The 56231-nt window shown below is 72.2% G+C and carries 55 protein-coding genes and 1 pseudogene (1 of these 56 only partly in view); 26 read left to right on the forward strand and 30 right to left on the reverse strand.

Annotation, left to right across the window (positions count from 1 at the left end; translation table 11 throughout):
• From JD77_RS14175 to acs, 4 genes are all read right to left on the reverse strand, one after another.
• Window positions 1-747 carry the 5' end (the start) of an immune inhibitor A domain-containing protein gene (locus tag JD77_RS14175; protein WP_145777582.1) on the reverse strand. It extends 1686 nt beyond the left edge of the window, so only the first 747 of its 2433 coding nucleotides appear in the window; the start codon lies at window positions 745-747; the stop codon falls past the left edge of the window.
• 319 nt (window positions 748-1066) lie between these two features.
• Window positions 1067-3370: an immune inhibitor A domain-containing protein gene (locus JD77_RS14180; RefSeq protein ID WP_145774815.1), complete on the reverse strand. Its 2304-nt coding sequence runs from the start codon at window positions 3368-3370 to the stop codon at window positions 1067-1069.
• A 379-nt stretch (window positions 3371-3749) separates the two neighbouring features.
• The gene (locus JD77_RS14185) at window positions 3750-6539 is read right to left on the reverse strand and encodes an immune inhibitor A domain-containing protein (RefSeq protein WP_145774816.1); all 2790 of its coding nucleotides are present in this window, start codon (window positions 6537-6539) and stop codon (window positions 3750-3752) included.
• Window positions 6540-6798: 259 nt separating this feature from the next.
• Entirely contained in the window at window positions 6799-8763 is a 1965-nt protein-coding gene (gene acs / locus JD77_RS14190) for an acetate--CoA ligase (protein WP_145774817.1), read from the reverse strand.
• 327 nt (window positions 8764-9090) lie between these two features.
• Here acs and JD77_RS14195 point away from each other — a divergent pair, with 327 nt between their 5' ends.
• Window positions 9091-9837 (forward strand): Fic family protein, encoded by a 747-nt coding sequence (locus JD77_RS14195; RefSeq protein ID WP_145774818.1) that lies wholly within the window; start codon window positions 9091-9093, stop codon window positions 9835-9837.
• Window positions 9838-9867: 30 nt separating this feature from the next.
• On the opposite strand, the gene JD77_RS14200 is transcribed toward JD77_RS14195, so the two are convergent.
• The 14 genes from JD77_RS14200 to JD77_RS14265 all read right to left on the reverse strand — a co-directional run bounded on the left by JD77_RS14200 (window position 9868) and on the right by JD77_RS14265 (window position 19487).
• The gene (locus JD77_RS14200) at window positions 9868-10674 is read right to left on the reverse strand and encodes an HAD family hydrolase (protein WP_145774819.1); all 807 of its coding nucleotides are present in this window, start codon (window positions 10672-10674) and stop codon (window positions 9868-9870) included.
• A gap of 354 nt (window positions 10675-11028) precedes the next feature.
• Window positions 11029-12300, reverse strand: a complete 1272-nt coding sequence (locus tag JD77_RS14205) for a tyrosine-type recombinase/integrase (RefSeq protein ID WP_246140658.1) — start codon at window positions 12298-12300, stop codon at window positions 11029-11031.
• A complete protein-coding gene (locus tag JD77_RS14210) occupies window positions 12300-12569 on the reverse strand; it encodes a helix-turn-helix domain-containing protein (RefSeq protein WP_145774820.1) in 270 nt (89 codons plus the stop codon). The genes JD77_RS14205 and JD77_RS14210 overlap by 1 nt, the downstream gene beginning before the upstream one ends.
• Before the next feature lie 24 nt (window positions 12570-12593).
• Entirely contained in the window at window positions 12594-14390 is a 1797-nt protein-coding gene (locus tag JD77_RS14215; protein WP_145774821.1) for a replication initiator, read from the reverse strand.
• A complete protein-coding gene (locus JD77_RS14220) occupies window positions 14390-14656 on the reverse strand; it encodes a hypothetical protein (RefSeq protein WP_145774822.1) in 267 nt (88 codons plus the stop codon). The genes JD77_RS14215 and JD77_RS14220 overlap by 1 nt, the downstream gene beginning before the upstream one ends.
• On the reverse strand, window positions 14653-15399 hold the full coding sequence (locus JD77_RS14225; protein ID WP_145774823.1) for a hypothetical protein: 747 nt from the start codon (window positions 15397-15399) through the stop codon (window positions 14653-14655). Before JD77_RS14225 ends, JD77_RS14220 begins: the two co-directional genes overlap by 4 nt.
• Window positions 15386-15688, reverse strand: a complete 303-nt coding sequence (locus JD77_RS14230; protein ID WP_145774824.1) for a hypothetical protein — start codon at window positions 15686-15688, stop codon at window positions 15386-15388. Before JD77_RS14230 ends, JD77_RS14225 begins: the two co-directional genes overlap by 14 nt.
• Window positions 15685-16017: an RRQRL motif-containing zinc-binding protein gene (locus tag JD77_RS14235; RefSeq protein WP_145774825.1), complete on the reverse strand. Its 333-nt coding sequence runs from the start codon at window positions 16015-16017 to the stop codon at window positions 15685-15687. The genes JD77_RS14230 and JD77_RS14235 overlap by 4 nt, the downstream gene beginning before the upstream one ends.
• Entirely contained in the window at window positions 16014-16313 is a 300-nt protein-coding gene (locus tag JD77_RS14240) for a hypothetical protein (RefSeq protein ID WP_145774826.1), read from the reverse strand. Before JD77_RS14240 ends, JD77_RS14235 begins: the two co-directional genes overlap by 4 nt.
• Window positions 16313-16750, reverse strand: a complete 438-nt coding sequence (locus JD77_RS14245; RefSeq protein WP_145774827.1) for a DUF6197 family protein — start codon at window positions 16748-16750, stop codon at window positions 16313-16315. Before JD77_RS14245 ends, JD77_RS14240 begins: the two co-directional genes overlap by 1 nt.
• A gap of 84 nt (window positions 16751-16834) precedes the next feature.
• A complete protein-coding gene (locus JD77_RS14250) occupies window positions 16835-17044 on the reverse strand; it encodes a hypothetical protein (protein ID WP_145774828.1) in 210 nt (69 codons plus the stop codon).
• Window positions 17041-17910, reverse strand: a complete 870-nt coding sequence (locus JD77_RS14255) for an FtsK/SpoIIIE domain-containing protein (RefSeq protein ID WP_145774829.1) — start codon at window positions 17908-17910, stop codon at window positions 17041-17043. Before JD77_RS14255 ends, JD77_RS14250 begins: the two co-directional genes overlap by 4 nt.
• A gap of 84 nt (window positions 17911-17994) precedes the next feature.
• The gene (locus JD77_RS14260) at window positions 17995-18879 is read right to left on the reverse strand and encodes a hypothetical protein (RefSeq protein ID WP_145774830.1); all 885 of its coding nucleotides are present in this window, start codon (window positions 18877-18879) and stop codon (window positions 17995-17997) included.
• 287 nt (window positions 18880-19166) lie between these two features.
• Window positions 19167-19487, reverse strand: a complete 321-nt coding sequence (locus JD77_RS14265; protein ID WP_145774831.1) for a hypothetical protein — start codon at window positions 19485-19487, stop codon at window positions 19167-19169.
• A 136-nt stretch (window positions 19488-19623) separates the two neighbouring features.
• Here JD77_RS14265 and JD77_RS14270 point away from each other — a divergent pair, with 136 nt between their 5' ends.
• Window positions 19624-20847, forward strand: a complete 1224-nt coding sequence (locus tag JD77_RS14270) for a helix-turn-helix domain-containing protein (RefSeq protein ID WP_211372561.1) — start codon at window positions 19624-19626, stop codon at window positions 20845-20847.
• Between the two features lie 19 nt (window positions 20848-20866).
• The gene (locus JD77_RS14275; RefSeq protein ID WP_246140660.1) at window positions 20867-21349 is read left to right on the forward strand and encodes an NUDIX domain-containing protein; all 483 of its coding nucleotides are present in this window, start codon (window positions 20867-20869) and stop codon (window positions 21347-21349) included.
• A 633-nt stretch (window positions 21350-21982) separates the two neighbouring features.
• Here JD77_RS14275 and JD77_RS14280 read toward each other — a convergent pair.
• Window positions 21983-22675: a hypothetical protein gene (locus JD77_RS14280; protein WP_145774832.1), complete on the reverse strand. Its 693-nt coding sequence runs from the start codon at window positions 22673-22675 to the stop codon at window positions 21983-21985.
• 558 nt (window positions 22676-23233) lie between these two features.
• Window positions 23234-23449 carry a hypothetical protein gene (locus JD77_RS14285; protein ID WP_145774833.1) on the reverse strand — a complete coding sequence of 72 codons (216 nt, stop codon included), beginning with the start codon at window positions 23447-23449 and terminating at the stop codon, window positions 23234-23236.
• Window positions 23450-23943: 494 nt separating this feature from the next.
• Here JD77_RS14285 and JD77_RS14290 point away from each other — a divergent pair, with 494 nt between their 5' ends.
• Window positions 23944-24153, forward strand: a complete 210-nt coding sequence (locus tag JD77_RS14290; RefSeq protein WP_145774834.1) for a hypothetical protein — start codon at window positions 23944-23946, stop codon at window positions 24151-24153.
• A gap of 275 nt (window positions 24154-24428) precedes the next feature.
• Here JD77_RS14290 and JD77_RS14295 read toward each other — a convergent pair whose 3' ends face one another.
• The 4 genes from JD77_RS14295 to JD77_RS14305 form a co-directional block, all read right to left on the reverse strand.
• Entirely contained in the window at window positions 24429-24761 is a 333-nt protein-coding gene (locus JD77_RS14295) for a hypothetical protein (protein ID WP_145774835.1), read from the reverse strand.
• Between the two features lie 112 nt (window positions 24762-24873).
• The gene (locus JD77_RS14300) at window positions 24874-25278 is read right to left on the reverse strand and encodes a type II toxin-antitoxin system VapC family toxin (RefSeq protein ID WP_145774836.1); all 405 of its coding nucleotides are present in this window, start codon (window positions 25276-25278) and stop codon (window positions 24874-24876) included.
• Window positions 25275-25475: a hypothetical protein gene (locus JD77_RS32085; protein WP_170286310.1), complete on the reverse strand. Its 201-nt coding sequence runs from the start codon at window positions 25473-25475 to the stop codon at window positions 25275-25277. The genes JD77_RS14300 and JD77_RS32085 overlap by 4 nt, the downstream gene beginning before the upstream one ends.
• Window positions 25476-25768: 293 nt before the next feature.
• A complete protein-coding gene (locus JD77_RS14305) occupies window positions 25769-26497 on the reverse strand; it encodes a hypothetical protein (protein ID WP_246140661.1) in 729 nt (242 codons plus the stop codon).
• A gap of 504 nt (window positions 26498-27001) precedes the next feature.
• On the opposite strand from JD77_RS14305, the gene ssd reads away from it, so the two are divergent.
• The 9 genes from ssd (at window position 27002) to JD77_RS14350 (ending at window position 33337) form a co-directional block, all read left to right on the forward strand.
• A complete protein-coding gene (ssd, locus tag JD77_RS14310) occupies window positions 27002-28057 on the forward strand; it encodes a septum site-determining protein Ssd (protein ID WP_211372807.1) in 1056 nt (351 codons plus the stop codon).
• Window positions 28057-29334: a TadA family conjugal transfer-associated ATPase gene (locus tag JD77_RS14315; RefSeq protein WP_246141284.1), complete on the forward strand. Its 1278-nt coding sequence runs from the start codon at window positions 28057-28059 to the stop codon at window positions 29332-29334. The genes ssd and JD77_RS14315 overlap by 1 nt, the downstream gene beginning before the upstream one ends.
• Entirely contained in the window at window positions 29331-30473 is a 1143-nt protein-coding gene (locus JD77_RS35155) for a hypothetical protein (RefSeq protein ID WP_342799649.1), read from the forward strand. The genes JD77_RS14315 and JD77_RS35155 overlap by 4 nt, the downstream gene beginning before the upstream one ends.
• Complete coding sequence (locus JD77_RS14325; protein WP_145774838.1) at window positions 30473-31210, forward strand: type II secretion system F family protein; 738 nt, start codon at window positions 30473-30475, stop codon at window positions 31208-31210. Before JD77_RS35155 ends, JD77_RS14325 begins: the two co-directional genes overlap by 1 nt.
• A 22-nt stretch (window positions 31211-31232) precedes the next feature.
• Entirely contained in the window at window positions 31233-31400 is a 168-nt protein-coding gene (locus JD77_RS14330; protein WP_013283643.1) for a DUF4244 domain-containing protein, read from the forward strand.
• Window positions 31397-31765: a TadE family type IV pilus minor pilin gene (locus JD77_RS14335; protein ID WP_145774839.1), complete on the forward strand. Its 369-nt coding sequence runs from the start codon at window positions 31397-31399 to the stop codon at window positions 31763-31765. The genes JD77_RS14330 and JD77_RS14335 overlap by 4 nt, the downstream gene beginning before the upstream one ends.
• Window positions 31762-32202, forward strand: a complete 441-nt coding sequence (locus tag JD77_RS14340) for an Rv3654c family TadE-like protein (protein ID WP_145774840.1) — start codon at window positions 31762-31764, stop codon at window positions 32200-32202. The genes JD77_RS14335 and JD77_RS14340 overlap by 4 nt, the downstream gene beginning before the upstream one ends.
• Before the next feature lie 93 nt (window positions 32203-32295).
• The gene (locus tag JD77_RS14345) at window positions 32296-32607 is read left to right on the forward strand and encodes a hypothetical protein (protein WP_145774841.1); all 312 of its coding nucleotides are present in this window, start codon (window positions 32296-32298) and stop codon (window positions 32605-32607) included.
• A 16-nt stretch (window positions 32608-32623) separates the two neighbouring features.
• Window positions 32624-33337, forward strand: coding sequence for a hypothetical protein (locus JD77_RS14350; protein ID WP_145774842.1), 714 nt, complete (start codon window positions 32624-32626; stop codon window positions 33335-33337).
• Window positions 33338-33427: 90 nt separating this feature from the next.
• Here JD77_RS14350 and JD77_RS14355 read toward each other — a convergent pair whose 3' ends face one another.
• Window positions 33428-33853 (reverse strand): YbaB/EbfC family nucleoid-associated protein, encoded by a 426-nt coding sequence (locus JD77_RS14355; RefSeq protein WP_145774843.1) that lies wholly within the window; start codon window positions 33851-33853, stop codon window positions 33428-33430.
• Between the two features lie 230 nt (window positions 33854-34083).
• Between JD77_RS14355 and JD77_RS14360 the strand changes: the two genes are divergently transcribed.
• A complete protein-coding gene (locus tag JD77_RS14360) occupies window positions 34084-34626 on the forward strand; it encodes a hypothetical protein (protein WP_145774844.1) in 543 nt (180 codons plus the stop codon).
• A gap of 191 nt (window positions 34627-34817) precedes the next feature.
• Here the strand turns inward: JD77_RS14360 and JD77_RS14365 are convergent, their stop codons facing one another.
• Window positions 34818-35396: an LURP-one-related family protein gene (locus JD77_RS14365; protein ID WP_145774845.1), complete on the reverse strand. Its 579-nt coding sequence runs from the start codon at window positions 35394-35396 to the stop codon at window positions 34818-34820.
• A 69-nt stretch (window positions 35397-35465) separates the two neighbouring features.
• Window positions 35466-37916, reverse strand: coding sequence for a DEAD/DEAH box helicase (locus tag JD77_RS14370; RefSeq protein WP_246140662.1), 2451 nt, complete (start codon window positions 37914-37916; stop codon window positions 35466-35468).
• A gap of 139 nt (window positions 37917-38055) precedes the next feature.
• Here JD77_RS14370 and JD77_RS14375 point away from each other — a divergent pair, with 139 nt between their 5' ends.
• From JD77_RS14375 to topA, 6 genes are all read left to right on the forward strand, one after another.
• Window positions 38056-38412, forward strand: coding sequence for an STAS domain-containing protein (locus tag JD77_RS14375; protein ID WP_145774846.1), 357 nt, complete (start codon window positions 38056-38058; stop codon window positions 38410-38412).
• Complete coding sequence (locus JD77_RS14380; protein WP_145774847.1) at window positions 38412-38846, forward strand: ATP-binding protein; 435 nt, start codon at window positions 38412-38414, stop codon at window positions 38844-38846. The genes JD77_RS14375 and JD77_RS14380 overlap by 1 nt, the downstream gene beginning before the upstream one ends.
• A gap of 368 nt (window positions 38847-39214) precedes the next feature.
• Window positions 39215-41563, forward strand: a complete 2349-nt coding sequence (locus JD77_RS14385; protein WP_145774848.1) for a sodium-translocating pyrophosphatase — start codon at window positions 39215-39217, stop codon at window positions 41561-41563.
• 198 nt (window positions 41564-41761) lie between these two features.
• Window positions 41762-42304, forward strand: a complete 543-nt coding sequence (locus JD77_RS14390) for a hypothetical protein (RefSeq protein ID WP_145774849.1) — start codon at window positions 41762-41764, stop codon at window positions 42302-42304.
• Window positions 42295-43101, forward strand: coding sequence for a hypothetical protein (locus tag JD77_RS14395; RefSeq protein WP_145774850.1), 807 nt, complete (start codon window positions 42295-42297; stop codon window positions 43099-43101). The genes JD77_RS14390 and JD77_RS14395 overlap by 10 nt, the downstream gene beginning before the upstream one ends.
• Window positions 43102-43575: 474 nt before the next feature.
• On the forward strand, window positions 43576-46407 hold the full coding sequence (gene topA / locus JD77_RS14400) for a type I DNA topoisomerase (protein ID WP_145774851.1): 2832 nt from the start codon (window positions 43576-43578) through the stop codon (window positions 46405-46407).
• Between the two features lie 236 nt (window positions 46408-46643).
• Here the strand turns inward: topA and JD77_RS14405 are convergent, their stop codons facing one another.
• Complete coding sequence (locus JD77_RS14405) at window positions 46644-47246, reverse strand: hypothetical protein (protein WP_145774852.1); 603 nt, start codon at window positions 47244-47246, stop codon at window positions 46644-46646.
• Between the two features lie 436 nt (window positions 47247-47682).
• A complete protein-coding gene (locus JD77_RS14410; protein ID WP_145774853.1) occupies window positions 47683-48996 on the reverse strand; it encodes a D-arabinono-1,4-lactone oxidase in 1314 nt (437 codons plus the stop codon).
• Window positions 48997-49143: 147 nt separating this feature from the next.
• On the opposite strand from JD77_RS14410, the gene JD77_RS14415 reads away from it, so the two are divergent.
• A complete protein-coding gene (locus JD77_RS14415; RefSeq protein ID WP_246140663.1) occupies window positions 49144-49791 on the forward strand; it encodes a TetR/AcrR family transcriptional regulator in 648 nt (215 codons plus the stop codon).
• Between the two features lie 86 nt (window positions 49792-49877).
• Here JD77_RS14415 and JD77_RS14420 read toward each other — a convergent pair whose 3' ends face one another.
• Complete coding sequence (locus JD77_RS14420) at window positions 49878-51086, reverse strand: alanine racemase (protein ID WP_145774854.1); 1209 nt, start codon at window positions 51084-51086, stop codon at window positions 49878-49880.
• 292 nt (window positions 51087-51378) lie between these two features.
• Here JD77_RS14420 and tmk point away from each other — a divergent pair, with 292 nt between their 5' ends.
• The 5 genes and pseudogenes from tmk (at window position 51379) to JD77_RS14445 (ending at window position 56185) form a co-directional block, all read left to right on the forward strand.
• A complete protein-coding gene (tmk, locus tag JD77_RS14425) occupies window positions 51379-53478 on the forward strand; it encodes a dTMP kinase (RefSeq protein WP_145777587.1) in 2100 nt (699 codons plus the stop codon).
• Window positions 53478-54764 (forward strand): DNA polymerase III subunit delta', encoded by a 1287-nt coding sequence (locus JD77_RS14430; protein ID WP_145774855.1) that lies wholly within the window; start codon window positions 53478-53480, stop codon window positions 54762-54764. The genes tmk and JD77_RS14430 overlap by 1 nt, the downstream gene beginning before the upstream one ends.
• Before the next feature lie 120 nt (window positions 54765-54884).
• The gene (locus JD77_RS14435; RefSeq protein WP_145774856.1) at window positions 54885-55211 is read left to right on the forward strand and encodes a YbaB/EbfC family nucleoid-associated protein; all 327 of its coding nucleotides are present in this window, start codon (window positions 54885-54887) and stop codon (window positions 55209-55211) included.
• A 1-nt stretch (window position 55212) separates the two neighbouring features.
• A complete protein-coding gene (locus JD77_RS14440; RefSeq protein WP_145774857.1) occupies window positions 55213-55518 on the forward strand; it encodes a hypothetical protein in 306 nt (101 codons plus the stop codon).
• A pseudogene (locus tag JD77_RS14445) lies at window positions 55518-56185 on the forward strand (hypothetical protein). The gene JD77_RS14440 and the pseudogene JD77_RS14445 overlap by 1 nt, the downstream one beginning before the upstream one ends.
• Window positions 56186-56231 lie beyond the last annotated feature (46 nt).

The raw sequence follows: 56231 nt of genomic DNA on the forward strand, positions 1-56231 counted from the left end.
CTGGCAGACGTTGTCGGCGCAGACCGCCGGGTCGTTGGCCGGGTTGTCGTCGTCGTCCGCGATCGGGTCGTCCGAGCGGCCGTACCGGGCGGCGTTGTACCTGACCTTCACCCAGTCGGTGACCATGCCGTCCACGCTGTACCGCCCGGACGACTGGGCCTCGTAGTACTGCTTGAGCGACTCGTCGCCCTGGTTGGTGCCGAAGTACAGCTTGCGGAAGTGGTCCGGGCTGTAGTCGGGCTGCCACACGGTCGAGTTGTCGACGGCCCGGTTCGGCGCCGGGATCTGGTTGTGCAGCGGCCCGTCGAACGTGGACGGGCCGGGAATGCCCGGGTTCGTGTCCTTGTCCGGGTAGTCGGGGTGCCGATCGTCCCCGAACTCGGCCAGGATCACGAAGATCCTGTCGGTCTGCTGCCGGCTCAGCTCGACGTACTGGTCCTTCTGGCCCTTCTTGGCGTTGCGGGCGCCGGCCGCGGCGGCCGCGCCGCCGGCGGTCTCGCCGACCTTGACGACCGTGCTGCCGTTGATCTTCTGCGGCTTGGCCCGGCCGGAGAGGACCTCGCTGAGGCCCTCCTGCCGAAGCGCCCGGCGCTTCTCCTCGAGTCTGTCCGGCAGATCGTGATGATCCGCTGGGGCCTTCTCGGCGGCCGACGGAGCGGTCGTCGGCGACTTCGGTGCCGGCGCGGCGCTGGCGGCCGTGCCTGCCACCAGTCCTGTCGCCGTCAACGAGAGCCCGAGCAGACCCACTGCGACTTTGCGCACGTGGTACCTCCGGTGTGAGGAAACCGGCCCTACGGGGGTACGGACCGGTGAGTTGTCCCACTAGTGGGACCAATGGTGAACATAGAGTCTGCTGGGGCCGGTGGGAAGACGAACGTATCGACTTGTAGCAAGATTTTGACCGGAAGGCTCCGCTCCGTAACATCTGCGTCCGTCGTTCGGCTCGTCGTGAGCGGCCCGAACGTCCGACGGGCGTGACGAAGGGGCGGTCTCCGGCGGGGGGCCAACGAGAACACGAAAGGGGGCCGGTGGCTCGCGCCACCGGCCCCCTCCGCCGATCGTCAGATCAGTTGTGGATCCGGACGACCATGTTGTCGGTCGCCTTCTTGCCCTGGCCCACGATGGTGATGGTGGTGCCGGTACCGGCCACCTTCACCGAGTTCCACGGGTTGCCGGCCGACCAGTACGCGTTCACGTTGCTGTCGTTGAACACCGGGTTCGGGTTCAGCTGCGGCACCGTGACCGGCACGCCGTTGACGTGGAACGTCTGCGCCGGCTTGGCGTACAGGCTGAACGTCGCGTCGTAGCCGTTACGCCGGTTGGTGATCCGGCCCTGGCCGGAAACCGCGATCTCACCCGGGCGGACGTCCACCGGCAGGTTCAGGCCGAAGCCCGGGTGCTGCCGGGTGTTGTTGTCGCCGTAGGCGTAGTTCACGTACCAGACCAGCAGGCCGGGCTGGACCGAGAACCGCTCCACCCAGTTCGGGCGGGTGTTGTTGAAACCGTAGTTGTACCCACCGGTGCGGAGGGTGTCGTCGTACCCGAAGTACGTCCGGTTCTCCGCGATGTAGAAGCGGGGGTACTCGTCGGTCACCGAGCCACCCATCCGGGTGAAGCCCCGCGCCGTCCACGCCGCGTCCAGCGTCTCCGCGCCGTCGGTCCAGGCGGCGGCGCCGTTCTTGACCAGCGAGATGTTGTCCAGGAACGCGCCGGCCAGGTGCACGCCGCCGTCGGTGGCGTAGCGGTAGCGGAACTGCACGGTCTGCCCGGCGAAGGCGGACAGGTCGTAGGTCAGGTCGACCCAGTTGCCGCTGGTGGAGCCGTCGACACCGGTCTCGCCGGCGTCGATGAGCGAGTTGCTCAGCTGGGTCCAGCTCGTGCCACCGTTGGTGGACACCTCGGCGTAGAGGAAGTCGTAGTCCTCCTCGATGTCGTACCAGGCCTTCGCGGTGATCGACGCGGACGTCGCACCGGTCAGGTCCAGCGTGCGGGTCAGCGTGGTGTTCAGGTCGTCCGCGCTGCCGCCCCACCACTCGTTCGCGCCGGCGAACGGGGTGTTGTAGCTGGTGGTCTGGGTCGTCGACGGCAGGTTCACCACAACGGCCTGGGCCTTCGGCCCGTCGAAGTCGCCCGCCGGGCCGAGGACCACCTGGGTGGTGCCCTTGCCGTACTCGACGGTCGAGTAGTTCAGCCAGCCGAGGAACAGCTTCGACCACGGGTCCATGTAGCCCGGGGTCGAACCGATGTCGTCGGTGCCGTGGCTCAGCCACGAGCCCGAGGACATCAGGCTCCAGAAGCCGACGCCGTTGTCGCCGCCGGCGGTGTCGTACAGGTCCGGCAGACCGAGGTCGTGGCCGTACTCGTGCGCGAACACGCCGAGGCCGCCGTTCTCCGGCTCCGTGGTGTAGTCACGGATCCACAGCCCGGTGTCGCCGATCTGCACGCCGCCGGCCAGGTTGCCCTGCGGGCCGGCGACGCCGGCCAGGTTCGGGAACGCGGCCCACCGGTGCGACCAGATGGCGTCCTCGCCCTCGGCGCCGCCACCGGCCTCCTCGCCCTCGCCCGCATGCACCGCCTGGAAGTGGTCGATGTAGCCGTCGGGCTCGTTGAAGTTGCCGTCGCCGTCGCCGTCGTACCGGTCCCAGACGTCGAACTGCGCGAGGTAGTCCTTGATCTGCTGCGGCGTCTTACCGGCGGCGACCTGCGACTGGTACCACGCCGTGGCGCTGTCCTTGACGAAGTTCCAGTAGCCGTCGGCCTCGGAGATGTTGTTGCTGCCGTACCGGGCCTCGTTGTAGGGCACGGTGACCCAGTCGCTCACATCGCCGCCGACGGTGTACCGGCCGCCGGACTGCTTGAGGTAGAAGTCCCGCATCGACTCGCCCGGACCGTAGAACATGTCCAGGTAGTGGGCCCGGTCGAAGTTGGACCGCCACAGGGTGCTGTTGTCGTCGGTGGCGCTGCCGTCCCAGTTGCGGTCCGGCTCGGGGATCTGGTTGACCACCGGGCCCGGGGTGCCCCCGGTCCGCGGGTCGGTCTGGTTGCCGAAGTTGACCAGCATCGTGAAGATCGGGTCCGTCTTCGGCGCCTGCTGGTACTCGACGAACTTGTCCTTCTTGACCTGGATGACCTTGGAGCCGTTGCGCGTCTGGAGCTTGGCCTTGCCCTTCAGCAGGTCGGAGATGGCCTGCTTGCGGAGCTCCCGGTGCTGGTCAGCCTTCGGGTCGGGCAGGTTGTCCTTGTGCCGCACCTTCTCGGCCGCAGGGGTCGGGCCCGCCACCGGGGCGGCGGACGCCGGGGCCGTGACGACGCCGGCCGCCAGCAGCGCGGCCGTGGCCGAGGCCAGGCCCGCCGTGACTCGTCTCCTCAAAGGTCCTCCTCCTTTGTGGATGTGTTACATGGCAGGCGTGACTCACGTCCGCACTGTCATGTCATGCGCTCCTCACCCTGGCAGAGCGATCGGCGGTTGTCACGGGGCAATTAGGATTGGAGAACGTTGTACGTGAGAACAGAAGGCCATCAAATTGGCCCCAATCAGTCCAGCAACGCGACGCTGGTTCACGTTACGTTTTGGCCACGATCACCTGGCCCGACGTGGTTATGAGGGTCCCTGCACGGGAGCGCCGACGGGTGCCGCCACGTCACGCGAGCCGCGGCCGGCGGATCGCGGAAGAACAACAAGGACGGGGCCCGTCCGGAGCATTCTGCTCCGAACGGGCCCCGCCGGGTGTCCCGACGCGCGGGTGAGGTCAGGGCTGGGCGGCCGTGACGTACACGTGCGCGTAGCTGTTGTCCTTCGCGGTCTTCCTGACGGTGATCGAGACGCCGTAGCCCACGCCCTGGTCACCCGGGTTGCCGGTGCCCAGCACGATCGCCCCGCCGCCCAGGGTGACGCCGTAGAACGAGGTCGCCGGCGTACCGTCCGGGTTCACGACCCGGGTGGTGTACCTCGCGTTGCCGCGCGACGGCAGGACCACCGAGGCGTCGCTGTCCCGGGCGAACGCCGAGCCGTTGCGGATCTCGATGCCCGGGTACCAGCCCTTGGCGTCGGTGAAGGTCGGCACCGCCGGCTGCGCCGGGAAGCTGGTGCAGTACTCGCTGTACGGCTCGCCCGCGGCCTCGAGGCACTCCTTGAACGGGTACGTCGGCGTGAGGCCGAACGCGGCATTGGCCGACTGCGGACGGCTGGGCAGGTTGTCCAGCGCCGACGGGTCCTTCACGGCCGCCTCACCCTGCCGCCGGTACGGGTCGAAGTGCGAGTCCACGATCAGCAGGCCGCCCTTGGCACCGTAGCTCGGCAGCGCGGTGAGCTGCGCGGTCACGTGGTTGACGTCGCCCAGCATCGTGTCCCGGTACCAGACCAGCATGCCCGGGGCGTTGTACGCGATCTTGTCGACCTTCCACGCCTCGTGCGAGTAGACCGTGTCGTAGGCGTACTTCAGGCCCTTGTCGAAGCCGTCGAAGTTGCGCCACTCGGCCAGGTAGTAGTGCGCCTTGACCTGGGTGCCCCCGTCGGTGTGCCAGCCGGCACCCGTGGTGTCGGTCCAGGTGCCGCCCGTCTTGGTCCAGCCGTTCGCGCCGCTCTCGGCGTCGTCGCTCCAGGTGGTGGCGCCGCCGCCGGTGACCGAGAGGTCGTCGGTGAACCAGCCGCGCTCCACGAAGGCGGCGTCGGTGACGTAGCGGAGCCGGAGCTGGATGTTCTGCCCGGCGTACGCCGACAGGTCGACGTAGTCGTGCCGCCAGCCGTGGGTGTCACCGGTCAGGCCGTACTTCTTGCCGCCGTAGTCGCCCATCCGGCCGTTCGGGTCGCCGTACCCGTCATTGGTGGTGACCAGCGCACCATTGGCGTCGTAGACCTTCTGCTCGGCCCAGGTGGCGCCGCCGTCGGTGGAGACCTCGACGAAGCCGTAGTCCCAGTCCGCCTCGATGACGTAGTTGTTCCACATCCAGAACTTCGCGTCGGCGGCCGCCGGCACGCTGACCTGGCGGGACAGCTTGACGTCGGCCCAGTCCTGGTCGGCGCCGCTGTACCACATGTTCGCGCCGCTGTGCGGCGTGGCCAGCGTGATCACCTTGTCCGGCAGGTTGACTTTGAGGCCGTCCTTGCTGCCCAGGGGCGTCTGCGAGGTCTGCCCGAGCTTGACGTCCTGCGGCGCGGCACCCGGGTTGATCTCCAGCGGGTCGGCCCAGCCGAGCACCCACTTGTCCCAGAGGCCCATGTGGCTCGGAAGCGCCTGGAAGATCTCGCCGCTGTGCGAGCCGGACGCCATCAGGTCCCAGAAGTCGACGTCCGAGTCGGCGTTGCCCGAGGTGTCGTAGAGGTCCGGCAGACCGAGGTCGTGACCGAACTCGTGGGCGAAGACGCCGAGCCCGGCGTCCTCCGGCTGCACGATGTAGTTCGACACCCGCAGGTTGGTGCCGGGAATGGCGTAACCACCGGCCACTGCGGAGGAGTGCGCCCAGACCGCGTACACGCCCTGGTCGCCGCCGCCGCGGGACTTGCCCTGGCCGGCGTGCACCAGCACCAGGTGGTCGATCACGCCGTCCGGCTCGTTGTAGTTGCCGTCGCCGTCCCGGTCGCCCTGGTCCTCGATGTCGTAGTCGGCCCAGGGGAAGTTCGGGTCCATCGCGGCCAGCGCGTCGATCGCGTCGGTGGCCAGCCGGCCCGCGCCGATCGGGTTGTTCGGGTGGCCGTTCATCGACTGCTCCCGGCCGGCGACCCAGTTGCCGTTCTCGTCACGGGTGCAGCGGGAGGCGGCGTACCAGGCCTCCGAGTGCGGCACGGTGATCCACGGGCTGGCCTGCCCGTCCACCGTGTACGCGCCCTTGGACATCTCCAGGTACATGTTGTGCATGGTCCGGCCGGCCAGGCTGATGCCCGGCTGGCCGTCCGGCCCGGTCAGGTCCGGGCGGACCCGCTCCGTGATGCCCGTCTTGCTGTAGAGCATCTTGTCGTAGTGGGCCGGGGAGAAGTCCGGCACCCACATCGAGTTGTTGTCCTCGTGCGGGAGCGTCGCCGGGTTGGCGATGTTGTTGTGCTTCGGCCCGTTCTGCACCGTGCCGGGAACGCAGGTGCGGTCCTCGAACACCGTCTTCGGGACCATGACGTTGGTGAAGTCGTCGTTGGCCTGGTCGTTGAACTCCACCAGCAGGGTCAGCAGCTTGGCGGTCTGCGTGCTCGGAGCCTGCTTGATCCTCTTCGGGCTCTTCTTCGTCTTGATCGCCTTGGCCTCGAGCTTGGCCAGCTCCCGTGCCGCGACCGGGTTGCCCCCGGCGTACTTCCGGTCGTACGCCCGGGCCTCGTCCGCAGCCGAGACGTAGATCCCGTCCGCGCCCTTGACCTCCTTGCCGCCGGTGTCCGGCTGCACCTCGGGCTCGGCGTAGTTGATGTAGTACTCGTCCGCGCCGATGGCGGCGGCGGGACTGGTCGTCTCGGCCGACGCGGTGCCGGTCACGGTCAGTGACGCGGCCGCGAGGGCGATGGCGGGCAGCGCGACGAGTATGCGTCGGCGTGACCCGCGTGGGGGATTCGTGTGCATGCCGCTCCGTTCTCGGGCATGGGAAAGAAACCGTCCGGTCGTCCGTCGTAACGACGCCTGTCGAACCGGCCGATGCGGCTGAACCTAAAGGAGAACTTTCGCCTCCGACAGGGGCAGGCGTTCCCTGTGTCCGTTCAGGCCGGTCCCGCCTCCCCCGACCGTCTGACACGCGCCGGTCACCGTCCGTCCGCGTACCCGGAAAAAGAGCGGTGGGTGACGGTCCGCGCGGACCGCCACCCACCGGGGGGTACGCCTGCCGTCAGTCCTCGTCGGACTTGCCGCCCGACATGCCGGAGGAGATCAGGTCCATCACCGAGGAGTCCTGGAGCGTGGTGACGTCGCCCAGCGACCGGTTCTCCGCCACGTCCCGCAGCAGCCGGCGCATGATCTTGCCCGAGCGGGTCTTCGGCAGCTCCGGCACCAGCATGATCTGCCGGGGCTTGGCGATCGGCCCGAGCGTCCGCGCGACGTGGTTGCGCAGGTCGGCGATGAGCTTCTCGCCCGCCTCGCCGGCCGTGTCCACGTTGCCGCGGGGGATGGTGAACGCGACGATCGCCTGCCCGGTGGTCGGGTCGGTGGCGCCCACCACCGCCGCCTCCGCCACCGACGGGTGGCTGACCAGCGCCGACTCCACCTCCGTCGTGGAGATGTTGTGCCCGGACACCAGCATCACGTCGTCGACCCGGCCGAGCAGCCAGATGTGCCCGTCGTCGTCCTTCTTCGCCCCGTCGCCCGCGAAGTACATCCCCTCGAACCGCGACCAGTACGTCTCGATGAACCGGTTGTCGTCGCCCCAGATGGTGCGCAGCATCGACGGCCACGGCTCACGCAGCACCAGGTAGCCGCCACCGCCGTTGGGCACCGACTGCCCCTGGTCGTCCACCACGTCGGCGACGATGCCCGGCAGCGGAGTCATCGCCGAGCCCGGCTTGGCCTCCGTGACGCCGGGCAGCGGCGAGATCATGACCGCGCCGGTCTCGGTCTGCCACCAGGTGTCCACGATCGGCAGCCGGCCCCGGCCGACGTGCTGGCGGTACCAGATCCACGCCTCCGGGTTGATCGGCTCGCCGACGCTGCCCAGCAGCCGCAGCGAGGACAGGTCGTACCCGGCCGGAATGTCCTCGCCCCACTTCATCATGGTGCGGATCAGCGTCGGCGCGGTGTACAGGATGCTCACCCTGTATTTGTCGACGATCTCCCAGAACCGACCCTTGTGCGGGGTGTCCGGGGTGCCCTCGTACATCACCTGGGTGGCACCGTTGGAGAGCGGGCCGTACACGATGTAGGAGTGGCCGGTCACCCAGCCGATGTCGGCGGTGCACCAGTAGACGTCGGTCTCCGGCTTCAGGTCGAAGACGGCGTGCGTGGTGTACGACGTCTGGGTCAGGTAGCCGCCGGTGGTGTGCAGGATGCCCTTCGGCCGGGCCGTGGTGCCGCTGGTGTAGAGGATGAACAGCGGGTGCTCGGCGTCGAACGGCTGGGCCGCGTGCTCGGTCGACGCCTGCTCCACCGTCTCGTGCCACCAGCGGTCCTTGGCCGACCAGGCCACCTCCTCGCCGGTGCGGCGCACGACCAGCACGTGCTCCACCGACGGGCAGTTCGCCACCGCCTCGTCCACGGTCGGCTTCAACGCGGACGGCTTGCCCCGCCGGTAGCCACCGTCGGCGGTGATGACCACCTTGGCGGCGGCGTCCTGGATCCGGTTGGTCAGCGCGTCGGCGGAGAAGCCGCCGAACACCACGCTGTGGGTGGCGCCGATCCGGGCGCAGGCCAGCATGGCCACCGCCGCCTCCGGGACCATCGGCAGGTAGATCGCCACCCGATCGCCCGCCGTCACACCCAGCTCGGTCAGCGCGTTCGCGGCCTGGCAGGTGAGCCGGTGCAGGTCCGCGTACGTCAGGGTGCGGGTGTCGCCCGGCTCGCCCTCCCAGTGGATGGCCACCCGGTCGCCCCGGCCCGCCTCGACGTGCCGGTCCAGGCAGTTGTACGCCACGTTGAGCTGCCCGCCGACGAACCACCTCGCGAACGGCGGGTTCGACCAGTCGAGCACCTCGTCCCACTGCCGGGCCCAGGTCAGCCGGCCCGCCTGCTTCGCCCAGAAGCCGAGCCGGTCCGCCGCTGCCTCCGCGTACGCGTCGGCCTTGACGTTGGCGTTCGCGGCGAGTGCGGCCGGGGGCGGGAACTGCCGGGTCTCGTTCAGCAGATTGGCCAGTGCCTCGCTCATGCCGTGACTCCTCGTCGCTTTCGTGACCCGCGTCTCCTACCCCCGCAGAGGGTAGCCGTGCCGGCTACACCCCCGCGACACCTCCCGGAGTCCGCCCGCGCCGAGCGGCCCCCACCGCGCGCCGAGCTGTAGGAAAGGGCCCCTGGCAACGCCTGCGGAAGAGAAGGACACCCCTCTCACGGCGTCGCGAGCAGCGCGTGGGCGGCCCGCGTCGCGTCACCGGCGGCTGCCGCGCCGGAGCGCGTCGCGAGCAGCGCGTGGGCGGCCCGCGTCGCGTCACCGGCGGCTGCCGCGCCGGAGCGCCGCGTAAGTCGATAGCGTGCTCGGGTGACCACCGACCCGCTCGCCCCGCTGCTCACGCTCGCCGACATCGCCCCCGCCGTCGAGCGGGCCCGCGACCGGGCCGACGAGGCGATGCGGCACCGCGCGCTGCGCCGGCACGGTGGCCAGGTCGCGGCCGAGGTCAGCCTCCGGTCCGCGGTGGCCAGCGCCGCCCTGGAGGGGTACGCCCACGAGCGCGAGGCCGTGCGGGCCGGCACGGTCACCGACCCGGTGCTCCAGGGGGCGCTGCGGGTGGCCGGGGCGCTGCCCGGGCTGGCCGACCGCTGGCGGCAGGCGCCCCGGCAGGTCCTCGCCCGACTGCACGTGCTCGCCGCGCGGGGCGTCGTACCCGAGGAGGAGCTGGGGCGGCCGGTGGCCGACCCGGCGGTCGGCGCGCGGCTGGACGGGCTGGCCGGCCTGGTCGCCGGCGGCACGAAGGTCTCCCCGCTGGTGCTCGCCGCCGTGGTGCACGGCGAGCTGCTGGCACTGCGGCCGTTCGCCGGGCCGTCCGGGGTGGTGGCCCGGGGGGCAGCCCGGCTCGTGCTGATCTCCACCGGGTTCGACCCGCGCGGCCTGATCGGCGTCGACGTCGGCCACCGCGAGCGGGAGCCCGAGTACGTCGGCTCGGCCGGCGCGTTCGCCACCGGCACCCCGGACGGCCTCCGCTCCTGGCTACGGCACTACATGGCGTCCGTGGAACTCGCCGCCGATCAGCTCACCGCCGTCGGCGACGAGATCCTCGCCGCCGGGTAGCGGGCCGGCCCCGGCCCGGCGAGAGGCGGCTCAGGAGGAGGCGGTCGTGGCGCGGGTGCGGCGGTGGCGGCCGTACCAGGCGATGCCGATGGCCACGCCCACGCCCACCCCCAGGGCCGCGGCGGCGACCGGGACGGCGGGGCGCTCCCGCAGCCGGCGGCCCAGCGGGATCGGGTGCCGGAACTCGAGGACCGGCCAGGCGTTCTCGCTCGCCAGCTTGCGCAGCGCCCGGTCGGGGTTGACGGCGGTCGGGTGGCCGACGCACTCCAGCAGGGGCCGGTCGCTGACCGAGTCCGAGTACGCGTACGAGTCGGCGAGGTCGTAGTCGCGCAGCTTGGCCAGCTCGTTGACCGCCTCGACCTTGCTCGGGCCGGCGGCGTAGAACTCCACCTCGCCGCTGTAGCGGCCGTCCGCCACCGCCATCCGGGTGGCGATCACGTCGGTCACCCCGAGGAGCTCGCCGATCGGCCGGACCATCTCCTCGCCGGACGCGGAGACCAGCACGACGTCCCGGCCGGCGGCCTGGTGCTCCTCGATCAGGGCCGCCGCCTCGGCGTACACGTAGGGGTTGATCAACTCGTGCAGTGTCTCCGCGACGATCTGGCGGACCTGCTCCACCTTCCAGCCCTTACAGAGCGTGGCGAGATAGTCCCTGGTCTTGGCCATGGTCTGCTCGTCGGTGCCGCCCAGCCGGAACATCAGCTGCGCGTACGCGGACTTCACCACGTCCCGCCGCGTGATCAGCCCATCCCGGTAGAACGGCCGACCAAACGCCAAGGCACTCGACTTGGCGATGACGGTCTTGTCCAGATCGAAGAAAGCGGCACTTCGGCCCACGGCGCGAAAGTCTAGCCCGATGGTCTATGGTCGGCGGGTGCCTGGGGTGGGGGACTCCGGCCCGGGTTCTGGGGTGACCCCTATCCTCCCCTGCCCTGAGTGGCGGCGATCACACTCTCTGAGTATCGATTCGCGCGGAGTGGGGGCGGCGGTACTCGACGTATACGGGTCCGCTCAGGCATGCTTGTGCTTACGACGAGTATTCATGTGTCGGACAACAGCAGACTCTCGGCGGTTGCACCCCCCGTGACCGCTGAGTCGGTTCGGCTCAACCCCCCCGGAGCCGAACCCCGACGACCCCCGTCTCCCCCCGACGGGGGTCGTCCCTTTGCCTGCTGAACGCTTCGCCGCAAGTCACAGGCCCTCCTCGTCCTCGTCCAAGGCGCTCTCCGAGGGTGTTTCCTCGTCCGGAGGCAGCAGAGAGGCAGCAGAGATGTCGAAGGCAGCCAGGACGCGGGCGGCGTAGTCGTCCGGGGTGTGCGTGTAACGGTTCAGCGTCGTTGACGCCTGCTCGTGCCCCATGACCCGCTGCACCAGGTTGACCGGGACGCCGTCGGTGACGAGCCAGGTGGCGTAGGCGTGCCGCAGGTCGTGGAACCGCATCCCGTCGGCAGCCTTGGCCGCCACATAGGCGACCGCCTCCCGCTCGGTGGTGAACTCCGCCGACCACTCGACGCCCTCCCGATCAGGCCAGACCGCGCGGTACCGATGCGGGCCGGTGTTGACGACCTGGCCGAGCAGGCCGGCGCGGACCAGCGAGGGCAGCCAGACCCGCCGACGGAAGTTGGACCGGCGAAGCGGGCGCCCAACTCGGTCGCGGAACACGAGGGTTCGCGGGTCCGGGTCGCCGGCCGCGGTGAGCAGCTGGCGAAGCGCGGCCACCAGGAAATCAGGCAGTGGCACCGTTCGGACGCCGGCACGGCTCTTCGGGTACGGACGGAGCAGGATGCCGCCGTGGGTCTCTTCGGCGACCTGGACCACGCGCAGCAAGGCCCGGTCGAGGTCGACCGATGACCAGGTGAGCCCGGCGCACTCACCCCACCGCAGGCCCGCACCGGCAGCGGCGCAAACGATCGCCCGATGGCGGGGCGGTACGGCCGGGAGCAGCTTGCCGAAGAAGTCCTCCCGGCTGATCGTGACCGGCTTGACGTCCCGCGATCGGTCCCGAGGGAGCCTCACACCCTCCGCCGGGTTGGTGGCGATCAGCCGCGCCTGAACGGCCGTGCGGAGGATCATCGACAGCAGCTGGTAGCACTTGGCGACGGTGGTGGGAGCGAGTTGCCGGCTCAGGCCCGTCACCCACTCCTGTACCGACATGAAGTCGACCTTCCCGAGCGGCCAGTCACCCCATTTCGGCAGGAGATGGGCCCGGAGCATGGACACCGTCCGTTCGGTGGTGCGTGCCTCGACAGTCCGGGTCGCTAGCCACTGCTGGGCGAAGTCACCGAACCGGGTCCGGCCGGCGTGCGGGTTGACGTAGGTGCCCCGGTTGAGGGTGCCCTCGACATCCGCGAGGAAGGCATTGGCCTCCCGCTTGGTGCGGAAGCTCTTCGACTTCTGCTTGCCGGCAGGGTCGCGCCAGCAGGCGCGGAAGGTGCCGGCCGGAGTCTTGCGGACGAATCCCATCAGCGCCTCCGTCCGTGGTCGGTGCCGGTGGCGGCCGGTTCGGCGATGCCGTCCAGCCAGGCATGGAAGCGGGCGCGGGGGATCAGCCAGCGGCCACCGAGGCGGGTCGCCGGGATGGTGCCGTCGCGGACGAGGGCGTAGGTGCTCCCGAGCGAGATGCCGAGCAGCTTGGCGACCTCCTGGACGGTGTAGGTGACGGGCTCGATGACGCTTCCGGTGGCACGCGGTACGAGCCGGACGACGGGGTTGCTGCGAGCGGTGGCGCTCATGAGAGGTGACCTCCTCAGGTCGGATCAGGCGGCAGCCGGCGCGGTGCCGGCCGGGGTGGTGGCGTGTTCGTGGGCGAGTTCTTCGCGGCCGGTGGTTCGTCGTTCGCGGGCCATGGCGGCGGCGGTGTTGGCGAGGAGTGCGTCGCCGGTGGTGTGCCAGCCGACGCCGGCGAAGGTGAGGGTGCCGACGATGAGCGTGGTTACCTCGTCGCGCTGCTCGGCGGGTGGGCCGGCGGCGGTGGGGTGCTCGTGGGCGTGGTCCTCGTGCCTGCGGTACGCGATGCGGGTGTCGCGTAGGAGTTGGAACGTGACCGAGTAGCGGCGGCCTTTGGTGAGGAAGTGGCCGCCGTAGCCGAGCATGTGAGCCCAGCGGCGTAGCCGGGCGTACGGGTTGGCCGTCGCCGGTTTCGTCGGTTCGGTGTCAAGGGCGGCTTGACGCTCGGCGACGCAGACGGGGCAGGAGGCGTAGCGGGTGTGGGTGCCGCAATCGGGGCACTCCCAGCGATCGACGAAGCCGGGCGTGGGTCGCGGGTCGCGGGGCCGCTCGGACAGCGGGACGGGTGTGCCGGTGGGTCGTCCGATGCGCCAGCAGGCGTCGATGAGGCGGGCGGTGTGGTCGCCGTCGGGGTCGGCGTAGTCGCCGATGGTGTCCGCAGTCAGGCGGGTGGAGGTGTGCCCGGTGGCCTCGGTGCTTTTGGTGGCGTACTTGGCAAGGTAGCCGGCGACCATGCCATCGGTGACCTCGCCGCTGCCGTCGGTGGCGATGGGTTCGAGGTCGACCTGCTCTCCCCAGGCGATCGGCCACCCGTCGGGCCGGTCGGGGTGGTTCGGGGTGTGGAACGCGATCTGGGCGGCGGCGTGGCGGAGCGCGTCGACGAGGTCGGCGACGGTGAACCCGGCCGGTGGGGGGACGACGGCGTCGGGGTTGTCGGGGTTGACGCCGTCGAGGCGGGCGATGGCGTGGAAGTGGACCGCTCCCCGTGCTTGGAGTTCGGCGACCTTTCCGGGTGACAGCCGGACCGGGGGGACCTTGCGGGTCTTGCCGGAGGCGGTGACGATCTCGACGCGGGGGATGCCGCGGCGGCGGGCGAGTTTGGCGAGCCAGCGTTCCGCGGCTTGCTTGGTGCGGTGCCAGAGTTCGCCGGAGAACAGGTTCCACACGACCTGGTGGTCGTGGTCGTAGCAGTCCAGGCACAACGGCCGGCCGAGCACCGCGTCACCCTGCTCGTGCCTTGCCCAGCAGACAGCGGGCCGGCCGTGGGGGCAGAGGCCGGCGGTCGGGTCGGTGGCGCGGCGGGCGTGGCACGGCTCGGCGCGGCAGTCGCAGCGCTTCCGATTGGCGCAGGTGTGCCGCTTGACCACCCGGGCGTGGACCGGCCCGAACGACGGTGCGGTGAACGTGGCGAACACGGCCGGATGCTCGGCGACCGACTCCGGTACGCCCTTGCCGCCGACGAGGCCGGCACGTAGGAGTTGGAACGCGTCGCGCTGGTAGGTCTGCGCGCAGGACGGGCAGACGGTGGCCCGGCGGTTGCCGCAGGCGGTGTAGATGACCGAGTCCGGCATCCCGTCGGTGTGCCGCTCACCGAGCACGCGGCCGGTGGCCGGGTCGACGGTGAGCAGTTGCCCGGCCAGCCGGATCGGGCGAGTGCAGCCGCCGGCGGCCCGGACGTGCTCGATCCAGCCGAAGTAGTCGGGTTGGGTGGCGCGTTCGAAGGCGGAGCCGGCGGCGGTGTAGGCGTAGACGGGTGGGATGGTGTCGGCGTTCGAGCCCACACCCCGGGCCGAAGTCCGGGGTGTGAGGTCCAGCGTCGACGCCATCAAGCCGCAGCCCCGGTGTGGGTGCGGGTGGTGATGGTGCGTTCGGTGACGATGATCCGGCAGGCGCCGCACTGGCGCGTGGCCGGCTCGTGCCGGTGGCACGGGATCTGGACGGTCTGTCCGCCGCAGCGGACGGTGACCGGTGTCCGGCAAGGCCCGCCGGGGATGACGTCGACGAGGATGCGGCGGGTGTCGTAGGGGTGCGGCTCAGGTTCGCCGGGGCAGGTGTGCAGGATGTGCACGACGTCGACGGCGTGGATGGTCATCGGGCACCACCGCCGATGGTGGTGAGGAGGTGGCCGGCGGCGGCCGGGGTGATGTCGAGCCGGTCGGCCAGCTCGACCGGCGTGATCGGTGTTCCGGTGGATTGTTCGTGCTGCACGGCGGCGAAGCGGGCCATGGGCAGCAGGTGGGTGGGGACGTCGACCGGCTCGACGGCCGGCACGGTGACGGGCTCCGGCTCGACGACCGGCACGGGGGCCGGGGTCGGGGCCGGTTCGGGGGCGTGGGTGATGGCGGCCGACGGTGCCGGCTCGGTGACCTGTTCGGCCACCTGGACGCGGATCGGCTCGACCGGCTCGGCGGCCGGCGTCGTGTCCTCGGTGGCAGCGGGTGCCGGGGCGAGGACGAGCTTCACCAGGGCCATGAACGCGAGGGCGGGCACGGCCGAAAGCAGCCATCCGGACGGGCCGGGTTTGGCGACGGCGAGTTGTGCGGCGAGGGAGAGGCCGGCGGCGGCGATGAGCAGGAACAGCGGGTAGCCGATGGGTGCGCCGTTGCGGCGGCGTCGGCGGATCGTCAAGAGTGCGGCGATGGGGACGAGTTCGGAGATGACCGCGTTGGCCCAGCCGAACCACTCCCCGGTGCCCGTGGGGGAGTTGGCGAGGGTCCAGTCCTTGACGTGGGTGAAGGAGGCGGCTCCGGCAAAGCCGGCGACGGTGAGCAGGATGAGGACCAGGACGACGCCCTCGGTCCGGGTGCCCCGGGTGGTGTGGTTAGCGCGGGTCACGGCCGCTCACCTCCCGGCCGGTGGTGGTGTCGGTGCGCTGCTCAGCGAGCAGACCGACCAGGCCACCCCGGATCGCGTTGCAGGTGGGGCAGTTGTCGCCGGCGGCGACGGTGCAGTCGGTGAGGTGGGCGCGGTGAATGAGGCGGATCGACTCGGCGTAGTAGCCGGCGAGGAACGCGTGAAAGGCCAGCCGGCCATCGTCGGCGAAGTCACCGGCGACGGTGGTGACGACATAGTCGTCGGGAGCCATCCGCTGCTCGGCGGCGGCGTTCGTGGCGTGGGTGGTCATGGGGTACCTCCGTGGCAGTCGAGGCAGCAGCCGTAGCGGCGGGGGATGTAGTAGGGCTGGACGAGGCCGCAGACACCGCAGGTGCGGCGCGCGCGCAGGGCCTTGTTGATGGCCTCCCGCTGGGCCGGCGTAGCGACCCGTTTGGGTGCGGCGAGGTCGAGGCGGTAGAGGTAGGCGACGCGCTTGCCGCGCCGCCAGGTGATCTGGGCGACCGGGTCGTGTCCGCCCGGGCGGAGGCCGGCGGCGCGGAGTTGGCGGCGGGTGGCCAGGCCGTTAGGTGCCATCCGGTAGGCGAAGGTCGGGAACCCGGCCGGGTTGGTGGTGGTCATGCGTGGCCTCCCCAGCGCTGCTGGGCGGCTTGACGGCTGATGCCGAGGCGGGAGCCGATTTCGGCCCAGGAGTAGCCGAAGGCCCGCAGGCCGATCACGGCTTGACCGACGGCGTCGTCGATGGCTGACGACAGGGCGACGAGGTCGCGGAGGGCTTCGACGTCGCCGGTGGCGACGCGGCGGCCGTGGGCGCGGATGATGCGCCGGGCGAAGGCGGCGAACTCGTCGTTCTCGACGACCTCCCGACGACGCTGCGCGGGGCGGATTGGCGTCAAGGTCTTCTTGACGGTGCTCATCAGTTCTCGCCTCCCTCGGTGTGGAGGCGGTCCCACTCGTCAGCGGCGTTCTCAAGGGCCGTGATGACCTGCTCGGCGGTGCGGCCGGGGTCGTCGTTCCACGAGAAGGGGGAGGTGTGTTCGTCGATGAGGAAGCCGTCCTCGTCGATGGCGCAGATGGGCTCGTGGTCGTCGAGGTAGGCGGTGAAGACACCGACGGTCTGACGGAAGACGACCTGGGTGTCGAAGTCGAGGCCGTAGAAGTGGTCGGCGCGGCGGCCGGCGCAGGCCATGCCAATGGCCCCGACGGCGCAGGCCTGCGGGGTCGGGGTGTCGGTGGTGTTGGCGTAGTAGGTGCCCTGGTGCCAGCCGTGCCGGCGCAGGTAGAGGGCAGCCATCCGGAACAGGTCAGCGGTAGTGACCGTTCCGGTGGTGGGCGGATTCTGGGTAGCCTTCACGGCAACCACGTCCTTTCGAGGGCGGTTGGTGGAGGTCGGCGGAACCGGTCTGCTTTCCACGGCGTGAGCCGGTTCCGTCGACTGCTATCGGGTCCGTAGCCGCAGGTAGCGGCGGTGGCGGGTGTCGTCGCCGCCCATCGGGGTCGGCGCGGAGACGAAGACAAGTCGGCCAGTGCGGTTGGCGGCGTCGATCATCACGGCCAGGTCCTCGGCCGGGCCGGCGATCCACAGTTCGGTGAACTGGGCGGCCCGCCGGTTGTTCGCGCGGGCGTGGGCGCGTTCGCGGGTGGTCATGCCGCGATCCCCCAATCCAGCCGAGAACCGGCCGTGGCGGATAAGCGGGTGGGGCGACGGACCCAGGCCGCGTAGTCGGCAATGCCGGCGATCTGGACGTCAGACAGGTACGCCACCTTGATGCGGCGAGGAACGCCGCCCTCAGCAATGAGGTAGGCGGCACCTTGGTTGGTGGGCTGGATGTCGGTGGCCGAATAGCCCTGCTCGGCCCAGCCGTGGCCGAGGACGATGTTCGAGCTGTTGGGGGTGGTGCAGCGGAACGCGGCCCGGTAGCCGAACAGGTCCCGCAGGCTGGTGGGGATGATGTCGAACGACGGCCGCTGAGTCGCGGCGACCACCGGGATGCCGGCGGCACGCCCGCGTGCGACCAGGTCGCGCAGGAGGGCGACGAACTCCTCTTGTTCCTGCTTGGTGCCGATGGTGGCGGAGTAGAAGGCGATCTCGTCGACCAGGACGGTGATGACGGAGAGCCCGTCGAGGGCGGTCACTTTGCGGCGCCCGTGGGCGCGCAGCCAGGCGTAGCGGTTGTTCATCACTAGTTGGAGCCGCTTGAGGACATCGAGGGCGGCGGTGATGTCGGGGCCGATGAACGCATCGGCGCAGTCCTCCCACTGCCCCAGCTCGACGAGCTTGCCGTCGAGCAGCACGAGGCGGGAGTCGACGGAGAGAGCGGCGTGGGCAGCGATGGTGTTGAGGAGGCCGGACTTGCCTCCGCCGGGTTCACCGCCGGCGAGGAGGTTGCGGTAGGGAAGGGTGATGTAGACGGGCTGGCCGAACTCGTCGATGCCGACGAACAGGGGGTCGAACATCGACAGGCCAGGCCCCACCGGAACCCCGGCAGACGGGGCAGCAGTCGTGGTGGACATGAGAGTGGCCCTCCTTGGGCTGTTGGTGGGCGCGGAAAGCCACACGAACGAGCCGACAGCGGCTCCCCGCGTCCCTGGGTGGGTTCAGATCCAGTCGGAGACGTCGTCGACGTCCGACGACGTGTCAGCCGCGGGCTTGCTGCCGTTGGCCGACGGAGCGGCCGGCTTCGGCTTCCTCGGCTGCGTCGGAAGGGTGATGGTGGGGGTGTCGACGTCGGGCAGGTCCAGAGCCGTCGGCACGGGGGCCGGCGGTCGCTCGGTTGTCGGGGTGTCGGGGTTGATGACGTCGACCAGCGGGGAGCCGACCTGGGCGGTCAGCACCTCACGGCGCTTGATGTCGAACCGCAGGTACGCGGCGTTGCCGTCGGCGGCACGTTCGACGAGGGCGGTGGAGGCGTGGCAGGCGACCGCGATGCGGTCGAGACGGCCCTCCAGATCACCCGACGACAGGCCGGGGCGTAGGTAGACCCAGACCCGCTCGCCCACGGGGGTGGGCTTGGCCCACAGGATCAGCGGGAGGGTGCCGGACTGGTTGGCGATGATGAACTGCCGGAAACAGGTCCGCAGCCGATGCCTGACGATGAGGCACCAGGTCCAGGCGACGATGGCGCGGCGGGTGACCGGCACAGCGGCCGGAACGCCCACAACCAGGCCGACGATGACAAGGGTGACCGGGGTCGAGGTGTGGTCGGCGACCTGCACCCAGAAGGTGATGGCCCCGGTGGTGATGACGATTTCGGGAAGCCACCACCACAGCAGCCGCAACACCGGCCAGATCCGCACCAGCACCCAGGCGAACGCGCCGGCGGGTACGCCGATCAGGACGCCGACGAACAGGGCGATGATCGGGTGCATGTAGGAAGCGGCCACCACGGCCGACAGAAGGCCGACGATGACCGCCGTGAGGATGAACGCCAGCCGGGCGTTCCGGGCCGAGGAACGGTGAACGCGGGCCTCGATGACCGTCACCGTTCCGTTGCTTCTGCCGCCGAAAGGGCGGCGGGGGCTAGACTTGGACACGACGAGTCCTCCCTTGTGAGGGTGGATGAGTTGGAGGGCACGGGGTCGGCAGATGTAGGAGTCGGACCGACCCCGCGCCAGCTCTTGCGGGGATGCCACCACCACAGGTGGTGACCGGACTGGGAGCGTAGGAGTCGGAACCACTCCCGGACCGTTTCGTTTCGTCAGATCAGCGGACCATCAGGCCGCTACGCGGAGGACACCGCAGGCTTCACACAGCACGCTGTGCGAAGGACTTACTTGGCCGCCGACGTACCAGCCTTCGGCTTCAGCGAGATCGCACGGAACGCGACGCCGTTACGCCCGTTGGTCGCCCACGGAATGGCCTCCAACTGCTCGACCTCGATGAGCTGCCCCACCATCACACTCGGCTTCTCACCCGCCGTGGTGATGGTGATGACCTCACCGCCCGTCTCGTCGAGAACGAAGACCTGGGTCGACCACATGAGCCGGCCCGTTCCCTTCTCCGACCGCTGATTGCCGTTCTGGTCGTTCTTCGGCTCCGGGTCCCTCGACACCGTCACCTGCTTCGCCTTGGTGTCCACGTACAGCTTCACGGATACCTCCGAGGGTCATGAGCGCGTCCCCTATGGACGACTGCTCGGTGCTGAATCCAAGGTATGACCAGGTTGCGGGTCAAACCCGGAATACTTTTCCGGGGGTCGAAGGCCCTCGACATGAGACACTGGACCCATGCGAGGCATTGGTCAGGATCTAACGGTCGGAGAGCGGATCGCGTGGTACCGCCGTCGTCGGGGCATGTCGCAGGAAGTCCTGGCGGGCATCGTCGGCCGTACTGTCGACTGGTTGAGCAAGGTTGAGAACAACCGGATTGACCTCGACCGGCTGTCCGTCATCCGCTCGGTAGCTGGCGCGTTGGACGTCAGCATCGGCGATCTCGTTGGGGAGCCGACCCTCCTCGATTGGAACGCCGACAGCGGGACGAAAACAGTCTCCGCTCTGCGGGATGCCCTGCTTAACTACCGGCAGCTCTCACCGTTCATTCCGGGCCCCGTCGCGGAGGCACCTGACGTAGCCCAGCTGCGTAGTGAGGTCACCCAGGTATGGGATGCGTACCAAGCCTCTCGGTACGGATACGTCGTCGCGCGGTTGCCGCAGGCGCTCGCCGCCGGACAGGCCGCGACCCAAACTTACGAGGGTGAGGACCAGGAGCAGTCGTTTGCACTGCTGGCGCTCACCTACCAGGCCGCCGCCGTCCTGCTTACCAAGCTCGGGGAAGCGGACCTCGCGTGGATTGCCGCCGAGAGGGGCTTCACAGCGGCCCAACGAAGCGGCGATGTGGTCGTCATGGGGTCGCTCTTCCGCTCAGTCACCCACACCTTGCTCTCAACAGGCCGATACCGTGAAGCGAAGCAGCTCACCACCGACGCGGCGGCATACATGCAGCCGGGTTTGGGCGAGGCGACGCCGGAGTACCTGTCGGTCTACGGCACGTTGTTCCTGGCCGGTTCCGTGGCCGCAGCACGCGACGAGGACCGCAGCGCCGTCCGATCGTTCCTCAATGAGGCGGACGAAACCGCACGGCGACTCGGCCACGACGCGAACCACCTCTGGACGGCATTCGGGCCAACCAACGTGGCTATCCACCGTGTGACGACTGCGATGGACCTGGACGACGTACAAGTTGCGATCGACCTCGGCCCCCGCATCGACACGACCGGCCTTCCTGTCGAACGGCAGGCACGCCACGCCCTCGAAACAGCGCGAGCACTCAGCGCGTGGAACAGGACAGATGAGGCTATGGCGGTAGTGCTCGCTGCTGAGCAGAAGGCGCCCGAGCAGATCCGACACCACGCGATCAGCAGGCAGCTCGTCCAAAACTGGATGCGCCGCGGTCGAGGCCGGCCCAGCTACCAACTCGCCAGCCTGGCGCAGCGCGTGCACGTGACGGCCTAGATCCGTAGAGTCCGAGAATGTGACCAGCCAAGCCAGCAACGCGCGTCCGCAAGCTACTCCCAAGGTGGCGGCGGGCGCGCTGTTCGTTGATGAGCAAGAGCGGATGATGCTCGTCCGGCCGACCTACAAGTCACACTGGGACATCCCGGGCGGCTACGTCGAGGACGGCGAGAGCCCTCTGTCGGCCTGTGGCAGAGAGGTCTACGAGGAGCTGGGCCTGCGAGTCGCGATCGGCGCTCTCTTGACGGTTGACTGGGCTCCGAGGCCAGACGAGGGCGACAAGATGCTTTTCGTCTTCGATGGCGGCACGCTCACGGCTGACCAGCTCGCCGCCGTCGCCTTTCGGGATGGGGAAATCGCAGAGTGTGCGTTCGTGGAAGACCACCAGCTTGATGGCCTGACCATTCCCAGACTCGCTCGACGGCTACGAGCGAGCATGCAGGCCCGGAAGCAGGCCCGTACCGCCTACCTCGAAGACGGCGTCTTGCCCCTCACCGGCTGAGAGACCGATCCGTCGCCTGTCAGCACCCATAAGGTAACTCATCGAACGCACGTTCGATCCGGCCGACTGCCGGCGAAAAGTGGTTCAAACTTTCTGTACGTCTTCAAGGCGGCCCTGAACGGGCCGCACGCGCCGCCGCCAGGGCGCGTGCCCGTCGCTCCGCTGACGCTCCGACTCCGGCCACGCAACACGCCCGGCGGCTGGCGCGGAGGGCGGGTAGCCCGGTGGGCCGCCGCATGACGACAGGCCGTTTCCCGGTGGGGGTGGTGGGCCGGCAGCCGGCCGGGCCGCGCGGCCAGCACCGCGCGGCGTGGGGGAGCGCACGCCGGGTCCGCCGGCGGCTCCGGGCCGGTGGCGGGGTTGCGGTTACTGCGCCTCCGGCGGGGGCGCTCCGGCTCCAGGATGGCCGGGGGTCCGTCGGCGGCTTGCGGTCCGTGGGTGGTTGCGGTGGGGAGCCATCCCGCCCACCGTCGACCCGGGCGAGCCGAGCAGACCACCGCCCGACCCGCCAGCGTCCGTACGAGCCGTCAAGGCCGTCTTGACGTGGCGGGCCGGGCGGCGGCCCGCTCCACAGAGTGCGGGTCGACGGCAGACGGGATGGCAGCTTGCATCAATCCTTCTGGTTGGATTAGCTCAGCCCAGTAGGCTTATGCGTGCTGCAAGTTCACGAGCGAACCATTTCTGTCCTGCATGATAGTAGTTGACAAGCATGAATAGCCCTTCCCCTTTTGCGGTGAGACTGTATTCCCTGTTCGCCCGAGCTGTGCTGGCCTCAAAAATTCCCGCTTTCAGTAGTTCATCGAATGCCGGATTGGGGGCGGGGCGGAGGTGATTAGTTCTTCTGAATCGAGTGCTTGAGGTAAGCGTTAGGAAGTAAAGTAAAGCGGTCTGGCTCAAGGAATAAAAGGTCTTTATCGCCTCTCGTCCCACGGGTTCCGAGAAATCTAGCTGATGGATCGTTTGCAGCCTTACCACGTTCGAGGTAGGTGCCTGCTGAGTAAGGAGATCCCGCAGCCTGCGCTCGACCTGGTCCGCCACTTCTACCGGATCAACGGAGCGTAGCTCGTCATTCCCTTGCCCTAGAGCTCCCGTATCTTCCGAACTCTCAGTGACTTCGCGAACCGCTGACTCAGTCGCCGACCGAAGGGCTGCCGCAAGGACCTTGTTGAATTGGTCGGATTGATTGGTGAGGAGGGCGTGTGCGGTCGATCGAACCTCGGCTAGCGTGGCTTGTGTTTCTGAATTAATGCGTTCGGTCTGTGTCAGTTGTTGCGATGTGCCATGGGCTTGCGCAAGCGAGACGATTAGCTGTGCTACGAACGCCAATACAGCTAAGGCTAGCGCGACTGTCGAAAGTAAGTCGACATCCTTGATGCTAACTACGACCGATAGTGTCCCGAGGCTTGTTGCCGACACTACGAGAAGGGACAGGGTAAGCCAAGACCAGGGAACCCGAAACCCCGCCGGGGCTCCGGGATGTGCGCGCACTGACTCGTCCATCGGTCTATGGAACCACGTCCTACAAAAGAGGATGGGTGCGGACTGTAGCAGCGGGTGGCCCTGTTGCTGTCGACAGCAACGGTGACAGCAACAGGGCCTAACGTCGGGGGCCGGCGACGGAGGGCTGCGGATCAGCGGCCGACGTCAGAGACGTGCGCAGACGGGGCCGGACGGAGCGCGCAGAGCTTACAAGCGAGGGGTCGGGCAGTGAGGCAGCAAGAAAGCAGCACGAGCGACGACACAGGTCGACCCCGAACCTGAACCGACGGCGTTTGTCACCTGCTCAGCGGCGCCGAGCACCACCAGTTGATGCCGACCGACAGGTTCAGACCGCATCCCCCCGACGGGGGTCGTCCCTTTGCCTGCTGAACGCTCCGCCGCAGGTCACAGGCCCTCCTCGTCCTCGTCCTCACGATTGGGCCAGACCGCGCGGTAACGGTGCGGGCCGGTGTTGACGACCTGGCCGAGCAGCCCGGCGCCGACCAGCGAGGCCAGCCAGACCCGCCGCCTGAAGTTGGACCGGCGAAGCGGGCGCCCAGCCTCGGTGAGTAGCTGGCGCACGCGGCGGCCGTTGCGCCGCCGCGCCATGGGGCGAGTCACCGCCGGCCATGGTGGGATGCGGCGCGCAGTGTGCGGGGCCGCCCCTCCAAGGTCAAGGGCGCTTCGCGCCGCTGTGCGACGGCCCTGCGGGCCGCCCTTGACCCCGGAGCCTCTGCGACCCCTCGGGCCGGCGTTGCCGGCAGGCCAGGGGCCTGCCCGTGATGCGCGCGCCGCACCCCCACCACGGCCTCCTCGCGCATGCACCCGTCAGGGGCCGCCGAGCCCGACGTCAAGGAGCAGTTGACAGCGCAGCACGGCGACCATCAGTTTGCCCAGTCGGACAACCGCCTGAGTATGGGCCGGCAGTACCGCCTGAGCACGGACCAGCAGTGTTGCCTCATTCCGGCGGCGCTAGTAGCGCGTGTCACGACGCGAAAGTAGAGTGCAACAAGTACTTGGTAGAGGTTATTACTAGTGAAGTTGGCGAGAGGGACGCCGCTGGTCGCGACGCCCCTCCCGAGGCCCTACGGCTTGCTGTCCGCCTGCCAGCGAAGTTGAGCAAACCGCAGGATGAGTGCGAGGAACTGCGCCAGCCCGGCCGGCTCCTCGCCGCCCGTCATCGCCAAGACAACAGCGACGACATCGCAGGCGATGGCCAGTCGTTCGAGGACGCGGTCACATCGGGCTGTTGCTGGGCCGCCGCCGAGCGCCTCGCCGGCAATCCACGGGTTCAGGAACAGATCCGGCACAATGAGCGCGAGTGACAGCAGAAGACGCCGGAAAGCGGCGGAAGGCGTTTCAGCAGGTCATCAGAGGCCACCGGCGACCGCGTGAGAGTTCGGGAGGGTGGCTCTTACTTCCAGCGGAACTGCACGAACCGGCACACGAACGGGTCTGTGATCCGAACGGGTCGCACTGCCGAAATGCTCTCTCCTGGATCAAGGGGCCGCGCAAGCGCGGCCCGCCCGCCGCGCTCGGCCTGCTGGCGGCCTCCGGCCGGCATCGGCCGGCGCGGCGGGCAACTTGCCGGCTCGGATCGTCACGCCCGAGATTCGATGATCGCGGCCTCGATGCGTAGCCCGATCCCCGTGGCGACGAGGAAGCCCGCGAGGACGTGCGGCTCTGTGGCCCCGGTGTCGGTCGACAGCGTGATGGCCGAGACCAGGAGGCCGGCGACAAGGACCACGTTTCCGAGCGTGCGATTCTTGGATGCGCGCCTCGAAGCAGGGTTCACCTGGCGGACGGTACCGAAGATCCGGTGTCGGTGCTGTCGGGACTTGTACCCGATCAGCGCGCCGTGGCGATCGCGAGGGCGGTTGGCCGCCGCCGAGGTTGGGGCGATCGGCTGCCGCGCCGCTTCGCGGCTTGCCACCGGGTACGGAAACCAGGCCGCGGAATGCCGGCGCCACGCGAAGCCGCCCCGGCCAGAGGGCCGGGGGCGGAACCGTACGACGCCGGACAGCCGCGACCAGGGTGGCCGGAAGCTAGGAGACGTCGAAGAGGCGAAGGCCGTCGTACTCGGCGAAGTCGGCGTAGTCCTTGCCGTTGAACGTCGCCAGCGGTAGCCGGTCGACCAGGCAGCACGCCGCAATCCAGGAGTCATTCGTCGGCCGGGGCCGCCCGCGATGCTGCGCCCGTGCCTGGAGTTGCCCCCAGGTTGTCGCCACCGCCTCGTCGAAGGGCAGCAACACGACCCCGGACCGCCACTGGGCGAGATCAGCCAGCTTGCGTGGCCCCCAGCTCCGCAGCGCGGCCCACTTGGTCAGCTCCCCGAGCGTCACGAAGGTGATGCAGAGGGTCTTACCGGCCAGGCGGGCACGGAGACGGTCATGCAGCCGCCCCCGGAGGATCGCCGACGCTACGTCGGTGTCCAGGACGACCAGGCTCACGCGGCGCCAGCCCGCCGGGAGGCGTAAAGGTCGGCGAGGAAGTCATCCAGTTCCTCGTCCGACTCGAACAGGTCCGGCCGGGCCAGGTCGTCGACGGAGGTGACTGGCCGGATGCCCTGACGACGCGCCAGCTCCTCAGCCGGTACGTGCTCAGCGGTCGGCCACTCGGGCATCTGCTCAGCGCTACTCGACGTCACAGCTCACCTCCTGCGTCTCGAAATCATCGTCTATTCTCGCACCTCCGGCGTCATGACGGCGCACGTCGTGAGTGCCTCCGGCCGTTTCCGGCGCGCGCAGCCCGTTGGACGGGAGTCAGCGGATCGTCAGCGAACGCCGTACCGCGTGGTCCCACTCGATCATGTTCGACAGCACGACCCATGCACCTGACCACGCGGTACGGCACTTGATCACACTCGCCGCTACGTCAGCTCACTTCCCCCCCCCCCCCGACGGGGGTCGTCCCTTTGCCTGCTGAACGCTCCGCCGCAGGTCACAGCGGATCTCGGCGGCTGGCTGCCGGCCGTGACAGTTCGCCGGCCTCCGAGCGCGGCAGGTGGGTGCAGTGGGCAACCGTGGCGTCGTCAGGAAGCCGGGCATCGGGGCCTCCGGCAACGAGGGCCTCGGCATCCCGGACGCGGCGGATGATGTCGGCCGGCCCGCCGGCACCGAGCAACTCCAGTACGCCGGGCCAGTCGGTGAGGCCGTACGGGCTGACGATGCGGCGGGCGCCGTTGCTGAGCAGCGTGACGCTCGCCAGGTCATGAATGGGCCGGCTGCCGGTTACCGCTTCCTCCGCCGCGCGCGGATCGTCCTTGCGATCCAGTAGCCGGTTCCGGCGAGCCCGCAGCGCCTCGACGCAGGACTCCCGGATGCGGTCGTACTCCGGCGATCCCGTGGGAACGCCGTCCAGGGGCGCCGAGCAGACGCGCCTTGCGGTGACCTCACGCTCGTCGGTGCTGACCTGCGGGCCACCGCGGACCTGGTCGAGGACGAGGAAGGAGTCCGCGAGCAGGAAATAGTCCAGGCGGTCCCGGTGGGCGCGAACAATCGCCACAGTTGCCTGCGGGCTGGCGGGGTGCGTGATGTCGCAGGTGCCCCGGTGCTCGTCGGCTGTCTCGTCAATCGTGGCGGCGAGGATCGCCGCGAGGTCTCGCCCGTCGCCGCGCGACAGCCGGCCGAGCAGCGCGCCGCCGAGGCGGCGCGTGTACCCAGGCGACACCGTGGGAGCAGATCGACTCGGTTCCCGGGATACCGGCGCCGTCCAGCAGCACGACGGCGCCGGGTACAGCGCCGACGAAGTCCTCGTTCGGCTGGCCGGCCCTACCGGCGCTGGTCGCCATGCTGACGTGCACCCATGAGCTCCTGAATCAGGGGACAGCCGTACTTCAGCATGATTCCGATCCGCATACCGCTGCAAGGTCTGCCTGCGACCCGGCAGCGGTATGACTGACGCCGAGATGGCCGGGCGGAGGTGAACCGCGCCTCGAATCCGCACGACTGCCGCCGCAGCTCGGGGCCGATGTTCTACGGGCCCGCATAGCAGATCGACAGGAGTTTCGGGCGTTGTCCACAGGGCGCCCCGTTGTCCACAGGCAAGCGTGGACGGGCGGCGGACGCCGGGCGAATCGGCGCACGCTCTCCGGCAGCACCCCGAGCCCGACTGTTGGAGGCCGCGATGCCACCCCGTACCTCCGTCCCACCGCACCGGCGGCTTCCCCTGCTGGTGACCTCGGACGACGATCTGCTCGACGACCTGCTCCGGCTCGCCGCCGCGGGCGGTACCGAGGCCGAGTTGGCGCCGGACCCGGCCGCCGCCCGGTCCCGCTGGGCCCCGGCACCGCTGGTGCTGCTGGGCAGCGACCAGGCCCAGGCGTGCCTGCGGGCGCGGCTGCCCCGCCGGCCGCGGATGGTCCTGGTCGGCCGCACCGGGCAGCTAGATCCTGGCTGGGAGATCGCCGAGCTGATCGGCGCGGAGCATGTGGCCACCCTGCCCGCCGCCGAGCCGTGGCTGGTGGACCGGTTCGCCGAGTGCGCGCCCGGCGGGGCCGGCGAGGGAACGGCGCGCGTGGTCGCCGTGCTCGGCGGCAGGGGCGGCGCGGGGGCCAGCGTCCTCGCCGGAGGGCTGGCGGTGACCGCCGCCCGGGCCCGCCTGCGCACGCTCCTCGTCGATGCCGACCCGCTCGGCGGTGGGCTGGACCTGGTGCTCGGGTGGGAGCAGTTGGAGGGGCTGCGCTGGCCGGCGCTTACCGACGCCGACGGGCGGGTCGACCCACCGGCGCTGGTCAGGGCCCTGCCCAGCCGTGGTGACCTGGTGGTCCTTTCCTGGGACCGGGGCGACCTGCTCACCCTGCCCGCCCCGGCGATGGCGGCCACCCTGGAGGCGGCCCGGCGGGGGCGGGACTTCGTGGTGGTCGACGTGCCCCGCCAGCTCGACGACCCGGCCGTGCTCGCGTTGCAGGCCGCCGACCAGGCGTACGTCGTGGTGCCGGCCGAGCTGCGGGCCACCGCGGCTGCGGCCCGGGTGGTGGCCGCGGCGGCGCCGCACTGCACGCAGCTCTCCGTCATCGTGCGGGGCCCTGCCCCGGGTCGCCTCAAGGCCGTCGAGGTGGCCCGCGCCCTCGGCCTGCCGCTGGCCGGCACCCTGCGTCCCGAGCCGGGACTGTGCCGCGGGCTCGAACGCGGCGAGGCGCCGACCGCCGACGGGCGCGGCCCGCTGGCCGCCCTCTGCCAGCGCATCGTCGGCGAGCTGACCGGCCTGCCCGTGACGGGTGCGGCGTGATCGGCCACGCAGACGGCGGGCAGCTCTCCAGCCGGGTACGCGAACGCTTCGCCGCCGCGGCCACCCCCGTGACCCCGGCAGCCGTGGTCTCCGCCGTACGCGCCGAGCCCGCCGCGGCCGTCCTCGGGGACACCGCCCTGCTGCGGATCGCCGGCCGGGTGCACGACGACCTGGTCGGCGCGGGTCCGCTGGCACCCCTGCTCGCCGATCCGCAGGTGACCGACGTTCTCGTCAACGGCACCCGGGTGTGGGTGGACCGGGGGCAGGGCCTGCACCAGGTCGCGGTGCCGGTCGGCTCCGTCGACGACGTACGTCGCCTGGCCCAGCGCCTCGCCGCCGGGGCGGGCCGCCGCCTCGACGACGGCTCCCCGTACGCGGACGCCCGGCTGCCCGACGGCACCCGGCTGCACGCGGTGCTGCCTCCGGTGGCGACCGACGGTCCGTACCTGTCCCTGCGCACCTTCCGGCAGCGCCCGTTCACGCTCGACGACCTCGTGCGGCAGGGCACCGTGCCGCGGCCGGTGGCCCCGCTGCTGGCTGCCGTGGTGGCCGCCCGGCTGGCGTACCTGGTCGTGGGTGGCACCGGCTCGGGCAAGACGACTCTGCTGAACACCCTGCTGGGGCTGGTTCCGGTGACGGAGCGGATCGTCCTGGTCGAGGACGCCGCCGAGCTGCGCCCCGTGCACCCGCACGTGGTCGGGCTACAGGCCCGCACCTCCAACGTGGAGGGTTCCGGGGCGGTCGGGCTCAGCGACCTGGTCCGGCAGGCCCTGCGGATGCGTCCGGACCGCCTGGTGGTCGGGGAGTGCCGGGGTGCCGAGGTGGTCGACCTGCTCGCCGCGCTGAACACCGGCCACGACGGCGGGGCCGGGACGCTGCACGCCAACGCCCCCGCGGACGTGCCGGCCCGGCTGGAGGCGCTCGGAATGCTGGGCGGGCTGCCCCGGCCGGCGCTGCACGCCCAGGTCGCCGCGGCGTTGCAGGTGCTGCTGCAGGTCCGGCGGGGCGCCCGCGGCCGGGTGCTGGAGTCGGTCTGCCTGCTGCTCCCGCACGGCCCGGACCGCCTGGTCTCGGTCGTACCCGCCTGGATACGCGGCCAGGGCCCGGGTCCCGCCGCGCGGGCCCTCGGCACGCTGCTGCGCGAGCGGGACGTCCCCGTACCGCCGGTCCTGTCCGAGACGTACCCCGAGCGCGGCCGCCCCGAGGCGCCGCAGCAACCCGCTCCGGGCCGGGAGACCGCGGCGCGACCCGCCCCGCGGCACGGAGTTCCCCGGTGAGCGCGACGGGCTTTCTGGTGGCGGTGTTCCTCGCCGCCGCGGCGGCGGCCGTGGCATGGCCGCTGCGCAGTAGCCGGGCCCGACGGCGGGCGGTCCTCGGGCCGCGGCGCGACGGCCCGCTCCCGGCGGGTGCGGGGTCCGCCGCCGACGGCGCCGGACGGGCGTTCGCCTGGGCCGGCGGGTCGAGCGAGGCCGTCACCGATGCCCGCGGCGAAGACGGCGCCCGCGAGGAAGGCCGCGGGGAACGACGGTTCGGGCTCGGGGCGGACCCCCACGTCGCGACGCACGCCAGCGGCCACGCGCGGTCGCGCCCGGACGCAGGCCAGCCGGGCTTCGGCAGGCAACCTGGTCCACCCGGCCGTCGTGATCCACGCCGTCCCGGCGCCGTCCTGGAGCGGCCCGGCGTGGCGGCACCGGGCGACGTGGACCCGTCCGCTTCCGCTCCGGGCGGCGCGCGGGGCGGAGGTGACGGCGCCGGGGTCGGCTGGCGCTGGCTGCGACTGCCGGGCCGGTCGGTGGTGTCGCCGCGGGGCGCGCTGCTGCTCGCCGGTGTGCTGGGCGCGGCCTCCGGCGGCCTCCTGGGCGGGCCGGTCGCCGCCGTGGTGGTCGGCGCGTACGGTGCGCTGGGTGCCCGGGCGCTCGTCCGGCGACGTGACACCCGCCTAACCCGACTCGCCCGGCGGCGCAGCCTCGATCAGCTCTGCGCTCTCGCCGCGGATCTGCGCGCCGGTGTGCCGGTACTGACCGCCGCCGCCACGGTCGATGGGGCCGTCCACCAGGGCGCGCAGTCCGGCGTCGAGCGGCTCGGTCGGCTGGCCCGGGCCGCCGTCCGGCTCGCCGACCGGACCGGCGCACCCCTGGCCGACCTGGTGGAGCGGATCGAGGCCGACGCCAGGGCCGCCGACCGGGGGCTGGCGGCGGCGGCCGCGCAGGCGGCCGGCGCCCGGGCGACCGCGTGGCTGCTCGCCGCCCTGCCGCTGGGCGGCATCGCCCTCGGGTACGGCGTCGGCGTCGACCCGGTGGCGGTGCTGCTGCACACCCCCGTCGGCGCAGCCTGCGCCGTCGCGGCCGTGGTCCTGCAGATCGCCGGGCTGTTCTGGGCGGAACGGCTCGGCGCGACGCCGGGCGGGAGCGACTGATGTCCCGCCAGGTGTTGGTCGCCTGCTGCCTGCTCGCTGCGGCGGCGCTCACCCTGTCGACCGGCGCGCGGGCCGGCGCCACCCGCCGGCTGCGCGCGCTGCGGCGGCGGGGCGGCTCGGCCGGGCGGCAGCGGCCGGCGTGGTGGCCCGACCGGGTACGCCTCGGCTCCGGGCTCGCCGGGATCGCCGTCCTGGTGGTGGCGGGCGGCTGGCGCGGCGTCCTCGGCGGCGCGCTCGTCGCGGTCGCGGCGGACCGGGGTCTGCGCCGGATCGAGCCGCGGGCAGTCCGGGAACGCCGGCTCCGGGAGGCCGCTGACCTGCCGCTCGCCGCCGATCTGCTGGCGTCCGCGATGCGGGCCGGCGCGCCGGTGGACCGCTCCGTGCTGGCGGTGGCAGAGGCGCTGGGCGGTCCGCTGGCCGAGCGTCTCGGTCGGATCGGCCGGACCCTGCTGCTCGGGGGCGGCCCGGAGGAGGCCTGGGCGCACCTGGGGTCGGTGCCGGGTGCCGACCGGCTGGCCGGCGCCGCCGTCCGCTCCGCCGACAGCGGTGCCGCGCTGGCCGGCGCCCTGACCCGGCTCGCCGACGACCTGCGCGCCGACCGGTCCACCGCCGCGGAGGCGGCGGCCCGCCGCGCGGGTGTGCTCATCGTGCTGCCGCTGGGGCTCTGCTTCCTGCCGGCCTTCATTCTCGCCGGCCTGGTGCCGGTGATCGTCGCCGTCCTCGGCGACGTGCTGTGACGACCATCGAGAAGGGAACGAGATGCGCAAACTCCTCACCCGCCTGCGCGGCGACGCCGGGATGAACACGGCGGAGTACGCCGTCGGCACGCTCGCCGCCGTCGCGTTCGCCGGCATCCTGCTCAAGGTGCTGACCTCGGGGAACGTGCAGTCCGCGTTGACCGCGGTCATCGACCGGGCGTTGAAGTGACCCCGCGCCGGCCGGCCGGCCGCGACCGGGGTTCGTTCACCGCCGAGCTGGCGGCCGGCCTGCCGGCGTTGCTCCTGCTCCTGCTGGCCGGTCTCACCGCGGTGAACGCGGTCACCACGAAGGCGGCCTGCCTCGACGCGGCCCGGGAGGCGGCGCTCGCCGCCTCCCGGGGCGAGGCGGGCGGGGCGGCGGGCTCCCGGATCGCGCCCCCGGGTGCCCTCGTCACGGTTTCCGTCGGCGGTGACCGGGTCACCGCCACCGTGCGGGCGCCCGTCCGCGCCCTCGGTGCCCGGCTACCCCGGATCAGCGTGGCCGCCACCACGGTCGCCGCGGTCGAACCCGGCGCGCCGGAGGCGCGGCCGTGACGGTCACGCCCTGTCCGGTCCCGTCGCTGGCCCCCTCGACGGCGGGGGGCGGTCGCGGCTCGTGGCCGAGTCGGGACCGCGGGGCCGAACGAGGCGGTGACCGGGGCGGTGCGACGGTCTGTCTGCTCGCCGTCGGGCTGGTACTCGTGCTGGTCGGCACCTTCGGGGCGGCCGTGGGGGCAGCCAGGGTCGCCCGCCACCAGGCGCGCGTCGGTGCCGACTTCGCCGCCCTCGCCGGGGCGGGTCAGGCGCTCGGCGGCGACGGATCGGCCTGTGAAACGGCGGACGAACTGGCCCGCGCCAACCGTGGCCGGCTTACCAGCTGCCGGCTGGACGGGCTCGACGTGGTCGTGACAGTGGAGGTGACGGTCGACCCGTTGCCGGGCCTGCGGCGGGTCGCCACCGCCGCCGCCCGGGCGGGCCCGCCGCGCGGCTGAGCGTCAGGTCAGGATGCGCCCCCTGTCCGAACAGCCCGGTCGATAGGCTCAGCCGAGGCACGGACAGCCGATCGACGGAAAGGTTTGCAGCGCGTGGGCATCCAGCGACATGTGACGTCGGAGGCGATCACCGGTCTGGCCGGCGATCTGGACAATGACGTCAAGAGCCAGGTCACCTTGGCGAAGCAGAAGATCGAGACGACCCGGATCGACGGTTTCCCCGGGTTCGGGCTGGTGGGGATCCCTCTTCAATTCGCCTACAACGGGCTGATCGACGACTTCCAGCAGTTCCTCGACAAGTACTCCGAGACGATGTCGGAGGTCGCCGGGACGCTGCGTACGAAGATCGCGCCGGCCTGGCAGGACGCCGAGGACCACAACATCGTCCGCTACGGCGACAAGTGACGAACGGGGAAGACAGATGACGGCACCCATTTCCGCGGCGACCTCCGCCGCGACGTTTGCCCTCGCCGAGGCGCGGGCGGCATCGCTGACGCTCGTGGGCGGCCTTCGGCTCTCCCTCGTGCTCGCGGTTGCGGTCGCCGACGTGCCCGCGATGTGGAGAGCGGGCGCCACCTGGTCGACCGAGGTCGGTACCGAGCTGGCGGAGATCCAGGCCAAACTGGACGACGCCATGGACAAGGCGAAGGAGGGCTGGACGGCCGACGACTTCGACGCCCTGGAGAAGAAGCTCAAGGAGATCGGCAAGGAACTGGCGAACGTCCAGAGCAGCGCCGGCCTGGTCGGTGGCGGTATGTTCGCCGTCGCCGGGGCCTACACGCTGTTCTGGGCGTACGCGGCGGTGGTGGCCACCCTGACGCTGGCGCTCGCCATCATGGTTCTCGCGGCGCAGTTCACACCGGCCGGGCCTGCCCTGCGGGGTGTCGCGGAGTCCATCGTCAACGGGCTGGTGACCGTACTCGACCTGTGGGTGACGAAGTTGGCGGCGGTGGGCGCGGCCTTCGGCGCCTTCGCGGGCGCCGCGGTGGTCGGGGCGCTGAGCGGGCCGGCGCTGCTCAACATCGACGACCGGACCGCAAAGCTCGAGCAGGTCAAGATCGAGTGGGCCCCGCCGAACAAGTTCATCTCGCCGCAGAAGACGGACCCGGTCACCTACGAGGAGGCAAACAAGTAGCAGGGCAGCGGGTGACGGGAGGGGCGCCGGGGCGGAGCGGCCCCGGCGCCGCGCCACCAGCGCATGGCCCGGCGGGGCGGCCCGGGCGGGTCAGCTGAGCCGGCGGCGCAGCCGCTCGATCTCGTCCAGCGAGGCGTCGAGGCCCGCCTCGGTGGTCCGCCGCATGTCCCCGAGCAACTCGTCGGGCGAGCGGCTTCCGTCCAGCATCCCGCTGAGCAGGTCGTCACCGAACGCCTCACGCTGGGCTTCCATCAACCGGTTCTGCATGTCCTGCGTCGCCGCCTGGTGCGCGTGTTTGAACGCGTCCGCCAGGTCCTGCGAGGCGAGACGCATCGCCCGCGGGTCGACGTACACGTCGGAGAGGCCCCCGCTGAGGCCGACCGACACCTGCACCAAGCCGCTGTCGTCGGAGCCCTGGCCCGTGACCTCGGAGAGCCGGGACTGGAACGCTTCGGCCTTACGCTGGAGTTCCTGCGACATCCGCAACGCGCGGTCGAGTTCCTGGCTGTTGTCCATGTACAAGGGGTACCCCCGTCGGGTTCGGGCGATCGACCCGGACCGCCCGCCTTCGATTCCGCGCCAATCTACCGGTCGGCTCCACCGTCGAGGCACCGCACCGCTGCGGGCGCCCACCGCCGCGCGGCGATCGGCTACCGTCGGCGTCGGACCGGAGGTGGGACATGCACGAGTGTGACGGGTCGATCAGACTCCGCGAGTACCGCGAGCCTGGATTGGGCCGCTGGCTGGTGAAACTGCTGATTCCGGTGGTCATCGTGGCGGCCTTCTGGGTGTGGACCCTGTGGGGCTTCTCGAAGCAACTCGACAGGGCGGAGATGGTGCGGCTCACCGCCGGCCTCGTCGTCATCTGCGTGGTGCCTGTGGCGCTCGCGCTGGTCGTCGGCATCGTGCGTGGTCGGCTCGCCCAGGGGCGGCGGCCGAGGCGGCCCGAGGGTGCTCCGAAGGGCCGATGGTCGGCCGGCTACGCCACCCGGCTCTGTCCACACGGGATCGTCCTGCGGCACGCCAACGAGGCGGGCCGGCTGCTGCCGTGGTCCGACGTCGCCGACATCCGGGTCTTTCCGGCGAGTTCCGGCCGGGGCGGGGTCGTCGCCGCGCGCCTGCGCTCGTTCACCGAACCGACCGGGCTGCCCGCCGTCGCGCGCATCGTCGAGGACGGTTCGGTGCCGGACGACCCCGCCTGGCTTTGGCTCGGCGGCGTCCGGGACGCCGCCGAGGGTGACCGGGTGGCCGCCCAGACCGGTCGCTGGCGGGAGACGGCTCCCCGATAACGGGAACCGGAACGGGCTGCGGGACACATCCCGGCCGCCGGTCGATTCGACAGCGCGTGGCGCGAGAACCGCAGGAACGAAGGCGGGCGGCGGGAGAAGGCACGGCGAGGCGGCACGGAGGCCGGTGGCCGCAACCGCGGTACCGCCCCGGGAGCGCGGCCGGCTCGCCGGTCGGCCGGGCGGTGGCCGCGTCAGCGGCTCTGGAGCGCGTCCAGGCCGATCGCCATGGCGATCACCAGTCGCCGGTCGATCTGCGGGTTCTGCACCTCGACGACGTACCGGTCGCGCAGGCCCCACTTCTTCACCACGGAGAACACCGGCTGGCCGCCGGCGGTGAAGTCGAAGTGGTACGGCAGCCAGGACAGCGAGTCGACGAACCGGCGCAGCAGCGCCACCGGCAGGCTCCGCTCCTGCCCGGTGATCTGGGGCAGCCCGGCCTGCTCGACGTGCCAGGTGGAGCGGAGCAGCGACTGGGCGAAGTCCTTGCGGAACAGCCCGATCGCGTTGCCGGCGTGGTCGGTGACGTCGTACGTGGCGCCGAGGTCGAGCCGCTGACGGGCCTTGAAGCCCAGCAGCGGGTGCTGCTTGCTGTCGTCCGTGTAGATGGTCACCTGCTCCTTGAAGGCGAGCCGCTTCTGCTGCGCGAACGCCAGCAGCTCACCTTCCGACCCGTCGGGGGCGACGGAGTGGACCTCGTACTGGTTGACCATCATCCGGATCCGCTGCCGGATGTGGAACTGCCGCAGGTGCTGCAGGCTGTCGAGCTGCATGGGGAACTCCTTCGGGTGTGCGCGGAGTCTCGCACAGGCGGGCCGTCGGCGCCCGCCTGCACCCTCACCTCAGCCGTTCCCGCCGACCCCGGCCGGGGCGGACACCCCGCCGGCGTCCGCCGCGTCGGCGGGGCCGGGCTGCTGGGGCGGCCGGTCGGACGGCAGGTTCGCCAGCACCACGTCGAGCACCCGGACCGCGCCCGGCTTGGAGAGCGGGTTGTTGCCGTTGCCGCACTTCGGCGACTGGACGCAGGACGGGCACCCCGCCTCGCAGCCGCACTCGGCGATCGCGTCCCGGGTGGCCCGCAGCCACTCGGCCGCCGTCCGGTACGCCCGCTCGGCGAACCCCGCCCCGCCCGGGTGCCCGTCGTAGACGAAGACCGTGGGGGACTCGGTGTCGGGGTGCAGCGCCGTGGACAGCCCGCCGATGTCCCACCGGTCGCAGGTGGCCATCAGCGGCAGCAGGCCGATCGCGGCGTGCTCGGCGGCGTGCAGCGCGCCGGGGACGTCGGCGGGGTCCACGCCGGCGAGGGCCAGCGACTGCGGCGAGAGGGTGAACCAGACCGCGACGGTACGCAGCTCCCTGGCGGGCAGGTCGAGCGGGCGGGTGTCGATCACCTCGCCGGACGCGATCCGTCGCCGCTGGTACGACACCACCTGGCTGGTCACGTCCACCTCGCCGAGGAACAGCCCGACCGGCCCGGCGTCGACGTACGAGCGCACGGAGACCACGGACAGCGAGGTGACGTCGCGGGCGTGGGTCGACCAGTCGGGCTCCTCGGCGTGTACCAGCGCGCAGCCGTCCGCCAGGTCGAGCTGGTCCACCACGTACGAGACGCCCTGGTGCAGGTAGACCGCGCCGGGGTGGACGAGGAAGTGCGCCGATCCGCCGTCGACGGTGCCGAGCAGCCGCCCGGTGGACGCCTCCACCACACAGACCGGCGCCCCGCCCTCGCCCCGCAGGTCGACCTCGGGCCGTTCCCGGTGCCGCCAGTACCAGCCGGTCGGCCGCTGCCGCAGCGCCCCCGCCGCCACCAGGTCGTCGACCGCCTCCTTCGCGCCCTCCCCGAACAGCTCCAGATCCGGCGGGGTGAGCGGGGCCTCGGCGGCGGCGCAGGCGAGCTGCGGGGCGAGCACATACGGGTTGGCCGGGTCGAGGACGGTGGCCTCGACCGGCCGGCCGAACAGCGCCTCCGGGTGGTGCACGAGGTAGGTGTCCAGGGGGTCGTCCCGGGCCACCAGCACGGCGAGCGCCTCGTCGCCGGAGCGCCCGGCCCGGCCGGCCTGCTGCCACAGCGAGGCGCGGGTGCCGGGCCAGCCGCAGACCAGCACGGCGTCCAGCCCGACGAGGTCGACGCCCAGCTCCAGCGCGTTGGTGGAGGCGAGCCCGAGCAGGTCGCCGTGCAGCAGTGCCCGCTCCAGCTCGCGCCGTTCCTCGCGCAGGTAGCCGGCCCGGTACGCGGCCACCCGCTCGCCGAGCCCCGGGACCGCCTCGTCCAGCGCCCGGCGGGCGGTGGTCGCCACCACCTCGGCACCCTTGCGGGACCGGACGAAGGCGAGGGTGCGTACCCCGGCGGCGACCGCGTCGGCGAGCAGGTCGGCGGTCTCCCGCAGCGCCGACCGGCGGACCTGGGTGAGATCGGCGGCCTCGGGTGAGGCCGACGCGGACGGGGCGGGCAGCAGGGGCGGCTCCCAGAGGGCGAACGTCACCCCGCCGCGCGGCGACGCGTCCTCGGTGACGGCGGTCACCGGCAGGCCGGTGAGTCGCCCGGCCGCCGTGGCCGGGTCGCCCGAGGTGGCGGAGGCCAGCACGAACGTCGGCCCGCCCGGGGTACGCCCGTACTTCGCGCACTGGCGGCGCAGCCGGCGCAGCACGTGCGCGACGTGGGAGCCGAACACCCCCCGGTAGGTGTGGCACTCGTCCACGACCACGTACGCCAGCCGGCGCAGGAAGCCGGACCAGTGCGCGTGACCGGGCAGGATGCCGTGGTGCAGCATGTCCGGGTTGGTCAGCACGAACCGGGAGTGCTGGCGGATCCAGTCCCGCTCGGCGCGCGGGGTGTCGCCGTCGTAGCAGGCGGGGCGTACCCCGTCGAGCTCCAGTCCGGCGACGGCGCGGAGCTGGTCGGCGGCGAGCGCCTTGGTCGGCGCCAGGTAGAGCGCGGTGGCCCGGGGGTCGGCGAGCAGGGCGGCCAGCGCGGGCAGCTGGTACGCCAGGGACTTGCCGGACGCCGTCCCGGTGGCGACGACGACGTGTCGCCCGGCGTACGCCAGGTCGGCGGCCTCGGCCTGGTGCCGCCACGGCGCGACCACGCCGCGCCGACCGAGCGCGGCCCGCAGCTCCTCGGGGACCCACTCCGGCCACGGCGCCGGCGTCCCGGCCCGGGCGGGCACCCGCTCGACGTGGGTGACCGGGTCCACGCCGTGTCGCCCGCGCAGCTGGCGCAACAGCTCCGCCGGCGCCGCCGTGGGCGCGCGGCCGGGGCCGTGGCCTGCGGGTACGGCGGCTGCGGGGGTCACGTCCTGCACTTTCGCACGGGTGTTCGGAGTTGAGGGTGGGGGGTCTGGGTAAGGGAAGCCTGCCCGGTGACCGCACGGGTGGTTCCGGCGGGGATGGTTAGATGCCCAGGAGAGTTTACGACTCTTGCGAGGAGGACCGATGGAGCTGTCGCTGGCGACCCGCGCCGTGGGGGAGCACACGGTGCTCGAGGTCGGCGGTGAGGTGGACGTCTACACCGCCCCCCGCCTGCGGGAACGGCTCCTCGAACTGATCGACGGCGGGGCCCGTCACGTCGTGGTCGACCTGGGCCGCGTCGACTTCCTCGACTCCACCGGCCTCGGCGTGCTGGTCGGGGCGCTCAAGCGGCTGCGCTCGGCCAACGGCACGTTCGCGCTGGTCTGCGACAAGGAGCCGCTGCTGAAGATCTTCCGGATCACGGCGCTGGACCAGGTCTTCCCACTGCATCCAACGGTCGATGCGGCGATCGGGGCCGACCCGACCGGCACCGGCGCCTGATGGCCACGGTCAAGCTCTCGTTCTCGCCCGCGCCGGTGCACGTCCGCACCGCCCGGCTGGTCGGCGTCGCGGTGGCCCGCCGCGCCGGCGTCCGCGAGGACCTGCTCGACGAGGTGCGCCTGGCCATCGGCGAGGCCTGCACCCGGGCGGTCGCGCTGCACCGGCAGTACCACCTGTCCGACCCGGTGCTCGTGGAGATGTCCGACACCGGCGCGTACGCGGTGCGCGTGGTGGACCGGGCGCCGATCGAGGCCGGCATCGGCCTGGCCGCGCTGGACGCCGACCAGCTCGCCAACGAGTCGCTCAACGAGGACGACCTCACCACCGGCGTCGGGTTCGCCCTGCTCGCCGGCTTCGTCGAGGACCTCCAGGTGCGCCCCGTCGACGAGGGCGTCGGGACCGAGGTCCGGATGGTCTGGCCGGTGGGCCGCTGACCCCTCGCCCAGCCCGCTGACCCCTCGCTCAGCCCGCTGACCCCTCGCTCAATCCGCTGATCCGCCGCTCAGGCCGCGTCCGTCGCTTGGGACGCGGCCTGTTCGTCGTGCCGGGCCCTATATCAGATTCTTTTTCGTAACACAGCGACGAAGATCATTGAGACACGGTGACCCCTGCGTGTGACCTCCGACACTACCGAGGGCTACAGTACGCGGGTTGTCAGCAAGTGATCCTTCCCGCACCCAGCGGGTATGGGTGTTCATCGCTGGTCCGCTGGGGTGGGTTGGCGCGCTTGCTCGTCCGCATCCAGGCGCCGGGCGGTGCGTCTCCACCGGCCGGCGCGAGTGTTCGGTACAGGAGGACACAGATGTCCGGGACCTTGGCCGCCGACGGCGGCGCACTGTCCCTTTCCGGAGCCAACGTGACGTACGTCGTCATCGCCGCGGTCCTCGCGCTGGTGGCACTCGTCTTCGCCGCCGCCTTGACCAAGGCCGTGCTGGCAGCCGGCAAGGGCACCACCAACATGCAGGAGATCTCCGGGGCGGTACAGGAGGGGGCCTCGGCCTACCTGCTCCGGCAGTTCAGGACACTCGCGATCTTCGTCGTGATCGCCGTGGTGCTGCTGTTCCTGCTGCCGGTGCACGACACCGACGGCAGCGAGATCGCGGTGAAGATCGGTCGGTCCGCCTTCTTCGTGGTGGGCGCCCTGTTCAGCGCGTTCATCGGCGGCGCCGGCATGTGGCTGGCCACCCGCGCGAACCTGCGGGTCGCCGCCGCGGCCCGGGAGCGGGAAGGCGGGCGGGAGGCCGCCATGCGGATCGCCTTCCGCACCGGCGGCGTGGTCGGCTTCCTCACCGTCGGCCTCGGCCTGTTCGGCGCGGCGCTGGTCGTCCTGCTCTACCGGGGCGACGCCCCGACCGTGCTGGAGGGCTTCGGCTTCGGCGCCGCCCTGCTGGCGATGTTCATGCGGGTCGGCGGCGGCATCTTCACCAAGGCCGCCGACGTGGGCGCCGACCTGGTCGGCAAGGTCGAGCAGGGCATCCCGGAGGACGACCCGCGCAACGCCGCCACCATCGCCGACAACGTGGGTGACAACGTCGGCGACTGCGCCGGCATGGCCGCCGACCTCTTCGAGTCGTACGCGGTCACCCTGGTCGCCGCGCTGATCCTCGGCCGCGCCGCGTTCGGCGAGGAGGGCCTGGTCTTCCCGCTGATCGTCTCCGGAATCGGCGCGATCATCGCCATCATCGGCGTGTTCATCACCCGGCTGCGCGCCTCGGACCGCTCCGGCCTGACCGCGATCAACCGGGCCTTCTACGCCTCCGCGATCGTCTCGGCGGTGCTGGTGGCCGTGGCCACGTACGCGTACCTGCCGGCGACCTTCGCCGAGCTCGAGGGCGGGCTGACCGACGTCAGCGAGAACCCGCGGGTCGTGGCCATCGGCGCGGTGGTCATCGGCATCGTGCTGGCCGCCGCGATCCAGGCGCTGACCGGGTACTTCACCGAGACCAACCGGCGCCCGGTGCAGGACATCGGCAAGAGCTCGCAGACCGGCGCCGCGACCGTCATCCTCGCCGGCATCAGCGTCGGCCTGGAGTCGGCCGTCTACTCGGCGCTGCTGATCGGCGCGGGCGTCTTCGGTGCGTTCCTGCTCGGCGGCAGCTCCATCACGCTGTCGCTGTTCGCCGTGGCGCTGGCCGGCACCGGCCTGCTCACCACCGTCGGCGTGATCGTCGCGATGGACACCTTCGGCCCGATCTCCGACAACGCGCAGGGTGTGGCCGAGATGTCCGGCGACATCGACGAGCACGGCGCCCGGACGCTCACCGAGCTGGACGCGGTCGGCAACACCACCAAGGCGATCACCAAGGGCATCGCCATCGCCACCGCCGTCCTCGCGGCGACCGCGCTGTTCGGCTCGTACACCGACACCCTGCGGACGGCGTACTCCGACGCGGGCGTCGCGGACGTGGGCACGGAGATCCTCAACTCGCTCAACGTGGCGAACCCGCGCAACCTGGTCGGCCTGATCATCGGCGCGGCCGTGGTCTTCCTCTTCTCCGGCCTGGCCATCAACGCGGTGTCCCGCTCGGCCGGTGCCGTGGTGATGGAGGTCCGCCGGCAGTTCCGCGAGTTGCCCGGGATCATGGACCGCACCCAGCGCCCCGAGTACGGCAAGGTCGTCGACATCTGCACTCGGGACGCGCAGCGCGAGCTGATGACCCCCGGCCTGCTGGCCATCCTCGCCCCGATCGCGGTCGGCTTCGGCCTCGGGCCGGGCGCGCTGGCGGCGTACCTGGCCGGGGCGATCGGCGCGGGCACCCTGATGGCGGTGTTCCTGGCCAACTCCGGTGGCGCCTGGGACAACGGCAAGAAGCTCGTCGAGGACGGCGCGTACGGCGGCAAGGGCTCCGACTCGCACGCCGCCACCGTCATCGGCGACACCGTCGGCGACCCGTTCAAGGACACCGCCGGCCCGGCGATCAACCCGCTGATCAAGGTGATGAACCTGGTTTCGCTGCTGATCGCGCCGGCCGTCGTGGCCTGGAGCGTGGGCGACGACAAGAACACCGGCCTGCGGGTGGGCATCGCGGTGGTGGCCGCGCTGGTCATCGTCGCGGCGGTGGTGTTCAGCAAGCGCAAGGAGGTCGCCATGGGCGACTCCGACGGCACCGGCACCACCGCTGGCAAGCGGCAGGAGACGGTCGGCGCCTGAGTGGTGACGCAGCGGGCTCCCGGTCGGCGCGACGCCGGCCGGGAGCCTCGCCTGCCCGGACCCGGGACACCCTGGCGCACCCACGGCGACGGAACGCCAGCTCACGGGACCGGACGCCGGCCGCCCTGCCGGGCCGTGGCGCGGGCGGCGGCAAACCGACCGGTGGCGCATCCGCGCGGAGGCCGTACGCTGCAACGCATGCGCACGTGCCGGGCGGCGACCGCCGGAAGACTCACGGCGGTTCTCGCGACGCTCGTCGTCACGCTGGCCGGCTGCGGTGGCGGTCCCAGCCCGCGGGCGTGGGCGGCATCCGTCTGCGAGGCGCTCACCCCCTGGCGGGCGGAGATCAACAAGCTGACCAGCAGCACCCAGCAGCAGATGACCGCGCAGACCATCCCCGCGCAGGCCAAGGAGAACCTGGTGCGACTCTTCGCCGGGGCGGAGCAGGCCAGCGAGAGGGCCCGGCGCCAGGTCGACGAGGCGGGCGTCCCCGAGACCGACCACGGCGAGGAGATCTCCCGGGGCTTCCAGACGTCGCTCGGCAAGGTCCGCGACGCGTACGGGCGGGCGCGGGCCACCATCAGCAAGCTGAGCATCAGCGAGCCCAGCGCCTTCTACGACGGCGTGCGCGCCGCCGTGGAGACCCTCAACAAGGAGTACGACGCCAGCGCGCTGGACACCAGCCGGCTCAACTCCGAGGAACTCAAGCAGGCCTTCGACGAGGTCCCGGAGTGCCGCTGACGCCCCCCGACAGACTTCCCGACCCGGTCCGGCAGCTGTCGCTGTTCGGGGCCGAGGCGGCGGACCCGTCCGTCGCCGACCTGGCCGGCCTGCTCGCCGGCCCGGGGGAGGTGCTCCGGATGGGCGGCACCGCGCGGCTGATGGTGGTGGTGGACGCCGGATGGCGGGTGCACGTGCTCGTCGCCGAACTGGCCCGACGGGGGCTGGCCGCGACCTGGGAGGCGACGGAGGACCAGCGGCACCTGGTGCGCACCTCGTACGCCAGCACGCTGGCCCCGTTGGCGCTGGCCTGGGTGGGCCACTCCACCGCCGTGGAGCCCGCTCCCACCGGGCCCTCCGCCCCGGCCGCCGTGGAGCCTGCCCCGGCCGCCGTGGAGCCTGCCCCGGCCGCCGTGGAGCCCGCCCCCGTCGCCGTGGAGCCTGCCCCCGTCGCCGTGGAGCCCGCCCCGGCCGCCGGGCCCTCCGCTCCCGCCGTGGGGCTCGATCTCGCCGGGCCGGTGAAGCGGCCGCCCGCCGGGTTCCACCTCAACGGGCGGCGGCTGCGGCTCTGGCTGGCCGCCGCCGGGGCGGCCGACCCGCCCGGGTTCCTGCTCCGGCTCGGCCCGGCAGACGAGGCCGGCTGGGAGCCGGTCGGCGCCGCGCTGGCCGCCATCGGCCTGCCGGCGGTCCTGGTCGACCCCGACGAGCGCGGCCCCGCGTACCGGATCGCCGGTCGTCGCCGGCTGGCCCGGCTCGCCGACCTCGTCGGCGACCGCCCGCCCGCCGCGCCCGCCGCGGACTGGCCCACCCACGCCTGACCGGCCGCGCACCGGCCCACGCCTGACCGGCCGCACACCGGCCCACGCCTGACCGGCCACGCACCGGCCCGCGGCCCGGCGGCGCCCCGGCCCGGCGCGCCGCTGGGCTGGCCGCCGACGGGCGCCGGCCGAGGGCCGCCCGTCGACCGGTCCCGGCCCGGCTGTCCGATGCGGGACACTGGGCAGCCGGTTCGGGGGCGAAAACGGGCTGGTGGGCCCTCGGTCGAGGGGACGTCATCGTCACGGTGGCCTGCTTGAGACCCTACCCAGGGTGTACGGTGGCGCCGTCCGGCATGACCATCGCCGGTGCGGCGTGGGGTGGGCGTCGCACTTGGGGCGGTTTGCCGCCCGCGAAACCCGAATCGCGGGCGGCGCGTTACGTTGGACATCCGGACCGCCGGCGGTTCCGGCGGACCGCGGGTGGTCCGTGCCCGGAATCGGCCGGCCACGAGCAGGAGTGAGGTCGCAGGAGACGTGCCGAGCAACCCCAGGACCACCCGTCTGGTCATCGTCGAGTCACCGGCGAAGGCCAAGACGATCTCGGGCTACCTTGGCCCGGGGTACGTCGTGGAGGCCAGCTTCGGGCACGTCCGCGACCTGCCGCGCAACGCCGCCGACGTGCCCGCCAAGTACAAGGGCGAGCCGTGGGCCCGGCTCGGCGTGGACGTCGACAACGGCTTTCACGCCCTCTACGTGGTCTCGCCCGACCGCAAGCAGCAGATCAGCAAGCTGACCAAGCTGGCCAAGGAGGTCGACGAGATCCTCCTCGCCACGGACGAGGACCGCGAGGGCGAGGCGATCGCCTGGCACCTGGTCGAGACGCTGAAGCCCAAGGTGCCGGTCAAGCGGATGGTCTTCCACGAGATCACCAAGCCGGCGATCCAGGCGGCGGTGGCCAACCCGCGGGAGATCGACCGGGACCTGGTCGACGCCCAGGAGGCCCGGCGCATCCTCGACCGGCTCTACGGCTACGAGGTCTCTCCCGTGCTGTGGAAGAAGGTCATGCCGAAGCTGTCGGCGGGCCGGGTGCAGTCCGTGGCGACCCGGATCGTGGTTGAGCGGGAGCGCCAGCGGATGGCGTTCCGCACCGCCGAGTACTGGGACATCCTGGCCACCCTGTCCGTGGTGAACCGGGGTGAGGGGCCGCGCAGCTTCAACGCCACCCTGGTCGCCCTGAACGGCGACCGGATCGCCACCGGCAAGGACTTCGAGCCGACCACCGGCCGGGTGAAGGCCGGCGCCGGGGTGGTGCACCTCGACGAGGGTGGGGCGCGCGGGCTCGCCGCCCGGTTGCAGGGGCGGCCGTTCGCCGTCACCCGGGTGGAGGAGAAGCCCTACCGCCGGCGCCCGTACGCGCCGTTCATCACCTCCACCCTCCAGCAGGAGGCCGCCCGCAAGCTGCGGTTCTCGTCGCAGCAGACGATGCGCACCGCGCAGCGGCTGTACGAGAACGGCTACATCACCTATATGCGTACCGACTCGGTGAATCTGTCGGAGACCGCCATCGCGGCGGCTCGCCGGCAGATCGCCGAGCTGTACGGCGAGCGCAGCGTGCCGCCGGAGCCGCGCCGCTACACCGGCAAGGTGAAGAACGCCCAGGAGGCACACGAGGCGATCCGTCCGGCGGGGGACAACTTCCGCACCCCGGGCGAGGTGGCCAAGGAGCTGTCCGAGGAGGAGAACCGGCTCTACGAGCTGATCTGGCGGCGTACCATCGCCTCGCAGATGACCGACGCGGTCGGCTCCAGCGTCTCGGTGCGCATCCGCGCGGTCTCCTCGGCCGGCGAGGAGGCCGACTTCGGCGCGACCGGCAAGACGATCACCGACCCCGGCTTCCTGCGCGCGTACGTCGAGTCCAGCGACGACGAGAACGCCGAGGCCGAGGACGCCGAGCGTCGGCTGCCCAACCTGGTCAAGGACCAGCCGCTGACCGCCGACGAGCTGGCCGCGCAGGGCCACCACACCCAGCCGCCGTCGCGGTACACCGAGGCGTCGCTGGTCAAGGCCCTGGAGGAGCTGGGCATCGGCCGCCCGTCCACGTACGCGTCGATCATGCAGACCATCCAGGACCGCGGGTACGTCTCCAAGCGCGGCCAGGCGCTGATCCCGTCCTTCCTGGCGTTCGCGGTGATCGGCCTGCTGGAGCGGCACTACCCCCGGCTGGTCGACTACAACTTCACCGCCAGCATGGAGAACGAGCTGGACGAGATCGCCGGGGGCGACCACGCCGCCGTCGACTTCCTCACCGCGTTCTACTTCGGCAGCACCAACGGCGCCGGCGACCAGGCCATCGCCCGCTCCGGTGGGCTCAAGAAGCTGGTCACCGAGAACGTGAGCGAGATCGACGCGCGCAGCGTCAACTCGATCCCGCTGTTCACCGACTCCGAGGGGCGCGAGGTCGTCGTCCGGGTCGGGCGCTACGGGCCGTACCTCCAGCGGAGCGTGCCCGGCGAGGAGCCGGCGGCGCACGCCGAGGGCGAGGAGGGCGGCACTCCCGGCGACCGGGCGCCGATCCCCGAGGGGCTGGCCCCCGACGAGCTGACCCGGGAGAAGGTGCACGAGCTGTTCCTCGGCGGGGGCGGCGAGCGCAAGCTCGGCGACGACCCGGCGACGGGGGAGCCGATCGTGCTCAAGTCCGGCCGGTTCGGCCCGTACGTGGCCAGCGGCGAGCGGAAGTCCTCGCTGCTGCGTTCGCAGTCGCCGGACACGCTCACCCTCGACCAGGCGCTGCGGCTGCTCAGCCTGCCCCGGCTGGTCGGGGTGGCCCCGGACGGCGTCGAGATCTTCGCGAACAACGGCCGGTACGGCCCGTACGTCAAGCGCGGTGACGAGTTCCGGTCGCTGGACTCGGAAGAGAAGATGTTCACCGTCACGCTGGACGAGGCGCTGGCCCTGCTGGCCGCCCCGAAGACCCGCCAGCGTCGGGCCGCCGCGCCGCCGCTGCGGGAGCTGGGCGCCGACCCGCTGACCGAGAAGCCGCTGGTGATCAAGGACGGCCGGTTCGGCCCGTACGTCACCGACGGCGAGACCAATGCGTCGCTGCGCCGGGGGCAGACGCCGGAGGCGCTGAGCATCGAGGAGGCCTCCGAGATGCTCGCCGAGAAGCGCGCGAAGGGCCCGGCGCCGCGGAAGAAGGCGGCGGCGAAGAAGACGACGGCCAAGAAGACCACGGCGGCGAAGAAGACCACGGCGGCGAAGAAGACGACCGCCACGAAGTCCACGGCCGCGAAGTCCACTGCGACGAAGGCGACCGCGACGAAGGCGACCAAAGCGGCGCCGAAGAAGGCTGCCCGGGCCAGCGAGTAGCGGCGCTACAGCGAATCTTGGTACGGGATCGGTCCCTCCCTCCGGGGGCGGAACCGTACCAAGATTGGATACCCGGCCAGCCGGACGTCGACGTAGCGGCGGCGGCCGGCCGCGTCGCGCCGGACTGTCTGCCTTGACGAAGCCACGACCGGCTCGCCCCAGGTTTGAACCACACGCCGCCGGCCGGCACCCCGTGGTCTGGGGTGCCGGCCGGCGGCTGTTCGGCTGTGTGTGGGTCAGCTGTTCCAGTGCTGGGCGACGAGGTCGGCGGCCTGCTGCTCCCACTGCGCGTACGCGTCCGGGTACGCCGAGACCTGCACGGTCTGCGCGGCCTGGGTCAGGGGCATGTCCTGCCACCCGTCGACCTGCTTGAGGCCCTTGAGGAATGCGGTGGTGGAGTACTCGGGGTCGGTGATCTGCTCCGGGGTGCCCCAACCCGAGGACGGCCGCTGCTGGAACAGACCCAGCGAGTCGTGGTCGTTGGCGTCGCCCAGGTGGCCCAGGTTCTCCAGCTTCGACTCCTGCAGGCTGGTGGCGATCGAGATCACCGCGGCCCGCTCGGGCAGGCCGGCCTTCTTCGTCGCGGCGATGATCGCCTTCGCGTTGCCGGTCTGCTCGTCGTCGAGGGTGAGGTGTGACTGTGCGCCCTGCGCGCCGTGCGGGATCAGCTTGCTGGCGTCGGGCTTGTCGCCCTGCACCACGGCCACGGCGACGGGCTTGCCCTGCACCGGGGTCTCGGCGTGGGCGGCGGTGGCGTGCAGGGGGCCGGCGGCCAGACCACCGGCGAAGGCCAGACCGGCGATACCGAGAACGCTCTTACGCAGCAGCATCGTGTTCATGATCGAAAGCTCCATTCGGGGGTCGACGCACACCACCGGCCGGGGGGACTGACTGGGGTGGTGTGCGAGCACCGTCAGGCGCTCGAAGAAGGGGGAGAAGACTCTGCCCGGTGCGACCGCGGGGCGCGGGGTGCCTCGTCGCGGCGCCCGGGAACCATGTCCAACGACCGGCGGCCCACCATCATTCCGGGCTGGGGCCACCCCGCCTCACATCAGGCGGGCGGCCTTCCTCGGCCGTGCGTCAGGGTGTAACGCCCCCGCCCCGGCGACGATTCCGCCCCCACGATGCCGCCGGTCACACCCGGACACCCCACCGAACCGGACATCCGAGGCGAATCAGCGCACCCGGGGCGGGTGATCCACTCCATGCCGCCGACATGGCGGCATCCCGCACGCTGGACGCCCCAATGTCACCGACATGGCGGGATCATCCAAGTCAGGGGCCCAGGAGCGCGTTCAGGTGGTCCGTCGTGAAGATCCGGTTCGGGTCGAGGCGGTCGCGGATCGCCTGGAAGTCGGCGAACCTCGGGTACGCGGGCGCCAGCGACTCCGCGTCGCGCCAGTGCAGCTTGCCCCAGTGCGGGCGGCCGCCGAGCCCGGCCGCCACCCGCTCGAACGCCCGGAAGTACGGCTCGTACGGCATGCCCACGTACTGGTGCAGGGCGACGTACGCGGACTCGCGCCCGTACCCGTGGGAGAGCCAGATGTCGTCGGCGGCGGTGAACCGCACCTCGACCGGGAACACGACCTTGGTCGGGAGCCCGTCGACGATCCGGCGCAGCGCGTCCAGTGCCTCGGGCAGGGCTTCGCGCGGCAGGGCGTACTCCATCTCCACGAAGCGGACCCGGCGCGGGGTGCAGAAGACCCGGTCGGAGCGGGCGGTGTAGATCCTCTCGGTGAGCACCCGGGAGGCGACGCCGCTGATCGTCGGCACCAGGGCGGGTACGGCCCGGCCGACCCGGCAGACGCCGCCGAAGAAGGTGTTGGACAGGAACTCGTCGTCCAGCCAGCCGCGCCACCGGGGCAGCGGCCGCTCGTCAACCGGCGCCCGGTCGTTGGACTTGAGCTGGACGCGGGGCGTGTACGGGAACCAGAAGAACTCGACGTGGTCGTGGGCGGTGGCCAGGTCCGGCAGGTCGGCGAGGACGGCGTCCAGCAGTGCGGGGCGCTCGTGCGCGCGCAGCCCGAACGCGTCCACGCACTGGAGGGTCACGTCGGTCAGCACGCCGAGGGCGCCCAGGGAGACCCGGGCGGCGGCGAAGACGTCCGGATGCTCGTCGGCGGAACAGCGCAGCACCTCGCCGGTGCCGGTGACCAGGGTCAGCGCCGCGACGAACGTGGACAGGCAGCCGAGGGCGGCCCCGGTGCCGTGGGTGCCCGTGGAGATCGCCCCGGCGACGGTCTGCGTGTCGATGTCGCCGAGATTGGGCATGGCCAGCCCGTTCGCGGCGAGCAGGTCGTTGAGCCGGTGCAGGGGCATCCCGGCCGGTACGGTGACCAGGCGTCGCTCGCGGTCGATGCGGACGTCGACGTCCAGGCCGGCGAGTTCCATCCGCCTTCCCTGGCTGCGGGCGACGGGGCTGAAGGAGTGGCCGCTGCCGACCGGCCGGATCCGGTCCCCGGCCGCGGCTGCGGCCTGGACGGCGTCGGCGACGTCGGCGATCGTACGGGGACGGAGGACCTCGGTGGCGGTGCTGCGCTGGTTGCCGGCCCAGTTGGCCCAGGCGGCGAGCGGTCCGGTGCTGGCCATGCGCGCTCCTCGAGATGAATGTGAGTCGACTTCCTAGCAGGAACGTCGTGCCTGGTAAATACCGCAACCGAGGTCCGCTCGTTGTACCGGTAGTCACGCACTCGTGACGTGCAGATATGTTCATCCGTCGAAGGGGGGTGGCGCCGAGTGTCCACACCAGCCGCCACGACCGGGCCGTTGCGCCGGGTGCCGGTCCAGGGTCGAAGCGTCGCACGGGTCCAGCGCATGCTGGACGCCTGCGCCGAACTCATCGACGAGGTGGGGTACGAGGGGCTGACCACGACCCTGCTCGCCGAGCGTGCCGGGGTGGCGATCGGGTCGGTCTACCAGTTCTTTCCGGACAAGCGGGCGATCGTGCAGGCGCTGACCCTGCGCACCATGGAGTCCTACCTCCAGCGGCTCGACGAGCGGTTCTCCTCGGACGACCTGACCCACTGGTGGGATGGTGTCGACGCGGGAATCGACGAGTACATCACCATGCACCGCACCGTCCCGGGCTTCCGCACCCTGCACTTCGGCGACGTGGTCGACCTGCACCTGCTGGACGAGCAGCGGGACAACAACGGCGTGATCGCCGACCAGTTGGCCCGAGTGCTCACCGAGCGGTTCGGCATGGCCGACGAGCCGCGTCTCAGGTTCTGCCTGGAGATCGCGGTCGAGGCCGCCGACGCGCTGATCAAGCTCGCCTTCCGCCGCAAGCCGGAGGGCGACGAGGAGGTGCTCGCCGAGGCCAAGGCGCTCATCCGCGAGTACCTGCACCGGCACGTCGAGGCCCAGGCGGACAGCGCCTCCTGAGCCGGCGGGTGCGGCCCGCGTCCCACGGAACCGACCGGGCCGCCACGCGCGCCGAGACGGGGCAGTCGACGCCCCGGTGAGAGCGCCTAGAGGAAGGCGTGCCCCTCGCCCCGGTACGTCGGGACGCTGCCCACCACCCGGTCGCCGTCGACCAGGTGCAGCTCGTTGACCCGTTCGCACAGCTCGCCGGCCTTGGCGTGCCGGAACCAGACGCGGTCGCCGATCCGTAGCTCGGTCGCCGCCGCGCCGGCCAGCGGGGTCTGCACCTCGCCGGCCCCCTCCGCGCCGAGCAGCCGCAGCCCGGCCGGCAGCCAGGGGGCGGGCAGCCGGGTCCCGCCGGCCTGACCGGAGGCGATCCAACCGCCGCCGAGCACCGTGACCAGCCCGGGCCCCGGGCGGCGGACCACCGCGCAGGCGAAGAACGCCGCCGGGGCGGGGCGCCAGGCGCGGTAGGAGTCGAAGAGCTTCGGCCCGTACAGGCCGGATCCCGCGGTGACCTCGGTGACCGCGGGATCGGCGCTGGTCGCCGCCACGCTGCCGGTGCCGCCGCCGTTGACGAACTCCAGGTCGGCGTGCTCGCGTACCGCGGCCACCGCCGCGCCCCGGCGGGCCAGCAACTCCCGGTACGACCCGCGCTGGGCGAGTCGGATCGCGGTCGCCAGGGCCGCCCGGCCGGGCGGCGCGTCGCCCAGCCCGGCGATCTGCGCCTCGTACGACATGAGGCCGACCAGCCGGAAGCCGGGCCGGGCCGCGACGGCGGCGGCGAACGCGCCGGCCGTCCGGGCGCTGTGCACGGGCGAGCGGCGTACCCCGACGTGCACCCGCCCGCCCAGCGGCCGCCAGGAGGCGTCCAGGTCCAGGCAGAACCGCAGCTCGGGCCGGCGGCCGGGGGGACGCACCGCGTCGACCAGGTCGAGCTGCTCGGCCCCGTCGACCATCAGCGTGACCGCGCGGGCCAGCCCCTCGTCGGCGGCCAGCTCGGCGAGCGCCCCCCGGTCGGCCGTCGGGTACGCCACCAGCAGGTCGTCGCTCACGCCCGAGCGGGCCAGCCAGATCGCCTCGGGCAGGGTGAACGCCATCACCCCCCGCCAGCCGGGCCGGCCCAGCGCCCGCCCGAGCAGTTCGCGGACGCGGACGGACTTGCTGGCCACCCGCAGCGGCTTGCCGCCCGCGCGACCGGGCAGCGCCGCCGCGTTGGCGTCGAACGCGGCCAGGTCGACCACCGCGTACGGCGGGTCGAGGTGGGCCGTCGCCCGGTCCAGGCGGTCGCGCAGTCTGTCGCTTTCCGTGGCCACGTGTGCACGCTAACTGTCGGACGATTGATGTGAAACACCCTCGCGTACGTCGGGCTGCCGGCTGTGGCGCCAGCGGCCTAGGCTCGGCGAGCAGGCGATGTCGCGGGCGGGGTGCACCCCCGCCGGGGACTAGAGTGTTGCACCGGGACTGCCCAGGGTTGGGCCGGCACGTGGAGGTACGGCCATCGAAAGCCAGAACAACGGCGAGTCGCCCGGCGTGTCGCCGTCCACGAGCCAGCCGGACGCCCCGGCCGCCGCGGCCGACCGTTCCGGGGCCGCCGCGATCCGTTCCGTGCTGCGCATCCGGCCGTTCCGGCGGCTGTGGCTCGTGCTCGGCGCCGCCTCCTTCGGCGACTGGCTGGGCCTGCTCGCCACGTCGGTCTTCGCCGCGTCCCAGGTGCAGGGCAGCACCGCCAAGGGTGCCGCCTTCGGCACGCTGATCGCCATCCGGCTGCTGCCGGCGCTGCTGCTCGGCCCGGTGGCCGGCGTCCTCGCCGACCGGTTCGACCGGCGCTGGACGATGGTCATCTGCGACGTGGCGCGCTTCCTGCTCTTCGCCTCCATCCCACTGTTCGCCCTCACCGGCGCCGGCGGCGGGCTGGTCGTCGGCTGGGCGGCGATCGCCACCTTCCTGATCGAGACGATCACCCTGCTGTGGATCCCGGCCAAGGAGGCCGCGGTCCCCAACCTGATCCCGCGCGCCCGCCTGGAGGCGGCCAACCAGCTCACCCTCATCACCACGTACGGCCTCACCCCGATCGCCGCCGCCATCGGCCTGTCGGCGCTCGACGGCAGCGTCCGCGCGGTGACCGGCGGGAACGTCCCCGTCTGGGCCGAGCCGGCCCAGCTCGCGCTCTGGTTCAACGCGTTCTCCCGGCTGGCCACCGCGCTGGTCGTCGCCTTCGGCATCAAGGAGATCAGCCGGACGGGGCGCGGCGCGGGGGAGCGCGCCGAGCAGGGCGTGACCCGCCAGTTCACCGAGGGGTGGCGGTACATCAGCCACACCCCGCTGGTCCGGGGCCTGGTGCTCGGCATCTTCGGCGCGTTCGCCGGCGGCGGCATCGTGATCGGCACGGCACGGTTCTTCGCCGCCTCGCTCGGCGCCGGCGACGCCGCGTTCTACCTGCTCTTCGGCGCGATCTTCGTCGGCCTGGCGCTCGGTATCGGGCTCGGCCCGATGATCGTCCGGGACATGTCCCGGCGGCGCTGGTTCGGCGCGAGCATCGTGCTGGCCAGCGCCTCCGTGCTGGCGCTCGCGTTCGCCATCCACCTGTCGATGGCGATGCTCGGCGCCGTCCTGGTCGGCGCGGCGGCCGGGATGGCCTTCCTCGCCGGCACCACCCTGCTCGGCGGCGAGGTCGCCGACGAGGTGCGCGGCCGGGTCTTCGCCGTGGTGCAGATCGGCACCCGGCTCGTGCTGATCCTGGCCATCGCGCTGAGCAGCCTGCTGGTCGGCGCCGGCGGCTCGCGCCGGCTGACCGTCGCCGACCTGGGCATCTCCGTCTCCTCCACCCGGCTGCTGCTGCTCGCCGCGGGCGTCGCCGGCATCTTCGCCGGGATCAGCGCCTTCGGGCAGATGGACGACAAGAAGGGCGTGCCGGTCCTCGCCGACCTGTGGGGGTCGATCCGGGGCCGCCCACTGATGCCGGCCGAGCAGTTCGTCCCCAACGGGCTCTTCGTGGTCTTCGAGGGCGGCGAGGGCGCCGGCAAGTCCACCCAGCTCGCCCTGCTCGCCGAGCGGCTGCGCGAGCAGGGCCGGGAGGTGGTGGTGACCCGCGAGCCGGGGGCCACCCCGATCGGCGAGCGCATCCGCTCGCTCCTGCTCGACAGGTCCGGCGCCGAGGCCCCCTCCCCGCGCGCCGAGGCGCTGCTCTACGCGGCCGACCGGGCACACCACGTCGCGACCGTCGTCCGGCCCGCCCTCGTCCGCGGCGCGGTGGTGATCAGCGACCGGTACGTCGACTCGTCCCTCGCGTACCAGGGGGCCGGGCGGACCCTGCCGGTCGACGAGGTCTCCTGGCTCTCCTCCTGGGCCACCGGCGGGCTCAAGCCCGACCTGGTCGTGCTGCTGGACGTCGACTCGCGCACCGGGCTGTCCCGGGTCGCCGCCCGCAGCGCCGACGTCGACCGGCTGGAGGCCGAGTCCGTCGCCTTCCACGAGCGGGTCCGGTACGCCTTCCTCGACCTCGCCGCCAACGACCCGAAGCGCTACCTGGTGCTCGACGCGGCCAAGCCGGTCGACGAGATCGCCGGGCTGGTCGCCGGCCGGGTGGAGGCGTTCCTGACCGACCCGGCCGGGATCGTCCACCCCCGTCCCGCGCAGGGGCCGGACACCTCGGTGCAGCCGGAGTTATCCGACGCGGAGCTGGTGACGATGGAGCGCCGCACCTGATGCCGGACGTCTTCGCCGACCTGGTCGGGCAGGACGACGCGGTCGACACGCTGCGCCGGGCCGCCGCGGCGGCCGCCGCCGTGCTGCGCCACGCCGCCGCCGTGCACGCGGCGGCCACGGCCGCCCCGGCGGATCCGGACGACGAGGACGCCCTCGCCGCCGAGGCGGAGGCCGACGCCGCCGGGAGCCCCGCCGACCCGGGCGCCGGGATGACCCACGCCTGGATCTTCACCGGCCCGCCCGGCTCGGGCCGGTCGGTCGCCGCCCGCGCGTTCGCCGCGGCCCTGCAGTGCGTACGCGGCGTCGGCTGCGGCGAGTGCCCGGGCTGCCACACCACGCTGACCGGCACCCACGCCGACGTGCGGCTGGTGGTGCCCGAGGGGCTGTCGATCGGCGTCGGGGAGATGCGCGCCCTGGTGCTCCGGGCGGCCAGCACCCCGTCCGGCGGCCGGTGGCAGGTGGTGATCATCGAGGACGCCGACCGGCTCACGGAGGCGGCCGGCAACGCGCTGCTCAAGGCGGTCGAGGAGCCGCCGCCGCGGACGGTCTTCCTGCTCTGTGCCCCGTCCACCCACCCGGACGACATCTCCGTGACCATCCGGTCGCGCTGCCGGGTCGTACCGCTGCGGCAGCCCCCGCCCGCCGCGGTGGCCGAGGTGCTGGTGCGCCGCGACGGCGTCGCGCCCGACGTGGCCGCGTGGGCGGCGGCGGCCGCGCAGGGCCACGTGGGCCGGGCCCGGCGGCTCGCCCGCGACCCGGAGGCCCGCCAGCGCCGGGACGCGGTGCTCGCGGTGCCGCGCCGGCTGACCGGCGTGGGCGCGGCCTTCGACGCGGCGTCCGCGCTGATCGAGGCGGCCGAGGCGGAGGCCGCGGCGTCGGTGGCGGAGATCGACGAGGCCGAGCGGGCCGCGTTGCAGACCGCGCTCGGCGCGGGCGGCACCGGCCGGGGCGCGGCCGGCGCGATGCGCGGCGCCGCCGGCCAGCTCAAGGACCTGGAGAAGCGGCAGAAGTCGCGGGCCACGCGGGCCCAGCGCGACTCCCTCGATCGGGCCCTGGTCGACCTGGCCGGCTTCTACCGGGACGCCGTCACGGCGGCGCTGGGCGCGCCGGTCGCCCCGGTGCACACCGACACGGCCGCGATCGCGGAGGCCGGGGCGCGGAAGTGGCACGCCGAGGGGGCGCTGCGCCGGCTGGAGGCCGTGCTGGAGTGCCGGGCCGCCATCGAGGCGAACGTCAAGCCGCGGATCGCGGTGGAGGCGATGATGCTCGCCCTCTGGAAGGGTTGACGGGCTCCCGCGTCGTCCACAGGGCATCGACACGTGCGATTGGTGTGCGGTACGGTCCCGGGGGTGCCGCGGTGATCGTGGCAGCACGGACGGTGAGTGCGCTGCCGGGAGGAGTCCACGATGCCTCGGGAGATCGACGAGGCCTGGATCGAGGAGGCGGTGCGGCGCTATCGCCGCATCGAGTCCTTGCAGGCCGAGTTCGACCAGGCGGTGGCAACCGTCGAGGTCACGGTGCGCTCCCCGGACGGGCTGGTGGAGGTCCTGGTCACCGCCGAGGGGCGGATCACCGACGTGCGTTTCCTCGGTCCCCTGCACACCCGCAACCCCCGGGACGTCGCCGCGTCCGTGCGGGCCGCGGTGACCGCCGCCGCCGACGCGGCGCAGTGGGCCCGGGAGAAGCTGCACAACGAGACGTTCGCGGCGTACCGGCCGCTGGCGGGGGCCTGACATGGACGAGCTGCGCGCCCTCGCCGCCCGGCTCGACGAGGCGAGCGCCACCCTCGACGCCCTGGCCCGCGCGGTGACCGCCACCGACCCGCCGCACCCGGCGTTCGGCGTCCACGCCCCCGGCCGGCCCGGCGAGATCGGCCGGGCGCTGCACCGGCGGTGGACGGCCGCCACCGGCGACCGGGCCCGGGAGGCGAGCGCCGCCGCCGTCCGGCTGGCCGCCGCCGCGTCCGCCGTCCGCAGCGCCGCCGACCGGTACGCGGGCGTCGACGACTCCGCCCGGCTGCGGCTGGGCCGGGACGCATGATGGACGCCCTCGACCGCCTCGCCGAGCCGGGGCTGGACCTGCTCGACCGCGTCGACACGTTGCTCGCCGCGGGCGCCCCGAGGGGCACCCGATCTGGCCGCTGCTGCGCCGCATGCAGGCGCTGCCCGGCGACGCCGTGCGGGCCTTCCTCGACCTGCACCCGGCGCCGCTGGCCGAGGCCGGCCACGCGGTCCGCGCGCTCGTCGGCGCGTACGACGAGGTGAGCCGCGCCCTGGCTGACCCGGTCGCCTGGTCCGGGGCAGCCGCCTCCGCGTACGACGGGTCGCGCGCGGCGCTGCTGCGCCACCTCGACGAGGGCCCGGACAGCCTGGTCGGCCGGCTGGAGTCCACCGCCGGGTACGCCGACGCGCTCGCCGACTGGGTCGAGGGCAGCCGCCTGGCGCTGGCCCGGGCGCTGGCCGACGTGCTCCGCTCCGCCGAGGCGGTGCGGGTGCGGGTCGCCACCGCCCCGGGCGGCGAGCCGCGCGGCCCCGTCCTGGTCGCGGCGGCGGACGTCGCCCACCGGGTGCTCTCGGTGCTGGGCGTGGCGTACGACGGGGCCGAGACGCTGCTGCGCCAGTGGTCGCCGAGCCTGACCGAGTCCGTGTGGCGCGCCCCCGCGGGCGGCCCGTCCCGCTACGACGTCGTCACCCGCGTCGGCCGCTGACCGTGCCCCGCACGCCGGTATCCACCGGCGGAGACACGGCCACGGC

The sequence above is a fragment of the Micromonospora olivasterospora genome (assembly GCF_007830265.1).
Lineage (GTDB): Bacteria > Actinomycetota > Actinomycetes > Mycobacteriales > Micromonosporaceae > Micromonospora > Micromonospora olivasterospora.

What these genes read in the sequence shown, in the direction of transcription:
- JD77_RS14185 (WP_145774816.1), bottom strand. Translation starts at nt 6,539, where the DNA reads ATGCACACGAATCCCCCACGCGGGTCACGCCGACGCATACTCGTCGCG.
- acs (WP_145774817.1), bottom strand. Translation starts at nt 8,763, where the DNA reads ATGAGCGAGGCACTGGCCAATCTGCTGAACGAGACCCGGCAGTTCCCG.
- JD77_RS14205 (WP_246140658.1), bottom strand. Translation starts at nt 12,300, where the DNA reads ATGGGATTCGTCCGCAAGACTCCGGCCGGCACCTTCCGCGCCTGCTGG.
- JD77_RS14210 (WP_145774820.1), bottom strand. Translation starts at nt 12,569, where the DNA reads ATGAGCGCCACCGCTCGCAGCAACCCCGTCGTCCGGCTCGTACCGCGT.
- JD77_RS14215 (WP_145774821.1), bottom strand. Translation starts at nt 14,390, where the DNA reads ATGGCGTCGACGCTGGACCTCACACCCCGGACTTCGGCCCGGGGTGTG.
- JD77_RS14220 (WP_145774822.1), bottom strand. Translation starts at nt 14,656, where the DNA reads ATGACCATCCACGCCGTCGACGTCGTGCACATCCTGCACACCTGCCCC.
- JD77_RS14230 (WP_145774824.1), bottom strand. Translation starts at nt 15,688, where the DNA reads ATGACCACCCACGCCACGAACGCCGCCGCCGAGCAGCGGATGGCTCCC.
- JD77_RS14235 (WP_145774825.1), bottom strand. Translation starts at nt 16,017, where the DNA reads ATGACCACCACCAACCCGGCCGGGTTCCCGACCTTCGCCTACCGGATG.
- JD77_RS14240 (WP_145774826.1), bottom strand. Translation starts at nt 16,313, where the DNA reads ATGAGCACCGTCAAGAAGACCTTGACGCCAATCCGCCCCGCGCAGCGT.
- JD77_RS14250 (WP_145774828.1), bottom strand. Translation starts at nt 17,044, where the DNA reads ATGACCACCCGCGAACGCGCCCACGCCCGCGCGAACAACCGGCGGGCC.
- JD77_RS14255 (WP_145774829.1), bottom strand. Translation starts at nt 17,910, where the DNA reads ATGTCCACCACGACTGCTGCCCCGTCTGCCGGGGTTCCGGTGGGGCCT.
- JD77_RS14270 (WP_211372561.1), top strand. Translation starts at nt 19,624, where the DNA reads ATGCGAGGCATTGGTCAGGATCTAACGGTCGGAGAGCGGATCGCGTGG.
- JD77_RS14325 (WP_145774838.1), top strand. Translation starts at nt 30,473, where the DNA reads ATGTCCCGCCAGGTGTTGGTCGCCTGCTGCCTGCTCGCTGCGGCGGCG.
- JD77_RS14330 (WP_013283643.1), top strand. Translation starts at nt 31,233, where the DNA reads ATGCGCAAACTCCTCACCCGCCTGCGCGGCGACGCCGGGATGAACACG.
- JD77_RS14350 (WP_145774842.1), top strand. Translation starts at nt 32,624, where the DNA reads ATGACGGCACCCATTTCCGCGGCGACCTCCGCCGCGACGTTTGCCCTC.
- JD77_RS14355 (WP_145774843.1), bottom strand. Translation starts at nt 33,853, where the DNA reads ATGGACAACAGCCAGGAACTCGACCGCGCGTTGCGGATGTCGCAGGAA.
- JD77_RS14365 (WP_145774845.1), bottom strand. Translation starts at nt 35,396, where the DNA reads ATGCAGCTCGACAGCCTGCAGCACCTGCGGCAGTTCCACATCCGGCAG.
- JD77_RS14375 (WP_145774846.1), top strand. Translation starts at nt 38,056, where the DNA reads ATGGAGCTGTCGCTGGCGACCCGCGCCGTGGGGGAGCACACGGTGCTC.
- JD77_RS14380 (WP_145774847.1), top strand. Translation starts at nt 38,412, where the DNA reads ATGGCCACGGTCAAGCTCTCGTTCTCGCCCGCGCCGGTGCACGTCCGC.
- JD77_RS14385 (WP_145774848.1), top strand. Translation starts at nt 39,215, where the DNA reads ATGTCCGGGACCTTGGCCGCCGACGGCGGCGCACTGTCCCTTTCCGGA.
- JD77_RS14390 (WP_145774849.1), top strand. Translation starts at nt 41,762, where the DNA reads ATGCGCACGTGCCGGGCGGCGACCGCCGGAAGACTCACGGCGGTTCTC.
- JD77_RS14405 (WP_145774852.1), bottom strand. Translation starts at nt 47,246, where the DNA reads ATGAACACGATGCTGCTGCGTAAGAGCGTTCTCGGTATCGCCGGTCTG.
- JD77_RS14410 (WP_145774853.1), bottom strand. Translation starts at nt 48,996, where the DNA reads ATGGCCAGCACCGGACCGCTCGCCGCCTGGGCCAACTGGGCCGGCAAC.
- JD77_RS14430 (WP_145774855.1), top strand. Translation starts at nt 53,478, where the DNA reads ATGCCGGACGTCTTCGCCGACCTGGTCGGGCAGGACGACGCGGTCGAC.
- JD77_RS14435 (WP_145774856.1), top strand. Translation starts at nt 54,885, where the DNA reads ATGCCTCGGGAGATCGACGAGGCCTGGATCGAGGAGGCGGTGCGGCGC.
- JD77_RS14440 (WP_145774857.1), top strand. Translation starts at nt 55,213, where the DNA reads ATGGACGAGCTGCGCGCCCTCGCCGCCCGGCTCGACGAGGCGAGCGCC.